Here is a 56778-nt window from a genome sequence, read left to right as displayed (position 1 = left end):
CGAGCCGCCACAGGTGCAGGCTCGGTCGCCTCTGCTGGCACCCCACCCAAGCGCTCGGCGGCGCGGTCGATACCACCCTGCAGGGCCGCTCGCGATGCATCACCTTCTGGCAACTGCGCCAGCAAGCGCTTCCAGTAGTCGATGGCTTCCTGATAACGCTCGCCTTCAAACGCAGCAATACCGCGCAGGCCCAGGCTGGTCACCTCGTTGGGGTCAGCCTTCAACGCTTCGTCAGTCAGCGCCTGCAATTGCGGGCTCCACTGCTTGTTGGCGGCAAAGTACTGGGCCTGGGCCCACTGCCCCAGCAGCTCGGGCTGGCGGCCGGCCAAGGCCACGGCCCGTTCGAACGTACGCGCGGCATCGGCCGGGCGCTGCTCGGCCATGTAGGCCCGGCCAAGGAAATACATGGCCTCGGCCGAATCCGGCTGGGCCTGCACCACGCGCTCAAGGCGCGTAGTCATTTCTTCCATCGACTTGGGTGCCTCGGCAAACTCCTGGGTCAGCGCCACCTTGTCCGCCGCACCAAAATGCAGGTACAGCCCCAGCGCCATCAGCGGCACCAGTCCCGCAGCCAGCAGCGGCAGGGCCTTGCCCAAATGCCCCTGGCGCGGGGCCTCGGCGCCTTCGGTATCGGCCAGCAGCTCGCGGGCAGCCTCGTCCCGGCCCTTGGCCATCTGCGCCTCATCGAGCACACCGGCGGCTTGCTGGGCCGCCAGTTCGGCGACACGTTCCTGATAAAGGGCCACGTTCAAGGCCGTGCGGTCTTCTTCCTGCTGGCGACGGCGGCCACGCAGGATCGGGAGCAGCAAAAAGCTGAGGGCAGCGAGCAGCAGAAGGCCCGCGCTAAGCCAGAATTCAATCATGGGTCTGTTCTTTTTCCAGCAGTTTGGCGAGACGCTCGCGTTCTTCGGCAGACAACTCATCGGCGCCTTGCGCGGCCGTAGCACGGCGCCGGCGTACGATCACCGCCAACACCACGAAGCCACCGGCCAGCAAGATCCCCGGGCCAAACCACAGCAGCCAGGTACGCGCGCTGAGCGCCGGCTTGTAGCGCACGAAGTCGCCATAGCGGTCGACCATGAAATCGATGATCTGCTGGTTGCTCTGGCCTTCGCCGAGCATGCGGAAGATTTCCCGGCGCAGGTCGGCAGCAATCGGCGCGTTGGAGTCGGCAATATCCTGGTTCTGGCACTTGGGGCAGCGCAGTTCCTTGGTCAACTGTTGGTAACGCTCGCGCTCGGCCTCGTCGCGAAACTGATAGGTGTCGATCGCCGCCTTGGCCACACCGGCCAGGCTCAAGCCCAGCACCGCAGCTGCCAGCCAGCGCCTCATGGCTTGGCCTCGTCGATCAGGCCCTGGTACAACGGCGCCAGCTGTTCACGCCAGACCGTGGCATCGACGATGCCTACGTGCTTGTAGCGGATGATGCCCTTGGCATCGATCAGGAAGGTTTCCGGCGCCCCATACACCCCAAGGTCCAGGCCCAGGCTGCCCTGTTCGTCACGAATATCCAGCTGATAGGGGTTGTGGAACTCGGCCAACCACTTCTGCGCGGCGGCGTTGTCATCCTTGTAGTTGACCCCATGGATCACCACACCCTGCTGTGCCAGCTGGTTCAGGTACGGGTGCTCGACCTTGCACGACGGACACCAGGTGGCCCATACGTTGACCAGTGCCGGGCGCCCCTGCAAGTCGGCCTGAGTCAGGGTGCGGTCCCCCTGTGTCGACGCCAGGGAAAACGCAGGGAACGGTTTGCCGATCATTGCCGAAGGCAGCTCGTCGGGCTTGAGGAAAAGCCCCTTGTAGAGGAACACCGCCACCAGCAGGAATACTGCAAGGGGCACTACCATGATCCAACGCTTCATGCAGCTGCTCCAGACACGCCCAGGACATCACGCACCCGGGTCTTGACCTTGACGCGGTAGCGCCGGTCGAGGGCCGCCAGCAACCCGCCCAGGCCGGTCAGCAGACCGCCCAGCCAGATCCAGCGGACGTAAGGCTTAATATGTACGCGCACAGCCCAGGCGCCATTCTCCAGTGGCTCGCCAAGCGCGACGTACAGGTCGCGGGTAAAGCCGGCGTCGATGCCTGCTTCGGTCATCATCGACTGCTGCACGGTGTACAGGCGCTTCTCCGGGTACAGTGTGGTCACTTCACGGCCCTCGCGGCTGACCACGATGGTGCCCTTGTCAGAGATGAAGTTCGGCCCCTCGAAGTGCTTGGCGCCCTGGAACAGGAAGTGGTAGCCACCCAGCTCCACGCTTTCGCCCGGCGCCATGCGCAGGTCGCGCTCGGCGCTGTTGTTGCTGGACAGCACCACGCCTAGCGCACACACCGCCAGGCCCAAGTGCGCCAGTTGCATGCCCCAGTAGCTGCGGCCCAGGCCCGGCAGGCCTTTGACCAGGCCCTTGTGGCGGGTCTTGTCGAAAATATCACGCAGCCCGCCAAGCACCACCCAGGCGGCCAGGGCGAAGGCCGTCAGCGTCGGCCAATCGAAATCGTCGACGATAAAGCCGGCAACCGGGGCAAGGATGGCACTGCCGATCAATACCGGGGTCATCATGCTGACCAGCCATTTGCCCGGGGTGTCCTTCCAGCGCACCACCACGCCCACGCTCAGCACCACCATCAGCAGCGCCATCAGCGGCAGGAACAAGGCGTCGAAATAGGGCGGGCCGACCGACAGCTTGGCCCCGGTCAGGGCATCGAGCACCAATGGGTACAGGGTACCGAGCAGAATCATCGAAGCCGCGACCACCAGCACTAGGTTGTTGGCCAGCAGCAGCGTTTCACGCGACCACAGGGCGAAACCGACCTGGCTCTTGACCACCGGTGCGCGCAGGGCGAACAGGGTGAGCGACCCGCCGACCACGAACAGCAGGAAAAACAGGATGAAAATACCCCGCGACGGGTCGGCGGCAAACGCGTGCACCGAGGTCAGCACCCCGGAACGCACCAGGAAGGTACCCAGCAGGCTCAGCGAGAATGCGGCAATTGCCAGCAGCACGGTCCAGCTCTTGAACACCCCGCGTTTCTCGGTCACCGCCAGCGAGTGGATCAGTGCGGTGCCCACCAGCCAAGGCATGAACGAGGCGTTTTCCACCGGGTCCCAGAACCACCAGCCACCCCAGCCCAGTTCGTAGTAGGCCCACCACGACCCCAAGGTGATGCCAACACCCAGGAAAGCCCAGGCGACGATGGTCCACGGCCGCGACCAGCGCGCCCAGGCAGCGTCCAGCCGGCCGCCGAGCAAGGCGGCAATCGCGAACGCGAAGGCCACCGAGAAGCCCACATAGCCCATGTAGAGCATGGGTGGGTGAACGATCAGGCCAAAGTCCTGCAGCAGCGGGTTGAGGTCACGGCCATCGGTCGGCACCTGCGGCAGCAGGCGCTGGAACGGGTTGGAAGTAATGATCAGGAAGCTCAGGAAGCCCACGCTGATCATGCCCATTACCGCCAGCACGCGGGCCAGCATCACCTGCGGCAACTGCCGGGAGAACACCGACACGGCAAAGGTCCAGCCGCCGAGGATCAGCGCCCAAAGCAGCAACGAACCCTCATGGGCGCCCCACACCGCACTGAACTTGTAGTACCAGGGCAAGGCGCTGTTGGAATTGCTGGCCACATAGGCGACCGAGAAATTGTCTGTCATGAAGGCATGGGTCAGGCAGGCAAAGGCAAACGCCAGGAAGGCGAACTGCCCCCACGCTGCCGGCCGCGCCAGGCTCATCCACAGGCTGTCGCCACGCCACGCGCCAAGCAACGGCACACTGGCCTGCACGACGGCAAAGCAGATGGCCAGAATCATCGCCAACTGGCCCAGTTCGGGGACTACCAGTGCTGCGTTCATGGCTTCGTCTCCCCGCCGGTAGCGGCCTGGCCGCTTTCCTTCAGGGCCTTGGTGACTTCGGGCGGCATGTATTTCTCGTCGTGCTTGGCCAGCACCTCATCGGCTACCACCACACCTTCGGTGTTGAGCTTGCCAAGGGCGACGATACCCTGCCCTTCGCGGAACAGGTCGGGAAGGATGCCGCGGTAGGTGATGGGTACCGACTTGTTGAAGTCGGTTACCACGAAACGCACGTCCAGCGAGTCGGCCGAACGCTGCACCGAGCCTTTCTCCACCATGCCGCCAGCGCGGATGCGCGTGTCCAGCGGGGCTTCGCCGTTGGCGATCTGGGTCGGCGTATAGAACAGGTTGATGTTCTGCTGCAATGCGCTCAAGGCAAAGCCGACGGCAACCCCGACGCCGACCAGCAGGCCGACGATGAGCAACAGGCGTTTCTTGCGCTGCGGATTCACTGGTTGTTCTCCCGGCGCAAACGGCGCGCCTCTTCTTGCAAATAGCGACGACGGGCCAGCAGTGGCGCACCAACGTTCAGCGCCAGCACCGCCAGGCAGATGCCATAGGCCGACCACACGTACAGGCCATGGTGGCCCATGGCGAGAAAGTCACCGAAGGTGGCAAAGCTCATTGTGCGGCCCTCCGCCCCAGGCTGTTCAATACCTCGTCCCTGACCCAACTGGCGCGTGCTTCGCGCTTGAGCACTTCAAGGCGCATGCGCAGCAGCAGTACGGCGCCGAAGAAACAGTAGAAACCCAGCGCCGTGCACAACAGCGGCAGCCACATTTCGGCCGGCATCGCCGGCTTTTCGGTAAGGGTGAAGGTGGCCCCCTGGTGCAGGGTGTTCCACCACTCCACCGAATACTTGATGATCGGGATATTCACCACACCGACAATCGCAAGCACCGCACAGGCCTTGGCCGCACTGTCACGATTACTGATCGCCTGGCCCAGCGCAATAATGCCGAAGTACAGGAACAGTAGGATGAGCATGGACGTAAGGCGGGCATCCCACACCCACCAGCTGCCCCAGGTCGGCTTGCCCCAGATGGCGCCAGTAACCAGCGCCACGGCGGTCATCCAGGCGCCAATGGGCGCGGCACACTGCAGGGCGACGTCGGCCAGTTTCATCTTCCACACCAGCCCCACCACCCCGGCCACCGCCAGCAGCACATAGCAGGACTGCGCCAGCATCGCCGCCGGCACATGGATATAGATGATGCGGAAGCTGTTGCCCTGCTGGTAGTCCTGGGGGGCGAAGGCCAGGCCCCAGGTGATGCCGACCAGCAGCAGGAGCACGGCAGCACCGGCCAGCCACGGCAGCATGCGGCCGCTGATGGCATAGAACCATTTCGGGGAGCCCAGCTTGTGGAACCACGTCCAGCTTATTTTCATCAGGGTACATCCAGGGTATTTGCCGGGCTTGAGAGCCCGGGACTCGTTATTCGCCGACGCTGATCTTCAGGCCGGCCGCTATCGCAAAGGGTGCCAGGGTAACGGCCAGGGCCGTCAGGCTGGCGAGCCAGAGCAGATGGCCGGTTGCCGGCATATTTTGCAACGCCGCTTGCAACGCACCACTGCCCAGGATCAATACAGGGATATACAACGGCAGAATCAGCAACGCCAGTAACAAACCTCCGCGTTTAAGGCCGACTGTCAGTGCCGCACCTACCGCGCCCAGCAAGCTCAATACCGGCGTCCCCAGCAGCAGCGACCCGAGCAGCACCGGCAGGCAATGGCTTGGCAGCCCCAGCATCAGTGCCAGCAGTGGCGCCAACAATACCAGCGCCAGCCCGGAAAAGATCCAGTGCGCCAGCACCTTGGCCAGCACCAGCAACGCCAGTGGGTGCGGCGACAGCACCCATTGCTCCAGCGAGCCGTCTTCGAAATCGCTGCGGAACAGGCCGTCCAGCGACAACAACACGGCCAGCAACGCCGCCACCCAGACCAGGCCCGGCGACAAGGTTTGCAACAATTGGCTTTCCGGGCCGACCGCCAGCGGGAACAGGGCCACGACAATGGCGAAGAACACCAACGGGTTGGCCAGTTCGGCGGGGCGACGGAACAGCAGGCGCGCTTCGCGGCGCAGCAACAAAATGAATACGCTCATGCAGCCCATTGCCCCAGGTTCAGTTCTCGATAACCGGAGGGCTTGCGTTCCAGTGTGTGGTGAGTCGTCAGCACCACCGTGCCGCCCTGCTCGCAGTGGGCTGCCAGGTGCGCTTCAAGCTGCGCCACGCCTTGCTTGTCGAGCGCGGTGAACGGCTCGTCGAGAATCCATAGCGGCGGACAAGCCAGGTGCAGCCGGGCCAGGGCCACACGGCGCTGCTGACCGGCCGACAGGGTATGGCAGGGGACGTCTTCGAAACCGCGCAGGCCGACAGCCTCCAGCGCCGCCCAGATTGCCTCGCGGCTGGCCGGCTGGTGCAGGGCGCACAGCCAGGTGAGATTCTCCTCGGCGGTGAGCAAGTCCTTGATGCCGGCGGCGTGGCCAATCCACAGCAGGGCGCTGGCCAAGGCATGACGCTGTTCTGCCAGGGGCTTGCCACCCAGCAGAATCTGCCCGGCCGTCGGCTGCATCAGCCCGGCCAGCAGGCGCAACAGGCTGGTCTTGCCGCTGCCGTTGGGGCCACTGATCTGCAGCATGTCGCCGGCGCCCAGCTCGAAATCGAGCTGTTCGAACAGCAGGCGCCAGTCGCGCTCGCAGGCCAGGCCCGCGGCTTGAAGGTGAAGGGTCACGGTTTCGCCTTATCTTTAGTAGGGCATTGGGGCGGCGTCGCCTGCTTCGCGGGTGAACCCGCTCCTACAACCCTGTAGGAGCGGGTTCACCCGCGAAGCAGCCAAAACCGCTCCAAAGCCCTTGTGTCTCAAGTCGCCCCGCGCGCTGCCGTTATACTGGCAACCACAGGCGCGCGGCATTATTACACGCGCCGCCGCGCTGCCAAGAGGCCGGGCTCGACAGGTTGTATACAATCATGACTGAAATCAATAGTCTCGGCGCACAAACCGCGATCAACAGCCAAGCCATCAAGGCGGGCATGACCGGCGATCTGCTGCGCCTGATCCAGGCGCAGCCTGGGCTGCTGGCTCCTGGCGAAACCGCGCAAGCCGAGGTTTTATCGTTGCGCCAGACGGGCCAGGACTTTCAGCTGGTGCTACGGCTGATGCAGGCCAACGGCGTGCAGACCCAGCTTCAGGCCAACGCCAGCCAGCCGCTGCCACAAGGCAGCCAGATCACCGTCAGCCAGACCGAAAGCAACCGCCTGGCGATCATGCTGCAACAGGCCAGTGCCAGCCAGGTCGCCACCCTCACCCAGCTGGACACCAGCAAGGTGCCGGTCGGCACCTTGCTGCAAGGCAAGGTCCTGACCAACCAGCTGCTGGCCCAGGCACCCGGCCAACCGGCCGTGTACCGGGCGCTGGTCAGCCTGCTCAACAGCAACCAGGCCGGCGCCACACTGAGCATCGACAGCCCGCGCCCGCTGGCCATTGGCAGCCTGCTCAGCGCCCTGGTGCAGGGTGATCAGTCATTGCGCTTCGTGCCGCTCAGCGGCAGGCAGGACCAACTCAGCATTGCCCAACAGCTGCTGACCCAGCAAAACCGCCAAGCCTCGCTACCCGGCCTGCTCAACGCCCTGCAACAGCTCACCCGCGACCCAGGCGTCGATGGCGACCTGCGCGCCAGCGCCGAACGCCTGCTGGCAAGCCTGCCGGACGCCCGACAACTGGGCGACGCCAAGGCAGTGGCCCAGGCCCTGAACAACAGCGGCAGCTTTCTCGAAGCGAAGCTGCTGAGTGGGTCCACCGCCAGCGTCGCCACCGACCTCAAGGCGCATTTGCTGCGGCTGATGGCCCAGGCCCCTGCCCTCCCGGCAAGCGCTGCCAATCTCAACCCCGCCAGCCTGGCCGTGACCATGCCGGCTTTGGCGCGCAGCGCACTGGGCATGCTCGAGCGGGTCAGCCCCAAGCCGCAGCCGGGCGCGTTCCCATTACCGTCGCGCCTGCTCAAGGCCCTGGAAGAGGAAGGCGACCTGCAACAGCTGCTGCGCCTGGCTGCCGCTGCCGTTTCACGCTTGCAGAGCCACGCCATGAGCAGCCTGCAACAAACCGGCACGCTGGAAAACGGCAACCTGCAGACCACCTGGCAAACTGAAGTGCCGATCCGCCACGGCCAGGACTTCATCCCGCTGCAAGTCAAACTGCAGCGCGAAGAAACCCCACAACAACAGGCCGACCGCCAACATGAAGCCCAAGACCCTCGGCAAGCCCTGTGGCGCATCGAGCTGGCCTTCGACCTGTCCCCGCTCGGCCCCATGCAAGTGCAGGCACAACTGAGCGAGGGCCGCCTGAGCGGGCAGCTATGGGCGGAGCGCGAGCAGACCGCGCGGTTGATCGACGCCCAGCTTGGCGCGCTGCGCGCGCGCCTGCTGGCCCGGGGCCTGGAAGTCGGCGACCTGGAGTGCCACCCGGGCATCCCGCCGCAGGGGCCACGCACACGGATGGAACAACGCTGGGTGGACGAAACCGCATGAACGATACGACACCACGCCAAGCCATAGCGCTGAACTACGACGGCCATCAGGCACCGACCCTCACCGCCAAGGGCGACGAGGACCTGGCCGAGGCCATCCTTGCGCTCGCCCGCGAACACGAAGTGCCGATCTACGAAAACGCCGAGCTGGTGCGGCTGCTGGCGCGGCTGGAGCTGGGCGATCAAATACCCGAGGCGCTGTACCTGACCATTGCCGAGATCATCGCCTTCGCCTGGCACCTGCGCGGCAAGGTACCCGCCGGCTTCGATGATCCGCGCCCGGCAGAGCGCGATATCACCCCACCATTGCCCCCGCTGCCCGGCACTGGCCAGTAACTATCTACCACCCCCTCCCCCTCCATGCGCCCAACCTTGTCGGCCTCCCACGTACAAGGTGTACCGTCATGATCGACAGCAGAATCAACGCCAAAGGCGTGCAGTTCGTAGTAGACCATCTGGCCAACATCCCACGCCCGGACCGCGAAGCCCATCGCTTGATCCGGCAGTGGCTTGCCGGGCAAGGTGTGCATATCGACCCCGATCGCGTCGATGTGGTCACCCTGCACTACCGGCCGGATGACCAAGGGTATGTGGCAGCGGTCCAACAGACCCAGAGCATGACCCAGGCGCTGCTGGGCAACTGGCAAGGGGAGTCCGATAACAACCTCATCGGCGCACTGTTCGCCAACCCTTGGGCAGGCACCTTCCCCCAAGGGCCGTTGAAGCTGGTCGATCGCCTGCCAACGCTGGGCTTTGGCCATCAGGGCGCCGCCTTCGAGGTGTATAACGGCCTGTTCCAGCGATCGTCCCCCGCCCGTTACGATGCCTCGACCCACATTCAGGTTCCGGCTGAAGCCTTCCAGCGGTTCATCGAAGCGCTGGACTTTCACCAACCGTTCAAAGCCATGCTCGACGCTTACTGGCAGGAGCATCAGGACACTCACCGCCTGGCCAGCAAGCTCAATTTCATCGCCGCCTGCAACGCCCAGGTCAACCAGGGGCGCCTGAGCGATGCCGCCAGGGAACTGGCATGGCAAGCCGCCGGCATGATGCCGCAGCGCTTCAAGATACGGGTCAGCACGCTGAGCATCTATGGCTATGCGGCCACCGACCTGCTGTACATCAACGCCCCCCACAGCGATCTGACCCTGCTGTACATGCCAGGTAACAGCTCGCCCTTGCTCGAATTCGCCAGCGAGAACCAGCTCAAGGACTGGGTGGGCGATCAGTGCAAGGACCCCGCCCGACGCGAAGCGCTAACGCAACACTTCAGGCTCGCCGACCGCCCCCAGGGCCTGGATTTCAGTGGCCTGGACACCGCGCTCGAGGGCCTTGGCGACTATCCGGACCGGCACCGGCTGCCGCCTGAACACGGTTATTTCAACGATGATGGCGTCTGGCCCCCCCGAACCTACGTGAACTACAAACCTGGCAAATACAACCCCAAACTGACCGGGGATATGTTCGCAGCCCTGACCGAGCGCCAGCGCCAGCGCAGCTATGACGATGCCGATTTTGTCATCACCACCGATAGTCAGGTTACCAAAGCCAAATGGCGTGGCTACCTCACCAACACGCTCAACCTGCTGGCGCCACTGTGCCTGGTGGTGCCGGGGCTGGCGCCACTGCTGGCGGTCGGTGGCATTGCCCAGTTGGGCCTGGGCCTGGATCAGGTGATCAACGGCCACAGCCTGAAAGCCAAACAGGACGGGGTTGGCGACATCGCCTGGGGGTTGTTCAACGCCATACCGCTGGCAACGGAGGGCAGCGCAGGCATCAAGGCCCTGTTCGAGTTCAAAAGCGATGGTTTTGTCATGCCGCGCGAGGTCAACGAGCAGCTCGGCTATCCGTTGAGCCCGACCAGCCCACCGCGGCTTCCAGAGCCAGAAGGCGCGGAGTACTTCCACCACCACGAGCCGATTACACCGCTTGACGAAGGCGACCCGGCTGTTGCCGGCGCGGTGATACGCTTGCCACACTACGATGGCGAACTGGACGACCTGGAATGCAGCATCGAAACCTACAATGCACGCGTGGTCTATGACCTGGAGCACGACGCATTCATCATCAAGGAAACCGTCAACGAGGTCGAGCCGCAAGCCTACATCGCAGTGCCTGGCAGCCGTGACCTTGTGGCGCTCGACAGGCAGCGCCCAGTCACCGACGCCATGCGCACCCGCACCTTGCGCGCGCTGGGTGTCGACCTGCCACTGCCAGTCACCATTCCGACACCGGCCCCGGACAGCGCCCCCATCCCCAAACTTATCTCCAGCCTCTGGGTCGGCGACAAAGTCATTAGCGAGCCATTGCTGGCCAACCTTGCCGCCAACGCCGCGCGCCTGAGCGACAGTGAATACAGCATGCGCCTGTTTCTGTCGAAGGCTTCGCCTACCGCTTACGAACAGAACGCAAGGCTATTGGCAGCCCGGGCGCCAGGGCTGCAGGTATTGCCGCTTGAAGAGCAAGGCTTCTTCCGGGCCTTCCGCCAGAGCCGCTATTACGCGCAGTACGAGGCAGCGCTGGATGGCAACGGTGGCATCGCCACCAATTACGCGTCTGCGACCGATGTGCTGCGCTACCGGATGCTGCACCATGAGGGTGGGCTGTACATGGACGTGGACGACTTCCTGCTGCCGGACGGCAAGGGCGAAACGATCGATCAGGTCGAGCTGCGCACCCCACCCGATGGGCTGCTGCTGCCACCGCCGATGTCCAACGAGAAAATGAGCATGAATTGCCTGTACAACACCAGCCTCATTGGTAGCCACCCAGGCAACCCACTGCTGGATGCGATCTCCGATGAAATGCTCGCACGTTTCCAGACCCATGCAGACTTCTACGAAAGCCGACCGAGCCTGGAACAGGACCCGAGCGGTTTCTACCGCTATGCCAACACGCTCAGCTACCTAACCGGGCCGGCACTGCTCACTGAAGTGGTCGATCGCCATCTACCCGGGTTGCGGACCCTGCGCCAGATCATCAACCTGCACACCATGCCACGCGTCAACACCTATCCATTCATCAACCCTTCGCAAGCCAATACAGCCCTGAAGCAACTGCTGCCCCTGAACCGGTTCGCCGGCGTGGGCGGCAATCACTCCTGGGTTCGCAATTGAAATGAACAGCGGATACTGAACGGGCCTGGCGACACCTTTCAGATCGAGCGGAGCATGGGCGCCGCTCGATTTCCCAGGCGACGAACCTGCTGCCGAGGGTACCCCGTCAAGGAGCCCGGTACACCTTGCTCATCAACTCCGCCTCGGCCTGGGTCAAGCCGCAGCTCTGGGTCAACTCATCGATACTCGCCCCCATCCCCACCAGCTTGGCCGCCTGGCTGAAAGTAACGTTGCTGGGGTCGCGCTGCTCGAGGCGCTCCAGCCGGTCCGGCAGGGTGGCCACCGCCGCACGCAGCTCATGGATGGCCTCACCCATGCGCACCGTGCCGTTCTGGTAGTCATCCAGACGCTTGGCCAAGTCCTTGATGCGCTGGTCACGCAGCGCATCGCCCTCGGCCTGCTGCGCAGCCAGCTCGCGCTGGCGCTTGCTGTAGTTGAGGAAAAACCACAGGCTCAGCGCCCAGGCCAGCGCCAGGAAGATGACAGCAACCTCTAGGATCAACTCAGATGTTCTCCAGCTCGGACCACTCTTCCTCGGTCATCATCTTGTCCAGTTCGACCAGGATCAGCAGTTCGCCATTCTTGTTGCACACGCCCTGAATGAACTTGGCCGACTCTTCGTTACCCACGTTCGGCGCGGTTTCGATTTCGGACTGGCGCAGGTAAACCACTTCGGCCACGCTGTCGACCAGAATGCCGACCACTTGCTTGTCGGCTTCGATGATGACGATACGGGTGTTGTCGGTCACTTCGGTCGGCATCAGGCCAAAACGCTGACGCGTGTCGATCACCGTCACCACGTTGCCGCGCAAGTTGATGATGCCCAGCACGTAGCTCGGCGCACCCGGCACCGGGGCAATCTCGGTGTAGCGCAGGACTTCCTGCACCTGCATCACATTGATGCCGTAGGACTCGTTGTCCAGACGGAAGGTAACCCACTGCAGGATCGGATCTTCGGAACCTTGTGCAGACGACTTTTTCATTCCCCTACCCTCAAAATCCGCCGTTGGCGGTATGTTCTGTGTCATTTCTGTTTGGCGTGCATCTGCTTGACCGCACCGCTGGCGATCAGCTCGGCCAGTGCGGCGACGTCGAGCAGTGCGCACATGTGTTCGATTACGGTGCCGGCCAGCCACGGGCGCTGGCCACGCTGGCTGCGCCACTTGATCTCCGACGGGTCCAGACGCAGCGAGCGGCTGACCTGATGCACCGCCAGCCCCCATTCATAGCCCTGCACCGAAATCACGTATTGCAGGCCCTGGCGAAAATCATCGCGGTAGCGGTCGGGCATTACCCAACGCGCAGTGTCCAGCACCTTCAGGTTGCCGGCCTGGCAGGTCAGGATGCCGAGGAACCAGTCGGGCTGGCCGAACAGTGGTGTCAGCTCCTGGCCAGCCAGGGTGTAGATCGAGCCCAGGCACACCAGCGGCACCGCCAGGGTCAGGCCGGCAACGTCGAACAGCAGGCATTCGAACGGCTCGGCCGCCCACACCGGACGACCGTCGACAGTGGCCGGGGGCACGGGCAGGTTGGGCGCCGGCAGATGCACATCGACCAGCGGCACAGCCGGTTCCACGGTTTGTTCTTCGATCAGTACCGGGATGCTGGCTTCGGCCACGATCTCCTGCTCGACCACCGTCACCACCGGGGCTTCCACCGGCATCACGCTGGGCAGTACCGCCAGCCGGGGTTCGGCGAATGGCCGCGGGGCAAAGCTGGCGGCGGCTTCGGCGGGCTCAGGCCGGGCTGGCTGTCGGGCATCGCGTGCCTGCTCCTCGCGCACCGCCTCGGCGAATTCATCCGCCACTGCCGGCTGCTCGCTCAGGTCTTCGGCCTCGGTGGCCTCCTGCAGCAAGCCGTCCAGGTACGATTGCAGGGCCATCTGGGGCCGGGTGCCGGTTTGCCGGGTTTGAGTCATCAGGCCACCTGCACTGCGTTCTTGTAGGTGAGCAGGTGCTTGAGCAGCGCCCTGTAGGCGATCAACCCACGGCTCTTGCTGTCGAACTGCGAAGGCGTGACGCCCTTGCGACTGGCATCGCGCAGGCGCGTATCCACCGGGATGTAGCCCTGCCACACATGCTGCCCGTAGGTGTCACGCAGCAACTTGAGGGTGCCCAGCGACGCCTGGGTACGACGGTCGAACAGGGTCGGCACGATCTGGTACGGCAGCGCCTGCTTGCGCGAACGGTTGACCATGGCCAGGGTGCCGACCATGCGTTCCAGGCCCTTCACCGCAAGGAATTCGGTTTGCACGGGGATCACCAGCTGCTGGCTGGCGGCCAGGGCATTGACCATCAGCACACCCAGCAAGGGTGGGCTGTCGATCAGGGCATAGTCGAAATCCTGCCACAGCTGCGCCAGACTCTTGGCGATTACCAGGCCCAGGCCATTCTGCCCTGGCGACTGGCGCTCCAGCACCGCCAGGGCGGTACTCGACGGCAACAGCGAAATGCGCTCATCGCTGGTGGGCAGCAGCAGTTGCCCGGGCAAGCCTTCGGGCACCGTGCCCTTGTGCAGGAACAGGTCGTAGCAGCTGTGCTCCAGGGCATCCGGGTTGTGCCCGAAGTAGCTGGTCATCGAGCCGTGCGGGTCGAGGTCGACGACGACCACGCGCTTGCCGGCCTCGGCCAGCAGGCCGGCCAGGGCAATGGTAGTGGTGGTCTTGCCGACGCCACCTTTTTGATTGGCTACTGCCCAGACTCTCATCAAGCAAACTCTATCTATTGATTTGGCAGGGACACTGTAGAAACAACCGTCATGCGCAAAACTTCAAAACTCGCACGCCCCTCTGTGGGAGCGGGCAAGCCCGCGAATACCGGCGTAGCCGGTGCCATTCACCGAGTCGCTGGCTTCGCGGGCATGCCCGCTGCCACAGGGGACGGCGGCACATTCAAAATCGTGTTCGTATCAGCGACGGGGAATTGACGTATCACGGCTTCGCTACCGTTGCTTGTATTGCCGGTGCACTTTGTGTGCCAGCCCGGCGCAATGCGGCATCCGGTGTGGCATTGGCGCTGCCCGAGCCTGTCAGGCTGCGGCGCACTTCCAGGTTACGGGAAATCACCAGCACCACCCGGCGGTTGCGTGCGCGCCCTTCGGCGGTATCGTTGCTGGCCACCGGCTGGTACTCGCCATAGCCCACCGAAGCCATGCGCGCCGGGTTGACGCCCTCCATGGCCAGCAGCCGCACGATGCTGGCCGCGCGCGCCGAGGACAACTCCCAGTTGGTAGGGTACTGCGCGGTGCGGATCGGCAGGTTGTCGGTGAAGCCTTCGACGTGCACCGGGTTGGCGAACGGCTTGAGGATGCTGGCCACCTTCTCGATGATCGCAAACGCCTTGTCACTGGGCATCGCGTCACCACTGCCAAACAGCAGCGACGAGTTGAGCTCGATCTCGATCCATAGCTCGTTGCCGCGCACGGTCATCTGGTCGCTGTTGATCAGGTCGCCGAAGGCATCGCGCACGTCATCGCTGATGGTTTTCAACGGGTCGACATTGGTCGCCGCCAGGCCCGCTTCGGTCTGCTCGCTGTCTTTGACCAGCGGTTCGGCCGGGCGCACGCTCAGCGGCTGCTCATCGCCAATCGGGATCGGCTTCATGCTGCGCTCGGGGTCGTTGAATACCCCGAGCAAGGCCTGGGAAATAACCTTGTACTTGCCCTCGTTGATCGAGGAAATGGAATACATCACCACGAAGAAGGCGAACAGCAACGTGATGAAGTCGGCGTACGACACCAGCCAGCGCTCGTGGTTTTCGTGTTCCTCGGTATGACGACGGCGACGCATGGGTTACTCCATGAAGCCTTGCAGCTTCAGCTCGATCGAGCGCGGGTTTTCACCTTCGGCAATCGACAGCAGGCCTTCGAGCAGCATTTCGCGGTAGCGCGACTGGCGCATGACGATGGCCTTGAGCTTGCTGGCGACCGGCAATAGCACAAGGTTGGCACTGGCCACACCGTAAATGGTCGCGACAAAAGCCACGGCAATGCCATTGCCCAGTTGCGACGGGTCGGCCAGATTGCCCATCACATGGATAAGGCCCATGACCGCACCGATGATGCCGATGGTCGGCGCATAGCCGCCCATGCTTTCGAATACCTTGGCTGCCTGGATGTCACGGCCCTCCTGGGTAAGGAGGTCGACCTCGAGGATGCTGCGGATGGCTTCCGGCTCGGCGCCATCCACCAGCAGTTGCAGGCCCTTGCGCGCATAGGGGTCGGGCTCGCTGTCCGCTACCCCTTCCAGGCCCAGCAGGCCTTCTTTGCGAGCGGTCAGGCTCCAGTTCACCACGCGGTCGATACCGCCCGCCAGGTCGACCCGCGGAGGAAACAGGATCCAACGCAAAATCTGCAAGGCGCGCTTGAACGACGACAGCGGCGACTGCAACAACGCCGCCGCCAGGGTGCCTCCCAGCACGATCAGAGCCGCCGGGCCATTGACCAGTGCACCGACATGACCGCCTTCAAGGAAGTTGCCACCGACAATGGCAACGAAAGCCAGGATCAGACCGATCAGGCTGAGGACGTCCATCAGACGCACGCCTCCACCAGGTGCTTGCCGATTTCGTCCAGGCTGTACACGGCATCCGCTAGGTTCGCCTTGACGATGGCCATGGGCATGCCATAAATCACGCAGCTGGCTTCATCCTGGGCCCACACCGTGCTGCCCCCCTGCTTGAGCAGGCGCGCGCCTTCGCGGCCATCGGCGCCCATGCCGGTGAGCACCACCGACAACACCTTGTCACCGTACGACTTGGCCGCCGAACCGAAGGTGATGTCCACGCACGGTTTGTAGTTCAGGCGCTCGTCGCCGGGCAGGATCTTCACCGTGCCACGGCCATCGATCATCATCTGCTTGCCACCGGGGGCCAGCAGGGCCAGGCCCGGGCGCAGCATGTCGCCGTCTTCGGCTTCCTTGACGCTGATGCGGCACAGCTTGTCCAGGCGTTCGGCAAACGCTTTGGTGAAGGCCGCCGGCATGTGCTGGATCAACACGATCGGTGCCGGGAAATTGGCCGGCAGCTGGGTCAGTACCCGCTGCAGCGCCACCGGCCCCCCCGTGGAGGTACCGATAGCCACCAGTTTGTAGGGTTTGCGCTTGGGTGCCGGCGACTGCGAGGCCGCCGGCGTCGGGGCCACTGCACGGGCAGGCGCTGCCGGGCGCGTCTGCGCCTGGCTGGTAAAGGTGCTGGCCGGCGCTGGCGCGGCGACCGGCGCCGTTCTGGCATAGCTGCCGATCCGGCGGTTGCTGCGCGAAATGGTGTGCACCTTCTCGCACAGCAACTGCTTGACCTTGTCAGGGTTGCGCGAGATGTCCTCGAAGTTTTTCGGCAGGTAGTCCACTGCGCCGGCATCCAGCGCGTCGAGGGTGACGCGGGCGCCTTCATGGGTCAGCGACGAGAACATCAACACGGGCGTCGGGCAGCGCTGCATGATGTGCCGCACGGCGGTAATGCCATCCATCATGGGCATTTCGTAGTCCATGGTGATCACATCGGGCTTGAGCGCCAGCGCCTGGTCGATTGCTTCCTTGCCGTTGGTCGCGGTACCCACTACCTGGATCGTTGGATCCGCCGAGAGGATTTCCGAGACACGGCGGCGGAAGAAACCAGAATCATCCACCACCAGGACCTTGACTGCCATAAACACTCCATTAGGCGGCGCAACCCGCCAGGGCGCGCCACCGAAATCAAATACGCCGCGCGGCGTAACGCTTGAGCATGCTCGGGACGTCGAGAATCAACGCGATGCGACCGTCGCCGGTAATGGTGGCCCCGGACATGCCCGGGGTGCCTTGCAGCATCTTGCCCAGCGGCTTGATGACCACTTCTTCCTGGCCCACCAGCTGATCAACGACAAAACCGATGCGCTGGGTGCCGACCGACAGAATCACCACGTGGCCCTCGTGCTGCTCTTCGTGCACCTGGCCCTGGACCAGCCAGCGCTTGAGGTAGAACAGCGGCAGCGCCTTGTCACGTACGATCACCACTTCCTGGCCGTCGACCACGTTGGTGCGCGACAGGTCGAGGTGGAAGATCTCGTTGACGTTGACCAGCGGGAAGGCAAACGCCTGGTTGCCCAGCATCACCATCAGGGTGGGCATGATCGCCAGGGTCAGCGGCACCTTGATGACGATCTTGGAGCCTTGGCCCTTGGCCGAGAAAATGTTGATCGAGCCGTTGAGCTGGGAGATCTTGGTTTTCACCACGTCCATGCCCACGCCACGCCCGGACACATCGGAAATCTCGGTCTTGGTCGAGAAGCCAGGGGCGAAGATCAGGTTGTAGCAGTCCGACTCGCTCAGGCGCTCGGCGGCGTCTTTGTCCATCAGGCCCTTTTCTACGGCCTTGGCACGCAGGATGTTCGGGTCCATGCCCTTGCCGTCGTCCGAGATCGACAGCAGGATGTGGTCGCCTTCCTGTTCGGCCGACAGCACTACACGGCCAGTACGCGCCTTGCCAGACGTTTCACGCTCGTCGGGCATCTCGATACCGTGGTCGACCGCATTGCGCACCAAGTGCACCAGCGGGTCGGCCAAGGCTTCTACGAGGTTCTTGTCAAGGTCGGTCTCTTCGCCGACCAGCTCCAGATTGATCTCTTTCTTCAACTGGCGCGCCAGGTCGCGGACCAGGCGCGGGAAGCGGCCGAAGACCTTCTTGATCGGCTGCATACGGGTTTTCATCACCGCGGTCTGCAGGTCGGCGGTGACCACGTCAAGGTTGGACACGGCCTTGGACATGGCCTCGTCGCCGCTGTTCAGGCCCAGGCGCACCAGGCGGTTACGCACCAGCACCAGTTCGCCGACCATGTTCATGATCTCGTCCAGGCGCGCGGTGTCGACGCGCACGGTGGTTTCCGCTTCGCTGGCGGCGTGCTTTTCGGCGGCCGGGGCCGGCGCGCGAGGCGCCGCGGCAGGTTTGCTGGCCGGCGAAGGCGCTGGCGCTGGCGCGGCAGCGGGCTTGGTCACTGGCGGGCTTTCGGCCTTGGCGGCAGCCGGCGCTTGCGCCTGGACAGCAGCCGGGGCTTCTACAGCGGCAACATCGCCACCAAACTTGCCCTTGCCGTGCAACTGGTCCAGCAGGGCTTCGAACTCGTGCTCGCTGATTTCATCGCTGGCTGCGCTGTTGTCTGGCGCGGCAGGTGCTGGTGCCTGGGCGGCTGGCAAGGCGCCAGCCTGGAAGGTGCCCTTGCCATGCAACTGGTCGAGCAGCGATTCGAATTCGGCGTCGGTGATCTCATCACTGACCGCTTCGCTGCTGACGGCAACCGGCGGCGCGGCGACCTCGGCATTGAACTGGCCCTTGCCGTGCAACTGGTCGAGCAGCGATTCGAACTCGGCGTCGGTGATTTCATCACCAGCACCGCTGACAGTCTCGCCCTGCATCTGCTCGTCGGCCGCCGCTTGCGCCTTGATCGCGTCGAGCGAGTCGAGCAACTGCTCGAACTCACTGTCAGTGATGTCCTGGTGTTGCTCCTCGGCCTCGGCCGGCGCTGCAGCCACCACGTCGGCAACCGGCGCCGGTGCAGGCGCTGCAACAGCTTCGGCTGCGCCAGGTTCGGCCAGGCGCGACAGCGCTGCCAGCAGTGCGGGGGTGGCCGGTGTCACTTCGGCACGCTCGCGCACCTGGCCGAACATGCTGTTGACCGTATCCAGTGCCTCGAGCACCACATCCATCAGTTCCGCATCGACACGGCGCTCACCTTTGCGCAGGACGTCGAACACGTTCTCGGCGATATGGCAGCACTCCACCAGCTCGTTCAGCTGAAGGAAGCCGGCGCCCCCTTTTACAGTGTGGAAACCGCGAAAGATCGCATTGAGCAGGTCGGCATCGTCAGGTCGGCTTTCCAGCTCGACCAGTTGCTCGGACAATTGCTCAAGTATTTCGCCGGCCTCTACCAGGAAATCCTGGAGGATTTCTTCATCGGCGCCGAAGCTCATCAAACGTGCTCCTTAAAAACCAAGGCTGGACAGCAGATCATCGACATCGTCCTGACCGGACACGACGTCTTCACGCTTATCGGCATGAATCTGCGGACCTTCACCCCGAGTCGGATGTTTTTCTCGATCTTTTTCTGCACGCAATTGATCGTGGTCATGTTTTATACCGGCAAAGCGGTCGACCTGGCTGGCCATCAGCACCAGCTTGAGCAGGTTGCTTTCCACCTCGGTCACCAGTGTGGTGACGCGCTTGATCACCTGGCCGGTCAGGTCCTGATAGTCCTGGGCCAGCAAAATGTCGTTGAGGTGCCCGGAAACCTTGCGGTTACCTTCGGCGCTGTGCGTCAGGAAACTGTCGACTCGCTTGACCAGATCACGAAATTCCGGCGCAGCCACTTCGCGGCGCATGAAGCGCTGCCAGTCGGTGCTCAGGGCCTTGGCCTCGTTGGCCAGCTCATTGAGCACCGGTGTGCTTTCCTCGACCAGGTCCATGGTGCGGTTGGCCGCGCCCTCGGTGAGCTTGACCACATACGACAGACGCTCGGTGGCGTCGGTAATCTGCGACACCTCTTCTGCCTGCGGCATGGTGGGGTCGATCTGGAAACTGACGATGGCACTGTGCAGCTCGCGAGTCAGCTTGCCGACTTCCTGGTACAGGCCGCGGTCGCGGGTCTGGTTCAGTTCGTGAATCAACTGTACCGCCTCGCCGAAACGGCCCCGCTCCAGGCTTTCGACCAACTCCTGGGCATGCTTCTTCAGGGTCGACTCGAACTCGCCCAAAGACGTTTGTGATGAATCCATGACGCGCCCCCCTGACGTGACTCAGCCGTTGACGCGTTCGAAGATCTTCTCGATCTTCTCTTTGAGCACCTGAGCGGTGAACGGCTTGACCACGTAACCATTGACGCCGGCCTGGGCCGCTTCAATGATCTGGTCGCGCTTGGCTTCAGCGGTCACCATCAAGACCGGCATGCTTTTCAGCTTGTCGCTGGCACGCACTTTACGCAGCAGGTCGATGCCGGACATGCCCGGCATGTTCCAGTCGGTCACCAGGAAGTCGTAGTGACCGTTTTCCAGCATCGGCAACGCCGTGGTGCCGTCATCGGCTTCGTCGGTGTTGGTGAAACCCAGGTCACGCAACAGGTTCTTGATGATCCGCCGCATCGTCGAAAAGTCGTCAACGATGAGGATTTTCATGTTCTTGTCCAATTAGACCTCCAAGCAGTCTCAAACGCGCTCGGCCTACCGAGCACGCACTCATTCAATTCGGTACAACGTGGAAAACGACTGCAACGACAGTGGGCTCAACGCGCCCGCCATTCCCCCAGGCGGCTGCGCAGGCGCGCGGCACATTGGCTGTGCAACTGGCTGACCCGCGACTCGCTGACACCCAGCACCTCACCGATCTCCTTGAGGTTCAGCTCTTCGTCGTAGTACAGCGCCAGCACCAGGCGCTCACGCTCCGGCAGGTTGGCGATAGCCTCGGTCAGGGCAGCCTGGAAGCGCTCCTCCTCCAGGCCGCGCGCAGGTTCGACCTGGCCACTGGCGCCATCCTCATGCAGCCCTTCGTGCTCGCCGTCCTGCAACAGGTCGTCGAAGCTGAACAGGCGGCTGCCCAGGGTATCGTTCAAGATCCCGTAGTAATCATCGAGACTCAATTGGAGTTCGGCAGCAACTTCATGATCTTTAGCGTCACGGCCTGTTCTGGCTTCAACCGCACGCATGGCATCACTGACCATACGGGTGTTGCGGTGTACCGAACGCGGCGCCCAATCGCCTTTGCGCACTTCGTCCAGCATGGCCCCGCGGATGCGGATGCCGGCGTAGGTCTCAAAGCTGGCGCCCTTGCTGGCGTCGTATTTGTTGGCCACTTCCAGCAGGCCAATCATGCCGGCCTGGATCAGGTCCTCGACTTGCACATTGGCCGGCAAGCGCGCCAACAGGTGGTAGGCGATGCGCTTGACCAGCGGCGCGTAGCGTTCGATCAGCTCGTACTGGGCGTCCTTCGCCGCCCGGCTGTACATCTTGAAGCCGCTGGCGTTCATAGTACGGGTCCCGCGCTGGTGGGTTGCACCAAGCGCTCGACAAAGAACTCCAGATGGCCGCGCGGATTGGCCGGCAGCGGCCAGCTGTCGACCTTCTGGGCAATCGCCTTGAAGGCCAGCGCGCACTTGGAGCGAGGGAAGGCTTCGTAGACGGCACGCTGCTTCTGCACCGCCTTGCGCACGCACTCGTCGTACGGCACAGCCCCCACGTACTGCAGGGCAACGTCAAGGAAGCGGTCGGTGACCTTGGTCAGCTTGGCAAACAGGTTGCGCCCTTCCTGCGGGCTCTGCGCCATGTTGGCCAAAACACGGAAACGGTTCATGCCATAGTCGCGATTGAGCAGCTTGATCAACGCGTAGGCGTCGGTAATCGAGGTAGGTTCATCACACACCACCAGCAGCACTTCCTGGGCGGCGCGAACGAAGCTGACCACCGAGTCACCGATACCCGCAGCGGTATCGATCACCAACACATCGAGGTTGTCGCCGATCTCGCTGAACGCCTGGATCAACCCGGCATGCTGGGCCGGGGCCAGATGCACCATGCTCTGGGTGCCCGAGGCTGCCGGTACGATACGCACACCGCCGGGGCCCTGCAGCATCACGTCACGCAGCTCGCAACGCCCTTCAATCACATCGGCGAGGGTACGTTTGGGGGTAAGGCCCAGCAACACGTCGACATTGGCCAGGCCCAGGTCGGCGTCCAGCAGCATGACCCTGCGGCCAAGCTCGGCCAGCGCCAGGGACAAGTTCACTGAAACGTTAGTCTTGCCGACGCCACCTTTGCCACCGGTCACGGCGATCACCTGTACGGGATGCATGCTACCCATGTCTGTTCTTTACCTTGTCTCGCTGGGACTCAGGCCACACGTAGGGCAATTCTGCGTGCCCCTTGGCATAGCGACTTTGCACACGCTTCATGGTCAACCCGCTCGCCGTGGGTTGTGATAGAGATCAGCGAACATGTCGGCCATGGCCTCTTCGCTGGGCTCGTCCTGCTGCTGCACATTCACCGCCCGCGTGACCAACTGGTGGCCCCGCGGCAGGTGCAGGTCGTCAGGAATGCGTGGGCCATCGGTAAGATAGGCCACTGGCAGTTCATGACTGATGGCAAGGCTCAACACATCGCCAAGGCTCGCCGTTTCATCGAGTTTGGTCAGGATGCAGCCGGCCAGGCCACAGCGCTTGTAGCTGTGGTAGGCGGCGGTCAGCACCTGCTTCTGGCTGGTGGTGGCCAGCACCAGGTAGTTCTTCGCGGCAATGCCACGCCCGGCCAAGGTTTCCAGTTGCATGCGCAGCGCAGGGTCGCTGGCTTGCAGGCCGGCAGTATCGATCAGCACCACGCGCTTGCGCAGCAGTGGTTCCAGCGCTGCTGCCAGCGACTGGCCCGGGTCGACGTAAGTCACCGGCACGTTGAGGATGCGGCCCAGGGTCTTGAGCTGCTCCTGGGCGCCGATACGGAAGCTGTCCATGCTCACCAGCGCCAGGTTCTGCGCGCCGTACTTGAGCACGTAGCGCGCGGCCAGCTTGGCCAGGGTGGTGGTCTTGCCCATGCCCGCCGGGCCGACCATGGCAATCACCCCGCCCTCTTCGATCGGCTCGATTTCAGGCACTTCGATCATCCGCGCCAAGTGAGCCAGCAGCATGCGCCAGGCCTGGCGCGGCTCTTCGATCTCGGCGGTCAGGTCCAGCAGCTCGCGGGCGATCGGCCCGGACAGGCCAATACGCTGCAGGCGGCGCCAAAGGTTGGCCTGCTGCGGCTTGCTGCCCTGCAGCTGATTCCAGGCCAGCGAGCCGAGTTGCACTTCCAGCAGCTCGCGCAGGCCCGACAGCTCGGAGCGCATGGCATCGAACAGGCGTGGGTCAACCGGCGCAGCAGCCGGTACGGCGGCGGCCTCCGGGGCCTCGACGTGCGGCTCGATCAACGGTTCGGCAGCGGTCAAAGATTGCCCGGCGAACAATTGGCGGTTGTTGTCGCTGCTGTCCTGGCGCTGGTCCAGCTCGGCCTGGGCAGTGGCAATGCGCGTATGGGTCTTGCGCAGCTCTTCTTCCAGCTCGGCGTTGGGCACACGCGGGGCCAGGGCGGACAGCTTGTAGTCCAGCGCGGCCGTCAGCTCGACACCACCGGCAATGCGGCGGTTGCCAATGATCGCGGCATCGGCGCCCAGCTCGTCACGGACCAGTTTCATGGCCTGACGCATATCGGCGGCGAAAAATCGCTTAACTTGCATTATCCCCTACCTCAGCCGTTAGGGCCCACGGTGGCAACGATGGTGACTTGCTTGTTGTCAGGTATTTCCTGATACGCCAGAACATGCAAATTCGGTACAGCCAGGCGACCGAAACGCGACAACATAGCGCGGATCGGGCCGGCGACCAGCAGAATGGCCGGCTGACCCTGCATTTCCTGGCGCTGGGCCGCCTCGATCAGCGAACGTTGCAGCTTCTCGGCCATGCTAGGTTCCAGAAGAACACCGTCTTCCTGACCCTGCCCGGCCCTTTGCAGACTATTCAGCAAAATCTGTTCCAACCTTGGCTCCAGGGTAATCACTGGTAGCTCCGACTCAACGCCGACAATGCTTTGCACGATGGCGCGACACAATCCGACGCGCACCACCGCCACCAGCGCGGCGGTATCTTGACTCTTGCCCGCGTTGTTCGCGATGGCCTCGGCAATACTGCGAATATCGCGCACTGGCACCTGTTCCGACAACAGGGCTTGCAGCACCTTGAGCAGCCCCGACAAGGAAATGACGCCCGGGACCAGCTCTTCTGCAAGTTTAGGCGATGCCTTGGCCAGCACCTGCAGCAGCTGCTGAACCTCTTCGTGGCCGATCAGCTCGTGGCAGTGCTTCTGCAGGATCTGGTTGAGGTGGGTGGCCACCACGGTGCTGGCATCGACCACGGTGTAACCCAGCGACTGCGCCTGTGAGCGCTGGCCGACGTCGATCCACACCGCCTCCAGGCCAAACGCCGGGTCGCGCGCGGCAATACCGTTGAGGGTGCCAAACACCTGCCCAGGGTTGATCGCCAGTTCGCGGTCCGGATAGATCTCCGCCTCGGCCAGAATCACCCCCATCAGGGTCAGGCGGTACGCGCTGGGTTGCAGGTCGAGGTTGTCACGAATGTGCACGGTGGGCATCAGGAAGCCCAGGTCCTGCGACAGCTTCTTGCGCACGCCCTTGATCCGCGCCAGCAACTGGCCGCCCTGGTTGCGATCGACCAGCGGGATCAGCCGATAGCCGACCTCCAGGCCGATCATGTCGATAGGGGTGACGTCGTCCCAACCCAGCTCCTTGGTTTCCAGCGCGCGCTGAGGCGAGGGCAGCAGGTCCTGCTGGCGCTGCGCCTCTTGCTGGGCTTTGACCTTGGCCTGCTGCTGCTTCTTCCACACCAGGTAGGCGCCGCCGGCCGCCATCAGGCCAAGGCTGAGGAAGGCAATGTGCGGCATGCCCGGCACCAGGCCCATGACGATCATCAGCCCCGCCGACACCGCCAGCGCCTTGGGCGAATCGAACATCTGCCGGTTGATCAGCTTGCCCATGTCTTCAGAGCCTGAAGCACGGGTGACCATGATCGCGGCGGCGGTGGACAGCAGCAGTGATGGCAATTGCGCCACCAAACCGTCACCGATGGTCAGCAGGGCATAGACCTTGCCGGCCTCGCTGAACGACATATTGTGCTGCAGCATGCCGATGAGCATGCCACCGATCAGGTTGATGAACAGGATCAGCAAGCCGGCGATGGCGTCGCCGCGCACGAACTTGCTGGCACCGTCCATCGAACCGTAGAACTCGGCCTCCTGCGCCACCTCGGCACGGCGGTGCTTGGCCTGGGCCTGGTCGATCAGGCCGGCATTGAGGTCGGCGTCGATGGCCATCTGCTTGCCAGGCATGGCGTCGAGGGTGAAACGCGCACTCACTTCCGAGATACGCCCGGCACCCTTGGTCACCACCACGAAGTTGATGATCATTAGGATGGCGAATACCACGGCACCGACCACGTAGTTACCGCCGATCACCACCTCACCGAAGGCCTGGATCACTTTACCGGCAGCGCCATGGCCCTCCTGGCCATGCAGCATGACCACACGGGTGGACGCGACGTTCAGGGCCAGGCGCAACAACGTGGCCACCAGCAGGATGGTCGGGAACGCGGCAAAGTCGAGCGGGCGCAAGGCGTATACACAGACCAGCAGCACCACGATCGACAGGGCGATGTTGAAGGTGAAGAACACGTCGAGCAGGAACGGCGGTATCGGCAACATCATCATTGCCAACATCACCAGCAGCAACAGCGGCACACCCAGGTTGCCCCGGCCGAGCCCGGCCAGGTTGTTGCGGGCGTTGCTGATTAACTGAGTGCGATCCACCGCGAGTCCTCTTGATGCAAAACTTTGACGCCCAGGGGGCGCCTGGGCGTGGCTTTGCAAGAAGCTTTCCAACTTTGCTCGGCGAAGGATTTATGTTGCTGGTACCGGCCCTTTCGCGGGTAAACCCGCTCCTACACGACGGCCCGCGCCCAATCACCGATGTGTGTCCATCCCCGATCAGGTGTAGGAGCGGGTTTACCCGCGAATACGGTAGCGGCGGCAACGGTGAACGGCGGGTGGAGATTGGCCAGCAGGCCCGGCCCTTTCGCGGGTGAACCCGCTCCTACAGCGCGCCAACCGCCGACATGTGCCCACCACCGTGGTAGGAGCGGGTTTACCCGCGAAAGAGCCAGAAGCCGTGACACAAGATCAACTGTCGCGGCGCAGGTCCGGCGGGATCGGCAGGTCGTCCTTCAGCGGCTCTGGGCGCTTGCCCTTGCCGGCGCGGTATTGGCGAATCTGGAACACATACGCAAGCACCTGCGCCACCGCCAGGTACAGCCCCGCCGGGATCTCCTGCTCAAGTTCGGTGGAGTAATAAATCGCCCGCGCCAGCGCCGGCGATTCGAGGATCTGGATGTTGTGCTCCACGCCAATTTCACGAATCTTCAACGCCATGAAATCGCTACCCTTGGCCAGCAGCAACGGCGCCGCACCGCCTTTCTCCGGGTCGTATTGCAAAGCCACCGCATAATGCGTCGGGTTGGTGATGATCACGTCTGCATCCGGCACCGCCGCCATCATGCGCCGCTGCGACACCTCGCGCTGCAGTTGGCGAATACGTTGCTTGACTTCGGGCTTGCCCTCGCTGTCCTTGTACTCGTCGCGCACTTCCTGCTTGGTCATCTTCATTTTCTTGTGCGTCTGGTACAGCTGGAACGGCACATCTGCCGCGGCAATCAGCAACAGCCCGGCTGACATCCACAAGGCACTCCAGCCCACCACCTGCAAGCTATGGATGATCGCCTGCTCCAGCGGCTCATTGGCAATCGACAGCAAGGCCTGGCGATCACCGGAGAGCACCACCACCGCCACCACCAGAATCACGAAGAACTTGGCCAGCGCCTTGAGCAATTCAGTCAGGGCCTGCATCGAGAACATGCGCTTGATCCCCGCCAGCGGGTTCATGCGGCTGAATTTTGGCTGCAGCAAGCTGCCCGAGAACAGGAAGCCACTAAGCGCGATGGGCGCCACGAAGGAAACCACGAACAGCAGGATCAGCACCGGCTGCACCGCCCATATGGCCATCTTGCCCGAGGCCAGCAGGAAGGCACCCATGGCCCGTTCATCGACGATGATGTCGCGGGTCAAACTGAAGTTCATGCGCATCAACGCAAGCAATGTCTCGGCCACGTGGCCACCGAACGCCAGCAGGCCACCGGCACCCGCCAGGGTCACCGCCACCGTGTTCAGCTCCTTGGAGCGGGCGACCTCGCCCTTCTCGCGGGCGTCGCGCTTGCGCTTTTCGGTGGGGTCTTCTGTCTTGTCCTGACCGCTCTCGCTTTCTGCCATGCTCAGCGCACCCTCGCCAGCTCACGCAGCCATTGCAGCGTTTCGCTGGCCAATGCCTGATAGTGGGACAGGACATCGGCCAGGCCGACCCAGAAGATGAACATGCCCATGACCAAGGTCAGCGGGAAGCCGATGGAGAAAATGTTCAGCTGCGGCGCGGCGCGGGTCATTACGCCAAAGGCAATGTTCACCACCAGCAGCGCAGCGATCACCGGCAGAATCAACAGCAGGCCGGCACCGAACACCCAGCCCATGCGCCCGGCCAGCTCCCAGAAGTGGTTGACCACCAGCGCACTCCCCACCGGCAAGGTGGTAAAACTTTCGGTCAGTACCTCGAACACCACCAGGTGGCCGTTCATCAACAGGAACAACACACTCACCAGCATGGTCATGAACTGGCTGATTACCGTGACGTTGACCCCGTTGGCGGGGTCGACCATCGAGGCGAACGCCATACCCATCTGTACCGCGACGATTTGCCCGGCAACCACGAAAGCCTGAAACAGCAACTGCAAGGCCAGGCCAAACAGCGCACCAACGATGATCTGCTCGGCGCACAGCAGCATACCGCGCAGGCTCAACGGGTCGAACTCGGGCAGCGGCGGCAATGCCGGCACGATCACCACGGTCACCGCCACCCCCACGTACAGGCGAATCCGCGCCGGCAACATGCGGGTACCGAAGATTGGCATGGTCATCAGCACCGCAGTCACCCTGAACAACGGCAGGATGAAGGTGGCGACCCAGGTGCCAATCTGCGTGTCGGTCAGCTCCAGCATCGCCGCGTCAACCAATGAGCTGCGGGATGTTGGTGTAAAGGGTGGTGAAGTACTCCATGAACTTCTGCACCAGCCACGGCCCGGCGATGATCAGCGTGATCAGCATCACCAGCAGGCGCGGCAAAAAGCTCAAGGTCTGTTCGTTGATCTGCGTGGCAGCCTGGAACATCGCCACCACCAGGCCCACCAACAGGCTCGGCACCACCAGCACGGCGACCATGAGGGTGGTCAGCCACAGGGCATCACGAAACAGGTCGACAGCGACTTCAGGTGTCATCGGCGGCTCTCCTTGACGGCGTCAGACGCCGCCGAAACTGCTGGCCAGGGTGCCCATGATCAACGCCCAACCATCGACCAGCACGAACAGCATGATCTTGAAAGGTAGCGAGATGATCAGCGGCGACAGCATCATCATACCCATCGCCATCAGCACACTGGCCACGACCATGTCGATGATCAGGAACGGGATGAAGATCATGAAACCGATCTGGAACGCCGTCTTCAACTCGGAAGTGACGAACGCCGGCACCAGGATCGTCAGCGGCACCTGGTCGGGGCCGGCGATGTCGGTACGCTTGGACAAGCGCATGAACAGGTCAAGGTCGCTTTGCCGGGTTTGCGCCAGCATGAAGTCCTTGAGCGGCCCCTGGGCCTTGTCGATCGCCTGCTGGGCAGTCATCTGCTCCTTCAGGTAAGGCTGCAGCGCGTCCTGGTTCACCCGATCGAACACCGGCGCCATGATGAACATGGTCAGGAACAGCGCCATGCCGGTCAGCAACTGGTTGGACGGCGTCTGCTGCAGGCCCAGGGCCTGGCGCAGGATCGAGAACACGATGATGATGCGGGTAAAACTGGTCATCAGGATGACGAACGCCGGGATGAAGCTCAGCGCGGTCATGATCAGCAGGATTTGCAGACTGACCGAATATTCCTGTTGCCCGTCCGGGGTGTTGGACAGGGTGATGGCCGGGATCGACAGCGGGTCGGCGGCCAGGGCCAGCGGCGCAGCCAGCAGCAGCGCCAGAGTCAACAACGTACGCAGCGCGCCGCTCATCACTTGTTGTCCTTAGGGTCCTTGCCCATCAGCTCCATCAGCCGCTGGGCAAACTCCGGCGTCGCCTGACGGACGCTTGCCGGCACTTCCACGGGTTCGGCCAGTACGTGCAGCGCCTCGATACTGCCGGGGGTATGGCCGATCAGGATCTGCTCCTTGCCCACCTGCACCAGCAGCAGGCGGTCACGCGGGCCGATGGCACGGCTGCCGACAATCTCGATCACCTGCCCACCCTTCACTGCGGTGCTCTGCAGGCGCCGCAGCAGCCAGGCCAGAAAGAAGATCAGGCCCACCACCAGCAGCAGGCCCAAGACCATCTGCGCCAGCTGCCCGCCAAGACTGCCAGGTTGAGCCGCCGGGGTGGCTGCTGGCGTGGCCGCAGCCAGGCAGGCGTGGCTGGCGAACAGCACCGCTGCCGCAGCGATGGCGCGCATCGTGCCCTTCACTCAGCGCAGCTTCTTGATACGTTCGCTGGGGCTGATCACGTCGGTCAGGCGGATGCCGAACTTTTCGTTGACCACGACCACTTCGCCATGGGCGATCAGCGTGCCGTTGACCAGCACGTCGAGCGGCTCGCCGGCCAGGCGGTCGAGCTCGATCACCGAGCCCTGGTTGAGCTGCAGCAGGTTGCGGATGTTGATCTCGGTGCTGCCCACTTCCATGGAAATGTTCACCGGGATGTCCAGGATCACGTCCAGGTTCGGGCCTTCGAGGCTGACATTTTCGTTCGGCTTCGGCGAGCTGGCGAATTCTTCCATCGGCAGGCGGCCCGGGCCGCTGCTGCCGGTGTCCCCGCCCAGCAGCGCATCGATGTCGGCCTGGCCGGCAGAACCGGTTTCTTCCAACGCTGCGGCCCACTCATCGGCCAGTGCCTGGTCCTCCGGGGAGGTGATCTCGTTTTCGTTAGCCATGATTTCCTCGACAGGCATTCAATTCGTTGTAAGCGACCGGCACACCGTCAGCGGCGTTCGATCGGGTCGATGATCTGCAGGGCCAGGTTGCCCTTGTGCGAGCCCAGCCGCGCCTTGAACGCTGGCACCCCGTTAGCGCGTAGCACCAGGTGTTCGGGCAGCTCCACCGGGATCACGTCACCCGGCTGCATGTGCAGGATGTCGCGCAGCTTCAGCTGGCGTCGGGCAACCGTGGCGGTCATTGGCACGGCCACGTCCAGCACGTCCTCGCGCAGGGCCTTGACCCAGCGCTCGTCCTGGTCGTCCAGGTCCGACTGGAAACCGGCATCGAGCATTTCCCGCACCGGCTCGATCATCGAGTACGGCATGGTCACGTGCAGATCGCCGCCGCCACCGTCCAGTTCGATGTGGAAGGTGGACACCACCACCGCTTCGCTGGGGCCGACAATGTTGGCCATGGCCGGGTTGACCTCGGAGTTCATGTACTCGAAGCTGACCGGCATGATCGCCTGCCAGGCTTCCTTCAGGTCGACGAAACACTGGTCCAGCACCATGCGCACCACACGCAGTTCGGTCGGGGTGAACTCACGCCCTTCGATCTTGGCGTGGCGGCCATCGCCGCCAAAGAAGTTGTCCACCAGCTTGAACACCAGCTTGGCGTCGAGGATGAACAGCGAAGTGCCGCGCAGCGGCTTGATCTTGACCAGGTTGAGGCTGGTGGGCACGTACAGCGAGTGCACGTATTCGCCGAACTTCATTACCTGCACGCCACCCACGGCCACGTCTGCGGAGCGGCGCAGCAGGTTGAACATGCTGATACGGGTATAGCGGGCGAAGCGCTCGTTGATCATTTCCAGGGTCGGCATGCGACCCCGCACGATACGGTCCTGACTGGTCAGGTCGTAGCTTTTGATACTGCCAGGCTCGGATGCACTCTCGGTCTGCACCAGCCCGTCGTCGACACCGTGCAACAGGGCATCGATTTCATCCTGGGACAGCAGGTCCTGTACGGCCATTGCGGACTCCTACTGCAATACGAAATTGGTGAACAGCAACTGGTCGATGACCGGCTTGCCGACTTCCTTCTGCGCCACTTCCTGGACCACCGCGGTGGCCTTCTGGCGCAGCATCTCCTGCCCTACCGGGCTGCTGGCGAGGGTGTCGAACCCTTGCCCGGAGAACATCATCACCAGGTTGTTGCGGATCACCGGCATGTGCACCTTGAGGGCATCCAGGTCGGCCTGGTTACGCGCCTGCAGGGTGATGCTCAGCTGCATGTAGCGCTGGCGGCCGTTCTGGTTGAAGTTGACCACGAAGGCGGGGGTCAGCGCCTCGTATATCGCCGCTGGCTTGACGTTGCTGGCAGTGGCCTCGGCGGCCGGAGCCGGCTCGCTCTTGTGCATGATGAACCAGGTAGCGCCCACCGAAAGGCCGATCGCCAGCAACAGGCCGACGACAGCCAGCAGGATCAGCTTGAGTTTGCCTTTAGTGGCGGGGTCTTTGACTGCTTCGCTCTTCGCCATGCCAATAATCCGTCGTCCATCGGGGGTTCAAAGGAGAATGGCTTGGCTTGAGCAAGTGTTATGCCAGATTTTGCAGGGGATGGATTCCAGCAGGTTTTGCGGTGCTGGCTTCTTCGCGGGCACGCCCGCTCCCACAGGTACTGCACAGGGTTCGAAAGCAACGAAATTCCTGTGGGAGCGGGCTCGCCCGCGAAGAAGCCAGCACAGGCCAACAGTTATCAGGCGTAGTAATCGACCGCACTGTCGCCGACAACCACCTGTTGCTCCAAAGGCCGGGCGCTATCGACCGCTTCGGCCCCACCCTGCTCGGCCCGGCGCGCCGCCACCCCGGAAAGGTTGCTGCCCTGGGCCTGCCCCTGCTGTTGTTGCTGCCCGCGCGACTGGTCAGCCACGTTGACATCCGGCTGCGCCAACCCCTGCTGGGCAAACAGTTCGCGCAGGCGGTGCACCTGGCTGTCGAGGGCGTCACGTACGCCGGCGTGGCCGCTGATGAAGGTGACTTGGGTGGCCTGGTCCGCCGCAACATTGACGCGAATGTCGAGGCGACCGAGTTCTGCCGGCTCCAGCTGGATATCAGCCGACTTGAGGTTCTGGCTGGACAGGTACATGACCCGGTTGACCAGGCCCTCGGCCCAAGCGTTCTGGTTCATCGGCAATGGCTGATGCAGCGGGTTCGCAGTGGCCGGCACGGCGTTGGCGGTCTTGGCCGTGGCCGCCTGGGTCAGGCTGGCCAGGCGGTTGGCAAAATCATCGATGCGGGTGTCGCCGCTGGCGCTCTTGGTGTCTTTCAGGCCGTCTTCAAGCAAGGCGCCAAAGGCCTTGCCACCGGATTCGGCGCTTTCGCCATCGGTATTCTCGACCAGATTCGCCAAGGTATTGACGGCTGCCTGCCCTTCCTCGCCCTGAGCCTGGGCAGCATCAAGGGCATGTGCCGAGGTGCCCCCCTTGGCCTGGGCACTGTGCTCCAGCGCCAGGCGCAGGGTCGGCAGGTTGGCCAGGGGGTCAGCATCTGGATCGAAGGCCTCCTCGGCGGACGGCTCTTCAGGCAGTGCCGCGGCAGCCTGGGTTTGCGCCGTGGCCGCCTGCAGCACGGGCGCCACTGCCTCGGCCTGCGCCTGGATCAGCTGTGCGCCAGGCTGGGCATCAGTGACCTGACCGGCCACCAGGCTGGCATCACGCACACCCGTCTCGGCCTGGGCCGAATCCTCTTCTGGCAACTTGTTGCCGTCATCGGCAACTGCAGCTTTGCCAGCCGGGTCTTTCTTGCCGCCAGCTGCCGCATCAGGTTTGTCCTTGGGCTTGGCCTGAGCGACCTTGTCGTCCTGCCCGGCAACCTTGTCGCGGCCCTGCCTGGCCATCACCTGGCCAAAGGCATCGCCCTTGTCACCCAGCGCCTGCAGCGGTTTGTCCGCCTGCACGGTGGCCGAACGCGAGGTTTTGGCAATGGCACTGGCTTGCAGCAAAGGGTTGGGTGCGACAGGCATCGAGCGGTCTCCGCGCCAGAAACAAAAAATCATTCAGGCAGAGACAGGCAAGACTCGCGCCAACTCGCGTATCAGCCTGCGGAAATACGTTGCTGCTCACCACGGTAAAAGTGCTGCACTACGACGAATTCCATGTCGATGCGGCTGATCAAGTCTTCAATACCGTACAACGGGGGCCGCCGCGCGCGCTCTTCGAGCTGCTGACACAGGCTGGCCAAGGCCACCGCGCCCATATTGCTGCTGCTGCCCTTGAAACTGTGGGCTGCTGCGCCAAGCTCCTCGGCGCTTTTGGCCGCGTGCAACTGCCCAAGACGCCGCTCCGAGTCGTCCAGAAAAGTCTGCACCAACTGCAGGTAGCCATCTTCCATGACCTCACGCAGGTCACTGAGTACCTTGTGGTCAATATGCATGTCAGTCACTTGTTCACTCCTTGATCAAGCCAGATTATGCCCGAGCCAACCCGTGGCTCACCATACGAACTCCACATGCGCGCAACGCCCGCCCTCACTCCAGCGAGCGTCACTGGCCAACTGCCGCACCAGATTCAGACCGCGGCCGCTCAGCCCCTGGTCCGGCGAAGGCCGCGCAAGCACGCGCTGCACGTCGAAGCCGGCACCGCTGTCGCGCACTTCGATCATCAGACGCCCACCGCCGCCATGCGGTTCAACCTTGAAATCGATGCTTACAAAGCCTTCGGTCAGCGAGCCCAGGCGCCGGGCACGCTCCTGGTAATAGTCGGTAAAGCCTTGCACATCGCGTTTGAGCTGCGAGTCCAGGCCCAGCACACCATGCTCCAGCGCATTGGAATACAACTCGCTAAGCACACTGTGCAGGTTGCCGGTACGTGCGCGCAGGCCATGAATTTCCTGCAACAACTGCACCAGGTACGGCACAGGGTTGAAGCGTTTCAGGCTTTCGCCACGCACCTCGAAGCTCAGCGACCAGTCCAGCGGGCTGGAGCGGCCACTATCAGAGTAGATCATCGGGGCCGCCACCCGCTCCTCGGCAGTGAACATGCGAATATCGCACAAGCTGATGTCATCGCGTGGCTGCCCACCAAAACGCTCCAGGGCCAGCATCAGCTCATCGAACAACTTCACCGGGTCGCGGTTGTCGGCCAGCACCGCGCGCAGGCGCTGTACGCCAAACAGGCATTCCTGGTCGTCGGCGGTATCGATCACACCGTCTGACAGCAGCAACAGGCGCTCGCCCGGTGCCAGCGGCAACACCTCCGTGCTGTCATCGAAACGCTCAGCGGCCAGAATGCCCAGCGGCAGGTGCCGCGAACTCAGTGCCGACAGCACTTGGCCATCCACCGACAGGCGATAGCCATCAGGCATACCGCCATTCCACACCTCCACCGAGCCGCGCTGCATGCTGAGGTTGAGCAGCAGCGCACAGCAGAACATATCCACCGGCAGGATGCGCTTGAGCTTGGCATTCATCTCGCGCAGGATCTGCGCCATGCCGTAGCCCTTGGCGGTCATGCCGTAGAACACCTCAGCCATCGGCATGGCGCCGACCGCCGCCGGCAGGCCGTGACCGGTGAAATCGCCAAGCAGCACACGCATGTCGCCGGCCGGGGTAAATGCCGCCAGCATCAGGTCGCCATTGAACAGCGCGTAAGGCGATTGCAGGTAGCGAATGTTGGGCGCAGAAAGGCAACCAGAGTGGGCCACCTTGTCGAACACCGCCTTGGCGACCCGCTGCTCATTAAGCAGGTGATGGTGATGCCGGGTGATCTGGTCACGCTGTTCCAGTACCGTTGCCTGCAAGCGACGCAGGCGGTCCATGGCGCGAATCTTGGCAGCCAGGATCACCGCGCTGTAGGGCTTGGCCATGAAATCATCGCCCCCCGCCTCCAGGCAACGCACCAGCCCCTCTTCTTCATTCAGCGACGTCAGAAAAATGATCGGCACCAGCGCTTCGCCAGCCAATGCCTTGATCTGCCGCGCCGCCTCGAAGCCATCCATGACCGGCATCAGGGCGTCCAGCAGCACCAGTTGCGGGCGCCGCTCGAGGTACAGCGCTACCGCCTGCTCGCCGTTTTCAGCGGTGAATACCTGATGCCCCTGGCGGCGCACGATCTGCGCAAGCAGAAGGCGATCGACAGCACTGTCTTCGGCGACCAGCACGGTTAACGCCAGTTCGGCCGGCATGTCGGCGCTCAACTGATATCGAAGAGTTTTTCGAAATTGGAAATAGCGAGAATCTTGCGCACGTCGGAGCTGGCATGCACTACCCGCACATCCGACTCGTCGCCGCCCGCGTGGTCGCGCAGCAACAGCAGCATGCCAAGCGCGGAGCTGTCGAGGTAGGTGGTGTCCTTCAGGTCGACGACCACCGAATCCGGCCGCCTGGGCTGGCGTTCGTAGGCGTCGCGAAACTCCTGATGCTTGCCGAAATCGAAGCGCCCCTTGATCTTGATGGTCAGCTTTTTCCCGTCCTGCGAAAAATCAGTCTCGACTGCCATGCTAGCGATTCCTTCGATGATGGCGGATGCAACTGCTTTAAGGTTTAGCAGGCGATGGTGGGGGAGGCAAGCGGATGCAGGCTCATGGCGTTGATGGCCTGTGCCGGCCTCTTCGCGGGTGAACCCGCTCCTACAATCAATCGGTGGTGTCGCCCAATACCGTGGTAGGAGCGGGTTCACCCGCGAATAGGCCGGACCTGCCAGCCAACATACCCGGTCATACACCGTCGCAGCCGCCACCGCATTCGCGGGCAAGACCTCTCATTTGATTCGGGCCAATTATTCCGCTGCAAGGCCTGCGGCGAACACCTATAGCTGGTTTTGCCGCGGCAGGCGCTGCGACAGCTCATCCAGCAAGCGCTGCTCGCGCTTGTCTTCAGCGCGCCGGGCCTCGTCCTGGTAGCGCTGTACCAGCTTGCGCAAACCTTCCACCCGGGCATAGGCCTGCTGCCAGGTACCACGGGCGTTGTTGAGGTTGTTCTGGTGCCAGACCAGGCTCTGGCGCTGCTGGGTCATGGCCGTTTCCAGCTGCCCCAGAAAGCGCTGGTAATTGACCAGCCAGCTGCCATTGACCCCTTGCCCGCCGCGGTTGATCCACTGCAGCTGGTAATCCTCGCGAAAGCGCTCCAGCTCGGCCAGCTTGGCCTGGGCCGTGGCCACCTGCTGCTGGAAATGGCCAAGGCGCTGAGCCGCCTTGCGCTCGGCCTCTTCGGCCATGTCCACCACCGGCGCCAGGCGCGCGGCACGTCCGGGCAGCGCCATGGCTTATCAACCTGCCGGGGGCGTGAAAATCGCCCCCAGCTGTTCGCGGCTCTGCGCCATGCCCACGTTCTCGCGCAGGCCCTGGCGCAGAAACTCAACCAGCTTCGATTGCAAGGCAATGGCCAGGTCAGTCTCCGGATCACCGCCGGCTACATAGGCACCCACGCTGATCAGGTCGCGGCTTTGCGACAGGCGCGACCACAGTTGCTTGAACTTCTGCGCCTGGCGCAAGTGGTCGGCATCGACCACTTGGGGCATGACCCGGCTGATCGACGCTTCGATGTCGATGGCCGGGTAATGGCCTTCCTCAGCCAGCCGACGCGACAACACAAAGTGGCCGTCAAGCACGCCCCGCGCCGAGTCGGCGATCGGGTCTTGCTGATCGTCGCCTTCAGACAGCACGGTATAGAACGCAGTGATCGAACCACCGCCTGGTTCGCCATTGCCTGCCCGCTCCACCAGCTTGGGCAGCTTGGCGAACACCGAGGGCGGGTAACCCCGGGTGGCTGGCGGCTCGCCGATGGCCAGGGCAATTTCCCGCTGGGCCTGGGCGAAACGGGTCAACGAGTCCATCAGCAACAGCACATTCTTGCCTTTGTCGCGGAAGTACTCGGCAATGCGTGTGCAATACATGGCGGCGCGCAGGCGCATCAGCGGCGCATCGTCGGCCGGCGAAGCCACCACCACCGAGCGCTTGAGGCCCTCTTCACCAAGGATGTGCTCGATGAATTCCTTCACCTCGCGCCCCCGCTCCCCGATCAGGCCGACCACGATGATTTCGGCTTCGGTGAAACGGGTCATCATGCCCAGCAATACCGATTTACCCACACCGGTACCGGCGAACAGGCCTAACCGCTGGCCACGGCCGACGGTAAGCAGGCCGTTGATACTGCGAATGCCCACATCCAACGGCTTGCTGATAGGGTCGCGGTTGAGCGGGTTGATCACCGGGCCGTCCATCGGCACCCAGTCCTCGGCCTTCATCCCGCCCTTGCCATCCAGCGCACGGCCGGCGCCGTCGAGCACCCGGCCCAGCATGCTCATGCCCATGGGCAGACGGCCGCCGTCATCCAGCGGGACGACCCGGGCCCCTGGGGCAATCCCGACGATGCTGCCCACCGGCATCAGAAACACCTTGGGCCCGGCAAAGCCCATGACTTCCGCCTCGACCTGCACCGGGTGATAACTGTCATCGTTGATCACCAAGCAGCGGCTGCCCACTGCAGCGCGCAGGCCTTCGGCTTCCAGGGTGAGGCCGACCATACGCAGCAAGCGGCCTTCGACGATGGGCTGGGCCGGCAGCTCGATGGCCTCAGCGTAAGTGCCCAGGCGCTTGCCGAAGCTGGTGCGTTCAAGGCGCATCTGGGCTGTCCACGGTACGCTCGACCGGCGCGTCCAGGTCTATCGACATGTCTGGCGCCGCCGGGTGCAGGGAATGATCGTGCAACTGGTCGAACAGCTGCGCCACCGCTTTTTCGATACGCGTTTCCATGGTGGCATCGATACGGCTGTGGGCCGTCTCGATGCGGCAACCACCCGGCAGCAGCGCGCTGTCTTCCAGCAGCCGCCAGTTCTCCTCATGGCGTTCGCGCAGGGCCTTGGCCAGCTCGAAATCCTGCGGGTTGAGGTGGATGCGGATATTGTCCGCACCCATGGGCAGCAGCTTGAGCGCTTCGCGCAGCACTTGGGTGATCTGGCTGGAATCGTTGCGCAGCTCGCGGCCGATCACCTGGCGGCTCATGTGCGCGATAAGGTGCACCAGGCTTTTCTCGATCTGCGTGTCCTGCTCGGCAATCGGCTCCATCAGGTTGGCCATCAGCCGCTCGAGGCTGTCGAGTTTGGTTTTCAGGGCCTCTTCGGCCTCCTGGCGAACCTTGAGCTGGGTGCTGTGGAAGCCCTCGCGCTCACCGGTTGCGAAGCCCTCGTTGTAAGCCTCCTGACGGATGGCTTCGAGCTCTTCCAGGGTCAACGGCTGGACTTCTTCCAGCGGCACTTCCTCGACTTCCTCGATGACCTCGGGCTCAGGCTCAGGCTCCGGTTCGGGCTCCGGTTCCGGGTCGAAGCTTGGCAGCGTCCACACATCCACGCCCTCGAGGTCGCGGGCACGGATCAGGTCGCTGGGGTGGTGTTCTTTGGTGGGCATGCTGTCATGTTCTCAAACCATGTTCGGCCGACACGGTCCCTTGTAGGAGCGGGTTCACCCGCGAATGCGTCGGCAGCGACAACCTCGATTGCCAGGACCGACGCCTTCGCGGGTAAACCCGCTCCTACAAAAGGCGGCGTCGGCTATGGGATCGCGAATACCTTAGATCATTTCCTCGGCGCCCTTGCCGCCGAGCACGATCTCGCCGGCCTCGGCCATGCGCCGGGCAATGGTGAGGATTTCTTTCTGCGCGGTTTCCACGTCGCTGACCCGTACCGGCCCTTTGGCCTCCAGATCGTCACGCAGCAGTTCCGAAGCACGTTTGGACATGTTCTTGAAGATCTTGTCCTTGACCCGCTCGTCGGCACCCTTGAGCGACACCACCAACACGTCGGAGGACACTTCGCGCAACAGCGCCTGGATGCCCCGGTCGTCGACGTCGGCCAGGTTGTTGAAGACGAACATCAGGTCTTCGATCTGCTCCGACAGGTCGCTGTCGATTTCGCGGATCGCGTCCATCAGTGCGCCTTCCACCGAGCTGTCGAGGAAGTTCATGATGTCGGCAGCACGCTTGATACCACCCAGGGTGGTGCGCGCGGCGTTGGAGTTGCCCGAGAACTGCTTCTCGAGGATCTGGTTCAGCTCCTTCAGCGCCGCGGGTTGCACGGTGTTCAGCGATGACACGCGCAGGACGATGTCCAGGCGCACCTTGTGGTCGAAGTTGCTCAGCACTTCACCGGCCTGGTCCGGGTCGAGGTAGGCGACCACGATGGCCTGGATCTGCGGGTGCTCGTAGCGGATCACGTCGGCCACGGCACGCGGCTCCATCCACTTGAGGCTGTCCAGGCCGCTGGTATTGCCGCCGAGCAGGATGCGGTCGACCAGGCCGTTGGCCTTGTCCTCGCCCAGGGCTTGGTTGAGCATCTTGCGGATGTACGCATCAGAACCGACGCCCAGGCTGGTCTGGTCGCCGACGATGTCGACGAACTCGCTCATCACCTGCTCGACCTGGTCACGGTGCACATTGCCCATCTGCGCCATGGCCACACCCACCCGCTGCACTTCCTTCGGGCCCATGTGCCGCAGCACCTGGGCCGCATCGGTCTCGCCCAGCGAGAGCAGGAGGATCGCCGCCTTGTCGACGCGGCTCAGCTTGGCGGTAACGGCTCGGTTATCACTCATCGGCGTTGATCCAGTCTTTCACGACCTGAGCCACACGGCCCGGGTCTTCGGCCACCAGGCCTTTGATTGCGTTGAGCTGTGCCTCGTAACCCTCGCTCGGGCTAGGCAGCAGAATGCTTGTCGGGCCACCCAGGCTGACGCGGTCGTTGGCCAGTTCGCCATCCAGACCCATCATGCCGCCCAGCTCCATGTCACTGTCCGGGGCAGCCTGCTTGCCGCCCCCGGTAATGTTGTTCAGCACTGGCCGCAGCACGCCGAACACCAGCACCAGGATGAACACCACGCCCAGCACCTGCTTGACGATATCCCAGAACCACGGCTGCTGGTAGAAGGCGATGTCGGCGATTTCCTCGCCACGGTCGGCGGCGAACGGCACGTTGATCACCGTCACGCTGTCGCCACGACTGGCATCGAAGCCAACTGCGTCCTGCACCAGGCGGGTAAAGCGCGCCAGGTCCTCGGCGCCCCATGGCGCACGCGTGGTATCGCCAGTGGCCGGGTCGATCTTGACCTGGTCGTCCACCACCACCGCTACCGACAGGCGGGTCATGCGCCCCTGCTGCTGGCGAGTGTGGCTGATGGAACGGTCCAGCTCAAAGTTCTTGGTGCTCTGCTGACGTTTGTCTGACGGGTACGGCGCGAGCATCGGCTGACCGGTGGCCGGGTCCATGATCTGCTGGCCGTTGGCATCCACCAGCGGTTGGCCAGGCTGAATGGCGGCAGCCGGGGTAGCCGCGCCACCGGTGGTCTGCGGTGCCGAAGCGGCGCCTGGCGGCTGGTTGCTCAGCGCGCCAGGCACGCCTTGAGGGCCTTGGCTGCTGGCACGTTGTTCGTCAACCGACTGCTCGCTGCGCAACGCCGGCTGGTCGGGGTTGAACTGTTCGGAGGTGGACTCGACCGCGCTGAAGTCGAGGTCGGCGGACACTTCGGCCTTGTAGCGATCGTTGCCCAACACCGGCTGCAGAATGTTGTGCACACGCTGGGTGAGCATGCTTTCCACCCGGCGGCTGTAGTCGAACTGCTTGCCGGCCTGGGTCAGCGCGGAATCCTGAATCTGCTCGGACAGCAGGTTGCCTTTCTGGTCGACGACGGTGACCTGGGATTTGTCCAGTTCCGGCACGCTGGTGGCGACCAGGTTGACGATGGCCATCACCTGCCCGGCTTCCAGTGCACGGCCTGGGTACAGCTCGACCAGTACCGAGGCGCTGGGCTTGCGTTCATCACGCACGAACACCGAACTTTTCGGGATGGCCAGGTGCACGCGCGCGGCCTTGACGTTGTTGAGGCTGGAAACGGTACGGGCCAGTTCGCCTTCCAGGCTGCGGCGGTAGCGGGTGGCTTCCATGAACTGGCTGGTGCCCAGGCCCTGCTCCTTGTCGAGCAGCTCGAAGCCGACATTGCCATCGCTCGGCGCCACGCCGGCGGCTGCCAGTTTCAGGCGCGCACGGGAGAGGTCGTCGGCCTTGACCAGCAGGGCCCCCGAGTTGGGCTCCACGTTATAGGGGATGTCAGCAGCGGCCAGGGTGTCCATGACCTGCTTGGTGTCCATGCCCGACAGGCTGCCGTACAACGGACGGTAATCGGGTTGTTGCGACCACAGCACCACGGCAAAGCCGATGGCCACGCTGGCCGCCAGGCCGACCATGAGGCCGATCTGGCGCAGCATGGGCATCTGCGAGATGTTTTCCAGAAACGCCATGCCAAACAGCGGCGGCTTGGCCGCTGGCGAGCCAGCTTTGGCGGGGGCGTTTTCGACGACTGCTTCAGCCATGGGTTACATCCGTCCTCAAACCGGCATCTGCATGATGTCCTGGTACGCCTGGACCAGCTTGTTGCGTACCTGGGTCATGGCTTGCATCGACACGCTGGCCTTTTGCGAAGCGATCATCACGTCAGTCAGGTCGACGCCGCTTTTGCCGATTTCGAACGCGTTGGCCAGTTGGGTCGAGGCCTGCTGCGTCTCATGCACCTTGCCGATGGCCTGGCCGAGCATGTCGGCGAAGGTGCTTTGCCCTGGCGCCAGCTCGGGGGCGGCAGTTACCTTGGGCAGCGACATGGCATCGGCCTGCATGGCCCGCATGTCCAACATCAGACGATTGAATTCAACACCTTGGCTCATGACCCTTCTCTCTCCTGCGGCCGCATTTTTTTGACACTCATGCGGCGAATGACCTACCTAAAGCAACAAAGGTGCCAGCCTTCGCAACTCATTTGCCCAGAGATCACACAATTCCTGTGGGAGCGGCCTTGCGTCGCGATAGGGCCGCAGAGCGGCCCCGGCGATCTTTGCGGCGGAGCTGAAGACCTGGGACCGCTTCGCGCCCCATTCGCGACACAAGGCCGTTCCCACAGAGGTCCGCGCCAGTTGCAGATGATTTGCCAGTCAGCCGAACAGGCTGGCCTCGACGTCAAACCCGGCATCGCGCATCTGTGCCAGCTTGTAGCGCAACGTCCGCGGACTGATCCCCAGGCGTTCGGCCGCCTCTTTGCGGCGGCCGCGCTCGGCGCGCAGGGTGTCGATGATCATCTGGTACTCGTGACGACGCATGTCATCCCCCAGGCCGCCGGCATCAGCAACCACCTCGAGAGATGGCTCGGTGCCAGCCGACAATGGAATGGCGCCTGCCAGACAAAAATCCGCCGCCTCGATCACGCCACCCTGCTGCAGAATCAACGCCCGCTGCAGGGCGTTGTCCAGTTCGCGCACGTTGCCCGGCCAGGCATATGCCTGCAGGCAGGCCCGAGCCGCTGGCGAGAGGCGCACCGGGGCATGCTTCATCTTGGCCACATGGCGCGCCAGCAGGCGCTCGGCCAACTGCAGGATATCGCCCGGCCGCTCACGCAGCGGGCGCCAGGCCAGCGGGAACACCGACAGGCGGTAGTACAGGTCTTCGCGGAAGCGCCCGGCCGCCACTTCGCCGGCCAGGTCGCGGTTGGTGGTGGCCAGCACCCGAATGTCCAGGCTGATCGGCTTGCGCCCGCCTACCCGCTCCACCTCGCGCTCCTGCAGCACACGCAGCAGCTTGGCTTGCAAGGCCATGGGCATTTCCGAGATTTCGTCGAGCAGCAGGGTGCCGCCTTCGGCCTGCTCGAACTTGCCCGCCTGAGCCGCGATAGCACCGGTGAAGGCACCCTTCTCGTGGCCAAAGAGGGTGGCCTCGAGCATGTTGTCGGGGATCGCCGCGCAGTTGATCGCCACGAAGGGCTGCGCCGCACGCGGGGACTGCTGGTGAATGTAGCGCGCCAGCACTTCCTTGCCAGTACCGGACTCGCCGGAAATCAGCACGGTCGAGTCACTGCGCGCCACACGGGCCGCCAGCTCCAGCAATTGGCGGCTGGCCGGCTCGCAGGCCACCGGCCCTTCTTCGCCGGTCACACGTCCGGCGGCATGCCGCTCCACGAGGTTGAGCAGCGCCTTGGGCTCGAACGGTTTGACCAGGTAGTCGGCGGCGCCTTGGCGCATGGCCTCGACCGCACGCTCGACGGCGGCATGCGCCGTCATCAACAACACCGGCAACTGTGGCTGCTGGCGGCGCAGCTGGCTCAGCAACTGGTGCCCATCCATACCGGGCATGTTGACGTCACTGACCACCAGGCTGAACGCGTCTTCGAGTACGGCCTCCAGCGCTTCTTCGGCACTGCCCACTGCCTGATAGGCGAAACCGCCGATTTCCAGGGTATCGCCCAGCGCCTGGCGCAATACGCGGTCATCCTCGACCAGCAGCACCTTGATTGCCATTACACCCCCTCCGCCAATTGCCCGTCGATCAACGGCAGCTCTACCCGCACGCAGGTACCACGGCCGACTTTCGAGCGCAGGTTGATCGTGCCCTGATGCGCACGCACCACCGCCTTGACCACGGCCAGGCCCAGGCCGGTACCGGTGGCCTTGGTGGTAAGGAACGGCTCACCCAAACGGCCGAGCAAGCCTGCATCGATGCCGCTGCCGGCATCGCTGACGCACAGGTGCAAGCTACGTTCGCGGCGGTACAGGTGCACCTTCAGCCGCGCCGGGCCATCGCTGGCCTGCAGGGCATTTTCAATCAGGTTGAGCAAGGCGCCGACCAGGGTGTCGCGGTTGCACAGCAGCTCACCCAGATGACTGTCGCACTGCCAGCGCACGGCGTGCCCCTGCACATGCGCCTGGGCCGCCTGCTGCAGGGCCTGGAACAGCGCTTTCGGGGTCACCCGATCCCCCAGCGGCAACTCGCCACGGGCAAACACCAGCATGTCGCGCACCTGGTGTTCCAGCTCGTGCAGGCGTTCCTTCAAGGTCGCGGCGAAACGCAGGCGGGTTTCCGCGCTCAGCGCTTGCTCGCTATCGGCCAGGTGGCTGGCATACAGCATGGCTGCGGACAGCGGCGTGCGGATCTGGTGGGCCAGCGAGGCAACCATGCGCCCCAACGACGACAGGCGCTCGTGGCGAGCCAGCTGGTCCTGGAGGCGACGGGTTTCAGTCAGGTCGTTGAGCAGCACCAATTGGCCAGGCTCGGCATCCAGCGAGCGGGTGGCGATCGACAGGCGGCGACCGTCGCGCAGCGAGACTTCGTGGCCGTCGTCCTTGCGCGGGGCAAAGCTACGGGCGATCACCTGGCGCCACAATTGGCCGATCAGAGGCTCACCGAGCAACTCGCAGGCGGCCGGGTTGGCTTCGCGCACCAGGCCCTGGCCGTCGATCACGATCACCCCGCCGGGTAGCAAGTCCAGCAGGTTCTGCAGGCGGTTGGCCAGGCGTTCCTTTTCACTCAGTTCGTCGATGCGCTGGGCGCTGACCACGGCCAGCTCACCTTTGAGCTCACTGACCCGGGCTTCAAGCAGGCTGTAGGACTGGCTCAGCTGGCTGGACACCTGATTGAACAGGGCGAAGGCTTGCGCGATACCCTGGCCGCTGTCCTGCGCGACCGGGGTTTGCCCCTGCTGATCGGGGGCTCGGGATACGTGGGCGGCCTGGGGCATCGTGCTCTCTCGCGTGGCTGACCGTCATAAAAACGGTGTGTTGCCAGCGGTGTAGCAATAGCCGTGCCGGAGATAGGGATTTGTGCCGGCCTCTTCGCGGGCAAGCCCGCTCCCACAGGGATATCACCGAATTGAAGATGTGCATCGATCCTGTGGGAGCGGGCGTGCCCGCGAAGAGCCCGGCACAGGCAACCGCCAGGCTTCAATCTTCCGCCTGTTCCTCGCCGCCTTGGCGGCTCATGCCGTACTTGCGCATTTTCTCGACCAGGGTAGTACGGCGAATACGCAAACGTTCAGCCGCGCGCGCAACGATACCGTTGGCATCGTCCAGCGCCTGCTGGATCAGGCCCTGCTCCAGGCTACCCAGGTAGTCCTTGAGGTCCAGGCCTTCGGGCGGCAGCATGGCGTGGTTGCTGAAGTTTGGTGTGTGGCCATTGATCGCCACGCGCTCTTCCAGATCGCTGCGCAGGCTGTCGACCATCTGCTCGTCTTCGTCATCGACATAGCGGAATTTCTTCGGCAGTTCCGACACGCCAATGACCCCGTACGGGTGCATGATCGCCATGCGCTCGACCAGGTTGGCCAGCTCGCGCACGTTGCCCGGCCAGCCGTGACGACACAGCGACATGATCGAGGCGGAATTGAAGCGAATGGAACCGCGCTTCTCGTGCTCCATGCGCGAAATCAGCTCGTTCATCAGCAACGGGATGTCTTCCACCCGCTCACGCAGCGGCGCCATTTCGATAGGGAACACGTTCAGGCGGTAGTACAGGTCTTCGCGGAAGGTGCCGTCCTCGATCATGGTTTCGAGGTTCTTGTGCGTCGCAGCGATGATGCGCACGTCGATGCTCTGGGTCTTGTTGCTGCCCACGCGCTCGAAGGTACGCTCCTGCAGCACACGCAGCAGCTTGACCTGCATCGGCAACGGCATGTCGCCAATTTCATCGAGGAACAGGGTACCGCCGTTGGCCAGTTCGAAACGCCCGGCACGGCTGGTGATGGCCCCGGTAAAGGCGCCCTTCTCGTGGCCGAACAGTTCGCTTTCCAGCAGCTCGGCCGGGATCGCGCCACAGTTGACCGGCACGAACGGCGCTTCGCGGCGCTTGGAATGGTAGTGCAGGTTGCGCGCTACCACTTCCTTGCCGGTGCCCGACTCACCCAGGATCAGCACGCTGGCGTCGGTATCCGCCACTTGCTGCATCATTTGCCGCACGTGCTGAATGGCACGACTGGTGCCAACCAGGCTGCGGAACAGATTGGGCTCGCGCTGGCGACCGCGCTCGCGCGCCTGGTCATACATTTCGCGGTAGACCTGGGCACGGTGCAGTGAATCCAGCAGCTGGCTGTAGCTTGGCGGCATTTCCAGGTTGGAAAGCACCCGGCGGCGAAGGTCTTCCGGCAGCTCGGCGGAAGAAATTTCACCTAAAAGCAAAACTGGAAGGAACTCATCCCACGCAGCCACTGTCTTAAGCAACCCAAGCAGATTGCCCGGAGCATTTACGGTGCCGATGAGCACGCACAGCACTTCGCGGCTCGAGGACAATGGCTCGACCGCCTGCTGCCAGTCATGGCTGGCACACGCGAGGTTTTCTTCGCCGAGGAAGTTCAGCACCACCGCAAGGTCGCGGCGGCGCGCGCTGTCGTCATCGATCAGCAGAATCTTGGTTTCACGCCACATGCAATAGCAACTTCCCTAGTCATATCGGCGCCCTGCAGGGGCGTGCTCGACATCATTCCGACTGAATGGTCAGTGTTCGGACGTCTGAAATTCGAAAACAGCCACTAGTAAAGTCAAAAACTTAAAGGCAGTCAAATTTATGGCGCCGAAGCGTTGCTCTCTGCCCAGCTTCAGCTGAACAGATGGTATACCTTTGTGGCGTGTTTCGCTTGGTTGATATTCGACATTTGTGCGACCAAGGATTGACGCTCGTCACTTGCAACGTCGATCAGCTGACGATAAACCGCCATCAACGCTTCCAGATTGGCCCGGATTGCGGCCTCATCATCCTGATTCTCTTGCAGTAATTCATCCATCAGCGCCCGGCATGCCAGGTCGAGCTCCCCGATGGCCGCCCAGTCGCGCGCTTGCAAGGCCTGGGTCAGGGCCTGGCGGGTATCTTCAATTTGCTGCAACGCGCTCATGGGGGGGCTCCTTGGGGGTGTTATTGCTCGGCGGAAGCAATCGCGTCCCAGCCGCTTTTCACGGTGATCATCAGCTGGGCGACTTCGTCGATCATGGCCGGGTCGCTGTGCAGGTTGGCCTGGGTCAGCCGGCGAGCCATGTAGTCGTACAGGCTGTCGAGGCGATCCAGCTCGTCCGGGTTGTCGGTCTTTTCCTTGTCCAAACCCTCACGCAGGCCGCCGATGATGTCGATGGCCTTGCCCAGCATCACACCCTTCTGCGCCACATCGCCGCGCGCGATCGCACCCTTGGCCTGAGCCATGCGGTCGAGCGAGCCTTCCATCAGCAACTGCACCAAGCGGTGCGGGGTAGCTTCGGAAATTTGAGCGTGGGAATTGACCTTCTGGTACTGACGAAGGGCTCTCATCGGGTGCATGGGGGATCCTCAGTGAACAGGGCTTCTGGACAGTGGCCGCATACCCAAGGTATCGACCCCGCCCCGGTTTTCTTTAGTGCGGTCAGGAATCGCTATTGGCTTTGTTCAGCGCGTTCAGCGTGGTCATAACACTGTCGCTGGTGGCCTTGAGCTGGGCGACCATGGTGTCCATGGCGTTGTATTTCTTGGTCAGGGTGTCGGTCAGCGATTCGATTCGGCGGTCCAGAGCTGCTTGCGACGCTTCCAGCTCCTTGAGCTGGTTGGTCAGGTTAGTCTGGCGCGAAGCGAGGATACCACCAGCCTTGGTGTATTCCTCGGTGGTTTTGGTCATGCGGGTCAACAGGCCGTCTGTGCCCGTAAACAAGTCGCTGATGTCGGCGCCGTAGGTTTTGACCGCAGCATCCCACTTGGTGTCGTTGAATTCCAGCAGGCCGGTTTTCTGCACTGTGTTGATGCCAAGCTGCGACAGGGTGCGCAGCCCCCCCGCGCCGACGCTGTGGCTGATCTCGCTACGCACCGCATTAACCAGCGAGCGCATGGTGGCATCGCCAGTCAACGCCGCAGAGCCGGTGGCAGCACCATCGGCGCCCGTGGTGACTTTGGTCTGGGCATTGATGGTGGTCATCAGTGCGTTATAAGCCGTGACGAAGGATTGCACCGACGTTTTCAGGGTATCGTTGTTACTGGTGATAGTGAGACTGGATTTGCCCTCTTTCACCAGCGTGATGTCCACCCCGCTGACTGCCCCTGTGACGGTATTGGAGGCAGACTCAAGCTCGAGCCCATCAAGGGTGTACTTGGCGTTCTGCGGCTTGGCAATGGTGGTAACACCGGCGGCCATACTGGCGTCGCCGCCCAGCGTCAGCTCGGTACCCTCGCCCATCTTTGTCGAGGAGAATACCAACCGGGAACCACTGGCATCGGTGACGATGTTTGCCGTAATGCCCTTGGACTGCAACTGCCCGTTGATGGTATCGCGAGCTTGTTGCAGGGTTGCACCGTTTGCGATTGTAACGCTATGGGTAGCGTTGCCCTGGCTGATGGTCAGGGTTTGCGGTTCGCCAGAGTCATTGACAATTTTCGAGGTATTTTCGTACACCTGCGTCGAAATTTTCGATGCGGTCGCGAGCTGTGTGACCTCCAGGGCATAGGTGCCCGAAGACGCCCCATCACCCAACTTCAACTTGGCGATCGCCTCATCGGACGACGACGATGCCAGACCGGAGAAGCTCGACGCCGTATTCAGCTTGGCTATAGCTGCACGGAAGGTATCCAGCGCACTTTTGATGGTACCGATGGCCGACAGCGAGGTCGTGGCCGTGGTGGTCTGGGTATTGATCTGTTTCTGCTTTGGCGCCTTTTCGGCATTGGCCAACGCCGCCACGATCTCGTCGATCTTCAGACCCGAACCCAGGCCGGTTATAGTTGAACTCGCCATCTTCACTCTCCATTTCGGTGACCGTCGAAAATCCGACGAAAACGCGTCCGTGCGGCTTTACAACAAAAGCCGTGCCAATCAGGCCTGCAGGTCGAACAACAGGCTATTGGCATCCTTCAGGTTTTCCGCTAGTTTCAGCGCCACCTCGGACGGCAGCTGGCGGATGACTTCGCCGCTTTGGCGGGCAATGACCTTGACCACCACCTGACCGGTGGAATCATCGATCGAAAAGTCGAGTTGTCGCTCTGAAGCCTTGACGAAGTCCTGGATGGCACTGATGGCGCTTTCCAGGTCTTGCCAAGCTTCAGGCTTGGATTGTTTGTCGACCGGCTCGCTGGCTGCCGGGTCACTTGCTTGCCGCTTGCTCGTCGATGTGTCGGGCGCAGCGGAGGCGGGATAGGACAGGCCCAGTTTCACGCTCATATCCATGTCTTACACCCCTTATTCTCGGAAAGACGAAAGGGTACGTCGCCGTACCCTTCGTCAAACTACTCAGCTTTTGAAATTAGCCCAGCAGTTTCAGTACCGACGACGGCAGCTGGTTGGCCTGGGACAGGATCGCGGTGGAAGCCTGTTGCAGGGTCTGCTGCTTGGTCAGCTCGGCGGTTTCAGCAGCAAAGTCGGCGTCCTGCACACGGCTGCGGGCAGCGGTTGAGTTTTCCGAGATGCTGTTCAGGTTGGCTACGGTGCTGTCGAAGCGGTTTTGGACGGCACCCAGCTGGGCGCGCTGACTGTCGACTTGAGCGATGGCGGCATCCAGAGCCTGAATGGCGATCTGAGAATCTTCTGCCTTGCCAATGGTCAGGTTGGAAACGGTAGTCTCCATAGATGTTGCCTGGACGCTTGTAGCAGTTAGACCGAGAGCTTGCAAGCCAGTGCCCTGGCTACCATCGCTGACAGTGATATCTTTGTCCGAGAAGAGCTTGAGAGTACCGTCGCTGTTCTTGCTAGCAGTTACTCCGGTGCTGGCGCTGTTAATGCTGGAAACAATGTCATCCATAGAGGAGCCAGCCTTCAATTTAACCTCAACACCATTGAAGGTAACAGAAGTATCACTACCAAGCTTGGCCTCGGTGCTGCCTGCGGTAAGCCCAAGTTTTGCAAGCGCGCCTGGGCCCTTGGCAGTGTCGGCACCATTAGCCAGGCTAATCGCCTTCCCGTCTTTAGAAGTCAACTCCAAACGACCGTCAACATTCTTAGCCGTAACACCAGTGAGGTCACTAACAGCGGTCGCGTTGATTTTACCAACTATGGCATCAACATCGTCGCCAGCAGCGAGATCAACGCTAGTACCATTGATGCTAATTTGAGCATCGCTTGACAGTTCAGTTGCAAATTTACCACTAACGCCAGACGCTAGGCCGGCATTTGCCAAAGAGCCGACGGTAAACTCACTGGCACCGGTGAATACAAGAGTGTCACCTGCAGCGTTCTTAGCTGCAGTGACGCCAGTGGTAGCTGTTTGAGCATTAATTTTGCCGATCACTGCATCAATATCATCACCAGCAGCGAGAGCTACTGAAGTGCCGTTTACATTAAGGCTATCGCCAGCAGCGATGGTTCCGAATGTACCGCCGGCAGAAGCTTTGGCGGTAGTTCCGAGATCACCCTGCATAACCGCACCAATTGTTTTGGCGCTAAGTTGAGACGTAGCACCGTCAACTTTCGCCTCGCTGTAAGTTCCCTTGAGACCTGTAGCGCTGATATCTTTCATACCAAACGAAATAGTTTCGTTTGCGCTTGCGCCGATCTGGAAGCTCACGTTCTGGAACGATCCATCCAAAATATTGCGACCACCGAAGGTGGTGGTGTTAGCGATACGGGTCAACTCACCCGACAGCGCGGTGAACTCTTGCTGTAGCGAAGAACGGTCATCATCGCTATTCGAGCCGTTAGCCGACTGCAGGGCCAGTTCGCGCATACGCTGCAGAATGCTGGTCGATTCCTGCATCGCGCCTTCAGCGGTCTGGGCGATGGAGATGCCGTCGTTGGCGTTTTTCACGGCAACGCTCAGGCCTTTGATCTGGCTGGTCAGACGGTTGGCGATCTGCAGGCCAGCGGCGTCGTCTTTGGCGCTGTTAATTTTCAGGCCAGAGGACAGGCGGGACATGGAGGTGCCCAGCGCGTCGGAAGCACGGTTCAGGTTCTTCTGAACGCCCAAGGAGGTGATGTTAGTGTTAACGGTCAAAGCCATGACGAATTCCTCGTTGTATGGATACTGCGGCTTCCGGCCCTGGCGACAGCCGGGTGTGGCCTAGAGAACCTTCGTAATGGTTATCGTCGGGTGCGCGGGTTGCTTGAGGGTTTTTTCAAAAAAAAAATACTGGCATGGGGCCAGCCCTGAGAAATCAAGGGGTTAAGGGCGGTTTATTGGCGTCAAAAACTGTTTGAACTGGGGCTGAATGCCTCATCCCGTCTGTAGGAGCGGGTTCACCCGCGAACACCGGCGAAGCCGGTGCCATAGACCGAGCTGCCTTCTTCGCGGGTGAACCCGCTCCTACAATGGGCTGCGTCAGGCAGACATTTATTTTCGGCAGAAAAAAAGCGCCGGGCGGCGGCCGCCGGGCGCTTTTAGGGGCTGACTGGGATCAGTCGCGGTACAGGATGGCCGAGCCCCACGACAGGCCCACGCCAAAGCCACTGATCGCCACGCGCTTCCAGCTGCCATCGAGCATGTGCTTCTGCAGCAGCAGCGGAACGCTGGAGGACACCGTATTGCCGGTTTCCAGCATGTCCTTGACGAACTTCTCTGGGTGTTGCTCTTCAAAGCGTCGCGCCACGGCGTCGACAATCGCCGCACTGCCCTGGTGGATGCAGAAGGCGTCGATATCCGACGACTTCAGGCCGCTGGCGTCCAGCAGCTCGTGCAGGTGCGCAGGCACTTTGATCAGGGCGAAGTTGAATACCTGGCGGCCATTCATGAAGAACTTGCCGTCGCTGACTTTCAGGTGCTCGGCACCGGAACCGTCAGTGCCGAAACGCGCCTGGCCCAGGTTCCATACCGCGTTTTCACCCATCCAGGTGGCCGTGGCGGCGTCGCCGAACAGCATGGTGGTGTTGCGATCTTCCGGGTCGACGATCTTCGAATACGGGTCGGCGGTGATCAGCAGGCCGTTCTTCAGGCCTGCCGCTTCCATGAAGCCTTTGATCGCATACAGGCCATACACATAGCCGGAGCAGCCCAGCGACACGTCGAACGCCGCCACGCGGGTAGACAGGCCAAGTTTGCTCTGGACGATGGCTGCGGTGTGCGGCAAGCCTTCTTCGTCGCCGTTCTGGGTGACCACGATCAACGCATCGATCGATTGCGGATCAAGGTCGGGGTTGCTGGCGAACAGCGCCTGGGCGGCTTCTACGCACAAGTCGGAGGTTTCTTGCTCTTCGGCCTTGCGCGGCAGGAACGACGCACCGATCTTGCCGAACATGAACTCTTCGTCCTTGCCGAACTTCGCACCCTGAACGTAGTTGTCCAGGCCAGCGGTGGGCACGTAACTCGCAATGCTTTTGATGCCAATCATTCTGGCTTCCCAATGAAAACAGCCAAAGACCACCACTCGATGAATTGAGGGCGCCAAATACCGGAGCGGTCACCGCCAGGGGTTGTAGCCAGGGCTCGCCTGCGCACCGGTAACAAAATGCTGCAACAGCTGCTGCATAGAATACAGGGAAGATGAGCGTTTTGACTCATTGGTCACATTGAAATGCTACGAAAGCCGTGGCGAGGGTGTGGGGACTGGGGAATTTGCGGAATGACCGGGCGGGCACTGGACCCCGAATGATCAGCTTCGCAGCAGATATCGATGGGGCCGCTTCGCGGCCCTTTCGCGACGCAAGGCCGCTCCCACGAATACGCAACCTTCAGGAGAAAGGACGACCTGGACTGCCCCCAAGAAGCTGGACACCAATCCAACCCTTGGGAGCAGTCCAAATACGCCGCCCTCAGGAGAGAGGAGGACCTGTGGGAGCGGCCTTGTGTCGCGATAGGGCTGCGCAGCAGCCCCAGGATCAGGCAGGCAGATTAGATCTTGTCGAACAGGCTTAGCTGAGAAATGCGCGCAAACGCCAACTGCGAAGCCTCAAGCATGGCCTGCTGCAGGGTCAGCTGAATGGTGGCCGAGGCCATGTCAGTATCGCCAATGGCACTTTGTGTGCTTTGGTTGGCCAGCCCCAGGCTTTCGTTTTCCTGCGCCTGAATATCCAGCGAGTTGCCCCGCGCACCGATCGAACCACGGGTAATGTCGATACGATCCCGGGCACTGGCCAGGTTGGAAATCGCCGAGTCGGTGGCGGTTTTCAGTGCAGCCTGCGCCTCGGGTGTGTCCAGTGGCTTTTCCAGAGCGCTGCGTAGCTGGCCCAGGGTATCCAGTACGTTCTGCGTGCGATGGGTATTGGCATTGACCGAGAACTGGTCGCCTTGCTTCGGCGCGCTGTCGAACTGGTAGGTAACGCCTGCCACCGTCACTGCGTTGCCCGCCCCTACTGTACCCGAGCCAATCGGCTTGCTGTCGGCACTGTACGGCTGCGCATACAGAGAATACTCGGTGTCGCTGGTGAAGCGGATCACCGCGCCGTTGCTTGGGAAGGTGCTACGGTAAGCTTCCGGGTCGGTAACGCTGGTGCCGGTCACCTGCGCCGTCGACGGGTTGCCCGCGCTACGCGTCGCAGTGAGGGTATCGGGCTTGGCTTCGAGGGTGAACACATGGCCGGCAACGACGGCGTCAGCATCGTCACCTTCCGCCAGGTTCAGGTTGATCTCGAAGTCGACACCGCGCAGCGAGATCATCTTGCCGCCTTCGGTATTGACGTCGAACTTGCCCTTGCCGGCGGTTTCATTGGTGATGTCATTGCCGGCGGCATCCCTCACGCTGTACTCGGTGGCACTGGTGAAGGTGACAGAATACGGCTGACCAGCGGCAAACTGATTGCCGTAGGTGGTGGCCGAGGTCAACAGGCCGCCAGACAGCAATACCTTGCCGTCATCCGGCGACGGTGCTACCAGGCTCGACTGGGTGCGGCTGTTGTTGGTGGCCTGGTCGAAAATGCTGTAGCCGGTGTCGTTGGTCGCCAGGCGCAAGGTGTCGGACACCTGCAGGCTCAGCTGGGTCTGGTCGCCCTGGTAGCTGTAGGTGCCGTCGGCGTTGCGCACATAGGGCGGGGTCGACGACTTGGAGCCGCCAAACATGTAGTCGCCGTTGGCATCGCGCGAGTTCAGCAGACCGAACACGTTGGCTTCGATTTCCTTGATCTCGCTGGCGATCGAGGTACGGTCGGCATCGCTCAGGCCCCCGTTACCCGCCTGGATCGCCAGCTCGCTGGCACGCTGCAGGGCATCGTTAATGGTCGATAGCACGCTCTCTTCCTGCAGCAGGGCGTTCTTGACCGTGGTCATGTTTCCGCTGTACTGCTCCAACAAGGCGCTCTGTTGCTGCAGCACCAGCAGGCGCGCAGCGCCGACCGGGTCGTCACCGGCCGACTGGATGCGCGATTTGGAGGTGACCTGTTCGGTAATCTTGGCCAAGTTGGAGTAGTTCTGGGAGTAGCTAGTGGCGCTGGTCTCATAGAACTGAGCAGTTGAAATACGCACGGTCCGCTACTCCTTACAGGGCGTTGATCAGGGTGGAGAAGGTTTCTTGCGCCGCCTTGATGATCTGCGACGACGCTGTGTAGTAGTGCTGGAACTTCACCAGGCTGGCCGCTTCGTCATCGAGGTTGACGCCCGACACTGCGCTGCGGCTTTCGGTCGCAGACTTGAGCACTGCCTGGGTCGCCGTGGTGTCAATGGTGGCCTGGCTGGCCTTGGCCCCTACCCGCTCGACCAGCGAGGCGTAGGCCGAGGTGAAGCTGGTACCGGTGCCGGAATTGGTGCCCACGGTCGACTTGGTCTGCAGGTCCAGCAGCGCGTTGGCATTGCGGTTGTCCGCCTTGCCGTCGGCATTGAACGACAGGGTAAAGCTGTCATTGGCCGCAGGGCTGCCACCGATTGTGGTCTCGACGGCAAAGGTACGCGGGTTACCGCTACCATCCAGAATCGGGTCACCGGCCGCATCCAGCATCGGCACGGCGATGGACAACTTGTTGTCCTGCCCAGGCACCACGCTGCCGGTACCAATCTGGGTACCCTTGGCGTCGAACAGCTTGTAGCCCTGGGAGCCACCGCTGGCAGCGTCGAACACCACGCGTACCGGCATCGAATCGCGAATCGACTGCTGGATCAGTGCGGTGTCGGCACCGCCATAGATATCCAGCGATTCGCCCAGCGTAGGTTGGGTGATGGTGCCGGTACCGCTGTTGCCACTGCCTGCCGCAGCACTGATCGGCCCGGCGAAGGCCAGTTTGTTGGCATCGGTCAGGGTGGTGGTGATGCTGCCGGCTGCCGCACGGGTAGGGATGACCTTGAAGCTGTCGCCGGCCGCCAGGCCGCCGCCTTTCAACGCCAGGCTGAAACCATCGATCACCGGTGCCGGGTCGGTATTCAGGTCGAAGCTGCCCATGTCGGTGCCGTCCGAGCGGCGCACACTGTACTGGTTGGCGCTGGTGAACTTCACCTCGTAGTCGTAGGTGGTCAACGCACCGCTGTTGGCGATGGTGACATCCAGATTGCCGGAGCCTGCACTGTTATTCGACGAGGCCAGGCTGCGCTGGGCAATGGCGGTGGCGCTGTTGATGCTGGAGAACAGCGAGCTGCCGAACTGGCCGTTGGCATCCAGGCCCTGCCCCAGCTGGCTATTGATGCTGTCGGCGACTACCAGGGCAACGCGACCAAGCTCGTTCATCGACGGCGTCAGCACGTCCTGGCGATAACGCAACAGGCCGCCAATGGCGCCACCGGACACCACCGAGGTCACGTCCGAGCTGAACGAGTCATAGTTGATGCGCAGGGCAACCTGGCTCTTGTCGGCCACACCCGGCTCCACCGACAAGGTGTTGGCCTTGGTTCCGGTGACCAGCGATTGGCCACTGCCCAGGTACACGTCGTAGTTGCCATCACGCTCCTGTACCGTCACCCCTACCAGCTCGTTGAGCTGGCGCACGGCTTCGCTGCGCGCATCCAGCAGGCTGTTAGGGCTGTTGCCGGAGGCGCTGGCGGCGGTGATCTGCTTGTTGTACTCGGCAATGTTGGCGGTGAGCTTGTTCACCTGGCCGGCCATGGTGTCGAGCTGGGAGTTGATCGTGGCGTTCTGCTGGGTCAGCTGGGTGCTCACCGCGTTGAAACGGTTGCTGAGGGTTTGCGCCTGGGTCAGCAGCAGCTGACGCGAGGCAACGTCACCCGGTTTCGCCGCCGCAGTCTGCAGGGCCGAAAAGAAGGCGGTAAGGACCGAGCTGATGCCGGTGTCACGGTCGGCCAGCAGCTTGTCGACGCTGGTGATCTGATCCTGGAACGTCAGCGAGTCTGCCTGCAACGAGGTGGCCGTCTGCAACTGGTTGTCCAGGTAGGAGCTGTAGATGCGACGCACATCCGCCAGCGTGGTCCCGGTACCCAGGAACCCTGCGCCTATGTTGTGCGAAGGCCCCGCCGCCTGAACCGTCTGCTGGCGCGAGTAGCCACTGGTCGCGGCGTTGGCGATGTTGTTACTGGTTACCGACAAGGCCGCCTGGCTGGCACTCAGGCCACTCAGGCCGATGGAAATCAGGCTCGACATGATTTAGTCCTTTTATAAGTTCGTGGTTCTGCCAGCCATGGCGTATTGCGGGGTTGACTGCATTTGCTGGGCGATGCTGATGATCTTCTTCGCATAGCCCGGGTCGGTCGCATAACCTGCTTTTTGCAGCTCTCTTGCAAACTGCTCAGGGTTATCGGCCGCATCCAGCGCACCTTGATAGCGAGTATTGCTCTGCAGCAAGGTAACGAGATCGTGGAAGCTGTCCTGGTAGGAGTCGTAGCTGCGGAACGCCGCGGTTTCCTTGACGAACTGGCCATCGCGGAATTCGCTGGTGATCGCCCGCGCCTGCTCGCCTTGCCAGTTGCCGGTGGCTTTGATGCCGAACAGGTTGTGGCTGCTGCTGCCGTCGCTGTTGCGCATCACCGACTTGCCCCAACCGGTTTCCAGCGCGGCCTGGGCCACCAGGTAGCGCGGGTCGACACCAATGCGCCTGGCGGCCTGCTCGGCCATTGGCAGCATGGTGGCGACGAAGGCGTCGCTGTCGGTGAAAGCCTT

The 56778-nt window shown here is 62.7% G+C and carries 56 protein-coding genes (2 of these 56 only partly in view); 3 read left to right on the top strand and 53 right to left on the bottom strand.

What is annotated here, in order from left to right:
* The 9 genes in view from ccmI to ccmA are tightly spaced (at most 46 nt apart) and all read right to left on the bottom strand, a layout consistent with a single transcriptional unit that may run on beyond the window.
* Positions 1-863, bottom strand: partial view of a c-type cytochrome biogenesis protein CcmI gene (gene ccmI / locus AC3RCM_RS08170; RefSeq protein ID WP_064491598.1) — the 5' portion only. The gene continues 334 nt to the left of window position 1, outside the view; only the first 863 of its 1197 coding nucleotides appear in the window; the start codon lies at positions 861-863; its stop codon lies beyond the left edge, outside the window.
* Positions 856-1332, bottom strand: a complete 477-nt coding sequence (locus AC3RCM_RS08165) for a cytochrome c-type biogenesis protein (RefSeq protein ID WP_492629496.1) — start codon at positions 1330-1332, stop codon at positions 856-858. The genes ccmI and AC3RCM_RS08165 overlap by 8 nt, the downstream gene beginning before the upstream one ends.
* A complete protein-coding gene (locus AC3RCM_RS08160; protein WP_014590171.1) occupies positions 1329-1865 on the bottom strand; it encodes a DsbE family thiol:disulfide interchange protein in 537 nt (178 codons plus the stop codon). The genes AC3RCM_RS08165 and AC3RCM_RS08160 overlap by 4 nt, the downstream gene beginning before the upstream one ends.
* Positions 1862-3850: a heme lyase CcmF/NrfE family subunit gene (locus AC3RCM_RS08155; RefSeq protein ID WP_010955057.1), complete on the bottom strand. Its 1989-nt coding sequence runs from the start codon at positions 3848-3850 to the stop codon at positions 1862-1864. The genes AC3RCM_RS08160 and AC3RCM_RS08155 overlap by 4 nt, the downstream gene beginning before the upstream one ends.
* Positions 3847-4302 (bottom strand): cytochrome c maturation protein CcmE, encoded by a 456-nt coding sequence (gene ccmE, locus AC3RCM_RS08150; protein ID WP_014590169.1) that lies wholly within the window; start codon positions 4300-4302, stop codon positions 3847-3849. Before ccmE ends, AC3RCM_RS08155 begins: the two co-directional genes overlap by 4 nt.
* Entirely contained in the window at positions 4299-4475 is a 177-nt protein-coding gene (gene ccmD, locus AC3RCM_RS08145) for a heme exporter protein CcmD (RefSeq protein WP_003254380.1), read from the bottom strand. Before ccmD ends, ccmE begins: the two co-directional genes overlap by 4 nt.
* Positions 4472-5239, bottom strand: a complete 768-nt coding sequence (locus AC3RCM_RS08140) for a heme ABC transporter permease (RefSeq protein WP_010955058.1) — start codon at positions 5237-5239, stop codon at positions 4472-4474. The genes ccmD and AC3RCM_RS08140 overlap by 4 nt, the downstream gene beginning before the upstream one ends.
* 46 nt (positions 5240-5285) lie before the next feature.
* Complete coding sequence (gene ccmB / locus AC3RCM_RS08135) at positions 5286-5954, bottom strand: heme exporter protein CcmB (RefSeq protein ID WP_012273477.1); 669 nt, start codon at positions 5952-5954, stop codon at positions 5286-5288.
* On the bottom strand, positions 5951-6583 hold the full coding sequence (ccmA, locus tag AC3RCM_RS08130; protein ID WP_003254385.1) for a cytochrome c biogenesis heme-transporting ATPase CcmA: 633 nt from the start codon (positions 6581-6583) through the stop codon (positions 5951-5953). The genes ccmB and ccmA overlap by 4 nt, the downstream gene beginning before the upstream one ends.
* Before the next feature lie 236 nt (positions 6584-6819).
* Here ccmA and fliK point away from each other — a divergent pair, with 236 nt between their 5' ends.
* The 3 genes from fliK to AC3RCM_RS08115 all read left to right on the top strand — a co-directional run bounded on the left by fliK (position 6820) and on the right by AC3RCM_RS08115 (position 11491).
* Positions 6820-8376 carry a flagellar hook-length control protein FliK gene (gene fliK / locus AC3RCM_RS08125; RefSeq protein ID WP_492629495.1) on the top strand — a complete coding sequence of 519 codons (1557 nt, stop codon included), beginning with the start codon at positions 6820-6822 and terminating at the stop codon, positions 8374-8376.
* Complete coding sequence (locus tag AC3RCM_RS08120; protein ID WP_020190265.1) at positions 8373-8711, top strand: EscU/YscU/HrcU family type III secretion system export apparatus switch protein; 339 nt, start codon at positions 8373-8375, stop codon at positions 8709-8711. The genes fliK and AC3RCM_RS08120 overlap by 4 nt, the downstream gene beginning before the upstream one ends.
* Before the next feature lie 68 nt (positions 8712-8779).
* Entirely contained in the window at positions 8780-11491 is a 2712-nt protein-coding gene (locus AC3RCM_RS08115) for a dermonecrotic toxin domain-containing protein (RefSeq protein WP_198747912.1), read from the top strand.
* Between the two features lie 106 nt (positions 11492-11597).
* Here the strand turns inward: AC3RCM_RS08115 and AC3RCM_RS08110 are convergent, their stop codons facing one another.
* From AC3RCM_RS08110 to flgJ, 44 genes are all read right to left on the bottom strand, one after another.
* The gene (locus AC3RCM_RS08110) at positions 11598-11993 is read right to left on the bottom strand and encodes a DUF2802 domain-containing protein (RefSeq protein ID WP_010955062.1); all 396 of its coding nucleotides are present in this window, start codon (positions 11991-11993) and stop codon (positions 11598-11600) included.
* A 1-nt stretch (position 11994) separates the two neighbouring features.
* Positions 11995-12474 carry a chemotaxis protein CheW gene (locus AC3RCM_RS08105; RefSeq protein ID WP_003254393.1) on the bottom strand — a complete coding sequence of 160 codons (480 nt, stop codon included), beginning with the start codon at positions 12472-12474 and terminating at the stop codon, positions 11995-11997.
* Between the two features lie 41 nt (positions 12475-12515).
* Entirely contained in the window at positions 12516-13409 is an 894-nt protein-coding gene (locus tag AC3RCM_RS08100; protein WP_064491800.1) for a CheW domain-containing protein, read from the bottom strand.
* The gene (locus AC3RCM_RS08095) at positions 13409-14197 is read right to left on the bottom strand and encodes a ParA family protein (RefSeq protein ID WP_010955064.1); all 789 of its coding nucleotides are present in this window, start codon (positions 14195-14197) and stop codon (positions 13409-13411) included. Before AC3RCM_RS08095 ends, AC3RCM_RS08100 begins: the two co-directional genes overlap by 1 nt.
* Before the next feature lie 223 nt (positions 14198-14420).
* Positions 14421-15278, bottom strand: coding sequence for a flagellar motor protein MotD (gene motD / locus AC3RCM_RS08090; RefSeq protein WP_104886510.1), 858 nt, complete (start codon positions 15276-15278; stop codon positions 14421-14423).
* A gap of 3 nt (positions 15279-15281) precedes the next feature.
* On the bottom strand, positions 15282-16022 hold the full coding sequence (locus AC3RCM_RS08085) for a flagellar motor protein (RefSeq protein WP_014590163.1): 741 nt from the start codon (positions 16020-16022) through the stop codon (positions 15282-15284).
* Positions 16022-17134: a protein-glutamate methylesterase/protein-glutamine glutaminase gene (locus tag AC3RCM_RS08080; RefSeq protein WP_020191817.1), complete on the bottom strand. Its 1113-nt coding sequence runs from the start codon at positions 17132-17134 to the stop codon at positions 16022-16024. The genes AC3RCM_RS08085 and AC3RCM_RS08080 overlap by 1 nt, the downstream gene beginning before the upstream one ends.
* Before the next feature lie 46 nt (positions 17135-17180).
* Positions 17181-19430 carry a chemotaxis protein CheA gene (locus tag AC3RCM_RS08075; protein WP_104886511.1) on the bottom strand — a complete coding sequence of 750 codons (2250 nt, stop codon included), beginning with the start codon at positions 19428-19430 and terminating at the stop codon, positions 17181-17183.
* A 12-nt stretch (positions 19431-19442) separates the two neighbouring features.
* Positions 19443-20231, bottom strand: a complete 789-nt coding sequence (locus AC3RCM_RS08070; protein ID WP_010955069.1) for a protein phosphatase CheZ — start codon at positions 20229-20231, stop codon at positions 19443-19445.
* Positions 20232-20252: 21 nt separating this feature from the next.
* Positions 20253-20627, bottom strand: a complete 375-nt coding sequence (locus tag AC3RCM_RS08065; RefSeq protein WP_010955070.1) for a chemotaxis response regulator CheY — start codon at positions 20625-20627, stop codon at positions 20253-20255.
* A 107-nt stretch (positions 20628-20734) separates the two neighbouring features.
* A complete protein-coding gene (gene fliA, locus AC3RCM_RS08060; RefSeq protein WP_003254406.1) occupies positions 20735-21475 on the bottom strand; it encodes an RNA polymerase sigma factor FliA in 741 nt (246 codons plus the stop codon).
* Positions 21472-22305, bottom strand: a complete 834-nt coding sequence (fleN, locus tag AC3RCM_RS08055; protein WP_003254408.1) for a flagellar synthesis regulator FleN — start codon at positions 22303-22305, stop codon at positions 21472-21474. Before fleN ends, fliA begins: the two co-directional genes overlap by 4 nt.
* 93 nt (positions 22306-22398) lie before the next feature.
* Positions 22399-23706: a flagellar biosynthesis GTPase FlhF gene (gene flhF / locus AC3RCM_RS08050; protein ID WP_014590160.1), complete on the bottom strand. Its 1308-nt coding sequence runs from the start codon at positions 23704-23706 to the stop codon at positions 22399-22401.
* An 11-nt stretch (positions 23707-23717) separates the two neighbouring features.
* Positions 23718-25847 (bottom strand): flagellar biosynthesis protein FlhA, encoded by a 2130-nt coding sequence (gene flhA / locus AC3RCM_RS08045; RefSeq protein ID WP_003254410.1) that lies wholly within the window; start codon positions 25845-25847, stop codon positions 23718-23720.
* A 369-nt stretch (positions 25848-26216) separates the two neighbouring features.
* Positions 26217-27359, bottom strand: coding sequence for a flagellar biosynthesis protein FlhB (gene flhB, locus AC3RCM_RS08040; protein ID WP_104886512.1), 1143 nt, complete (start codon positions 27357-27359; stop codon positions 26217-26219).
* A gap of 2 nt (positions 27360-27361) precedes the next feature.
* Positions 27362-28138: a flagellar biosynthetic protein FliR gene (fliR, locus tag AC3RCM_RS08035; protein WP_104886513.1), complete on the bottom strand. Its 777-nt coding sequence runs from the start codon at positions 28136-28138 to the stop codon at positions 27362-27364.
* Positions 28139-28145: 7 nt separating this feature from the next.
* The gene (gene fliQ, locus AC3RCM_RS08030) at positions 28146-28415 is read right to left on the bottom strand and encodes a flagellar biosynthesis protein FliQ (protein ID WP_014590156.1); all 270 of its coding nucleotides are present in this window, start codon (positions 28413-28415) and stop codon (positions 28146-28148) included.
* 21 nt (positions 28416-28436) lie between these two features.
* The gene (gene fliP, locus AC3RCM_RS08025; RefSeq protein ID WP_003254415.1) at positions 28437-29192 is read right to left on the bottom strand and encodes a flagellar type III secretion system pore protein FliP; all 756 of its coding nucleotides are present in this window, start codon (positions 29190-29192) and stop codon (positions 28437-28439) included.
* Positions 29192-29626 (bottom strand): flagellar biosynthetic protein FliO, encoded by a 435-nt coding sequence (gene fliO, locus AC3RCM_RS08020; RefSeq protein ID WP_050545952.1) that lies wholly within the window; start codon positions 29624-29626, stop codon positions 29192-29194. Before fliO ends, fliP begins: the two co-directional genes overlap by 1 nt.
* 12 nt (positions 29627-29638) lie before the next feature.
* Positions 29639-30103 carry a flagellar motor switch protein FliN gene (gene fliN, locus AC3RCM_RS08015; protein ID WP_003254417.1) on the bottom strand — a complete coding sequence of 155 codons (465 nt, stop codon included), beginning with the start codon at positions 30101-30103 and terminating at the stop codon, positions 29639-29641.
* 47 nt (positions 30104-30150) lie between these two features.
* A complete protein-coding gene (fliM, locus tag AC3RCM_RS08010; protein ID WP_003254418.1) occupies positions 30151-31119 on the bottom strand; it encodes a flagellar motor switch protein FliM in 969 nt (322 codons plus the stop codon).
* A gap of 9 nt (positions 31120-31128) precedes the next feature.
* Positions 31129-31626 (bottom strand): flagellar basal body-associated protein FliL, encoded by a 498-nt coding sequence (gene fliL, locus AC3RCM_RS08005; protein ID WP_064491804.1) that lies wholly within the window; start codon positions 31624-31626, stop codon positions 31129-31131.
* A gap of 218 nt (positions 31627-31844) precedes the next feature.
* A complete protein-coding gene (locus AC3RCM_RS08000; RefSeq protein ID WP_104886516.1) occupies positions 31845-33110 on the bottom strand; it encodes a flagellar hook-length control protein FliK in 1266 nt (421 codons plus the stop codon).
* A gap of 71 nt (positions 33111-33181) precedes the next feature.
* Entirely contained in the window at positions 33182-33529 is a 348-nt protein-coding gene (locus AC3RCM_RS07995; RefSeq protein WP_004577674.1) for an Hpt domain-containing protein, read from the bottom strand.
* Between the two features lie 48 nt (positions 33530-33577).
* On the bottom strand, positions 33578-35269 hold the full coding sequence (locus AC3RCM_RS07990; protein ID WP_198747917.1) for a fused response regulator/phosphatase: 1692 nt from the start codon (positions 35267-35269) through the stop codon (positions 33578-33580).
* A gap of 8 nt (positions 35270-35277) precedes the next feature.
* Positions 35278-35583 carry an STAS domain-containing protein gene (locus AC3RCM_RS07985; protein ID WP_003254426.1) on the bottom strand — a complete coding sequence of 102 codons (306 nt, stop codon included), beginning with the start codon at positions 35581-35583 and terminating at the stop codon, positions 35278-35280.
* A 309-nt stretch (positions 35584-35892) separates the two neighbouring features.
* Complete coding sequence (gene fliJ / locus AC3RCM_RS07980) at positions 35893-36345, bottom strand: flagellar export protein FliJ (RefSeq protein WP_020192694.1); 453 nt, start codon at positions 36343-36345, stop codon at positions 35893-35895.
* 6 nt (positions 36346-36351) lie between these two features.
* Positions 36352-37707, bottom strand: a complete 1356-nt coding sequence (gene fliI, locus AC3RCM_RS07975; protein WP_010955088.1) for a flagellar protein export ATPase FliI — start codon at positions 37705-37707, stop codon at positions 36352-36354.
* Positions 37697-38488 (bottom strand): flagellar assembly protein FliH, encoded by a 792-nt coding sequence (gene fliH / locus AC3RCM_RS07970; RefSeq protein ID WP_064491807.1) that lies wholly within the window; start codon positions 38486-38488, stop codon positions 37697-37699. The genes fliI and fliH overlap by 11 nt, the downstream gene beginning before the upstream one ends.
* Before the next feature lie 162 nt (positions 38489-38650).
* Positions 38651-39670 (bottom strand): flagellar motor switch protein FliG, encoded by a 1020-nt coding sequence (gene fliG, locus AC3RCM_RS07965; RefSeq protein WP_003254434.1) that lies wholly within the window; start codon positions 39668-39670, stop codon positions 38651-38653.
* Complete coding sequence (gene fliF / locus AC3RCM_RS07960) at positions 39663-41441, bottom strand: flagellar basal-body MS-ring/collar protein FliF (protein ID WP_064491808.1); 1779 nt, start codon at positions 41439-41441, stop codon at positions 39663-39665. Before fliF ends, fliG begins: the two co-directional genes overlap by 8 nt.
* Before the next feature lie 15 nt (positions 41442-41456).
* Positions 41457-41789, bottom strand: coding sequence for a flagellar hook-basal body complex protein FliE (gene fliE, locus AC3RCM_RS07955; protein ID WP_003254438.1), 333 nt, complete (start codon positions 41787-41789; stop codon positions 41457-41459).
* Between the two features lie 264 nt (positions 41790-42053).
* Positions 42054-43409 (bottom strand): sigma-54-dependent transcriptional regulator, encoded by a 1356-nt coding sequence (locus tag AC3RCM_RS07950; protein ID WP_064491809.1) that lies wholly within the window; start codon positions 43407-43409, stop codon positions 42054-42056.
* Positions 43409-44626 (bottom strand): sensor histidine kinase, encoded by a 1218-nt coding sequence (locus AC3RCM_RS07945; RefSeq protein WP_064491810.1) that lies wholly within the window; start codon positions 44624-44626, stop codon positions 43409-43411. The genes AC3RCM_RS07950 and AC3RCM_RS07945 overlap by 1 nt, the downstream gene beginning before the upstream one ends.
* A 202-nt stretch (positions 44627-44828) precedes the next feature.
* On the bottom strand, positions 44829-46304 hold the full coding sequence (fleQ, locus tag AC3RCM_RS07940; protein WP_020191674.1) for a transcriptional regulator FleQ: 1476 nt from the start codon (positions 46302-46304) through the stop codon (positions 44829-44831).
* 170 nt (positions 46305-46474) lie between these two features.
* Positions 46475-46768, bottom strand: a complete 294-nt coding sequence (fliT, locus tag AC3RCM_RS07935; protein WP_492629494.1) for a flagellar protein FliT — start codon at positions 46766-46768, stop codon at positions 46475-46477.
* A gap of 20 nt (positions 46769-46788) precedes the next feature.
* Positions 46789-47184, bottom strand: a complete 396-nt coding sequence (gene fliS, locus AC3RCM_RS07930) for a flagellar export chaperone FliS (RefSeq protein ID WP_038410049.1) — start codon at positions 47182-47184, stop codon at positions 46789-46791.
* 82 nt (positions 47185-47266) lie between these two features.
* Positions 47267-48622 carry a flagellar filament capping protein FliD gene (gene fliD / locus AC3RCM_RS07925; RefSeq protein WP_492629493.1) on the bottom strand — a complete coding sequence of 452 codons (1356 nt, stop codon included), beginning with the start codon at positions 48620-48622 and terminating at the stop codon, positions 47267-47269.
* Between the two features lie 78 nt (positions 48623-48700).
* A complete protein-coding gene (locus tag AC3RCM_RS07920) occupies positions 48701-49051 on the bottom strand; it encodes a flagellar protein FlaG (protein ID WP_492629492.1) in 351 nt (116 codons plus the stop codon).
* Positions 49052-49127: 76 nt separating this feature from the next.
* On the bottom strand, positions 49128-50816 hold the full coding sequence (locus tag AC3RCM_RS07915) for a flagellin N-terminal helical domain-containing protein (RefSeq protein WP_232860578.1): 1689 nt from the start codon (positions 50814-50816) through the stop codon (positions 49128-49130).
* A 394-nt stretch (positions 50817-51210) separates the two neighbouring features.
* Positions 51211-52140: a ketoacyl-ACP synthase III gene (locus AC3RCM_RS07910; protein WP_003254453.1), complete on the bottom strand. Its 930-nt coding sequence runs from the start codon at positions 52138-52140 to the stop codon at positions 51211-51213.
* A 500-nt stretch (positions 52141-52640) separates the two neighbouring features.
* Positions 52641-54206, bottom strand: coding sequence for a flagellar hook-associated protein 3 (locus tag AC3RCM_RS07905; protein WP_003254454.1), 1566 nt, complete (start codon positions 54204-54206; stop codon positions 52641-52643).
* Positions 54207-54219: 13 nt separating this feature from the next.
* Positions 54220-56262: a flagellar hook-associated protein FlgK gene (gene flgK / locus AC3RCM_RS07900; protein WP_492629491.1), complete on the bottom strand. Its 2043-nt coding sequence runs from the start codon at positions 56260-56262 to the stop codon at positions 54220-54222.
* 12 nt (positions 56263-56274) lie between these two features.
* Positions 56275-56778, bottom strand: the 3' end of a protein-coding gene (gene flgJ, locus AC3RCM_RS07895) for a flagellar assembly peptidoglycan hydrolase FlgJ (RefSeq protein WP_230064960.1). The gene runs 651 nt beyond the window's last position; 504 of the gene's 1155 nt are visible here — the last part of the coding sequence; its start codon lies off the right edge, out of view; its stop codon occupies positions 56275-56277.

The organism is Pseudomonas sp. GW823-FHT05G12 (genome assembly GCF_058795575.1).
The sequence above is the reverse complement of the archived record's forward strand: the minus strand, read 5'-3'. Positions and strand labels throughout refer to the sequence as shown.

Excerpts from the sequence above, each read along its gene's own strand:
- AC3RCM_RS08120 (WP_020190265.1), top strand. The coding sequence starts at position 8,373 with ATGAACGATACGACACCACGCCAAGCCATAGCGCTGAACTACGACGGC.
- ccmB (WP_012273477.1), bottom strand. The coding sequence starts at position 5,954 with ATGAGCGTATTCATTTTGTTGCTGCGCCGCGAAGCGCGCCTGCTGTTC.
- AC3RCM_RS08140 (WP_010955058.1), bottom strand. The coding sequence starts at position 5,239 with ATGAAAATAAGCTGGACGTGGTTCCACAAGCTGGGCTCCCCGAAATGG.
- ccmD (WP_003254380.1), bottom strand. The coding sequence starts at position 4,475 with ATGAGCTTTGCCACCTTCGGTGACTTTCTCGCCATGGGCCACCATGGC.
- AC3RCM_RS08070 (WP_010955069.1), bottom strand. The coding sequence starts at position 20,231 with ATGGATTCATCACAAACGTCTTTGGGCGAGTTCGAGTCGACCCTGAAG.
- AC3RCM_RS07920 (WP_492629492.1), bottom strand. The coding sequence starts at position 49,051 with ATGGATATGAGCGTGAAACTGGGCCTGTCCTATCCCGCCTCCGCTGCG.
- fliP (WP_003254415.1), bottom strand. The coding sequence starts at position 29,192 with ATGAGCGGCGCGCTGCGTACGTTGTTGACTCTGGCGCTGCTGCTGGCT.
- fliA (WP_003254406.1), bottom strand. The coding sequence starts at position 21,475 with ATGAACGCCAGCGGCTTCAAGATGTACAGCCGGGCGGCGAAGGACGCC.
- AC3RCM_RS08095 (WP_010955064.1), bottom strand. The coding sequence starts at position 14,197 with ATGAGAGTCTGGGCAGTAGCCAATCAAAAAGGTGGCGTCGGCAAGACC.
- flhB (WP_104886512.1), bottom strand. The coding sequence starts at position 27,359 with ATGGCAGAAAGCGAGAGCGGTCAGGACAAGACAGAAGACCCCACCGAA.
- AC3RCM_RS07950 (WP_064491809.1), bottom strand. The coding sequence starts at position 43,409 with ATGGCAATCAAGGTGCTGCTGGTCGAGGATGACCGCGTATTGCGCCAG.
- flhF (WP_014590160.1), bottom strand. The coding sequence starts at position 23,706 with ATGCAAGTTAAGCGATTTTTCGCCGCCGATATGCGTCAGGCCATGAAA.
- fliR (WP_104886513.1), bottom strand. The coding sequence starts at position 28,138 with ATGCTGGAGCTGACCGACACGCAGATTGGCACCTGGGTCGCCACCTTC.
- fliT (WP_492629494.1), bottom strand. The coding sequence starts at position 46,768 with ATGAGCGCGTTGCAGCAAATTGAAGATACCCGCCAGGCCCTGACCCAG.
- motD (WP_104886510.1), bottom strand. The coding sequence starts at position 15,278 with ATGCGTCGCCGTCGTCATACCGAGGAACACGAAAACCACGAGCGCTGG.
- AC3RCM_RS08000 (WP_104886516.1), bottom strand. The coding sequence starts at position 33,110 with ATGCCTGTCGCACCCAACCCTTTGCTGCAAGCCAGTGCCATTGCCAAA.
- fliQ (WP_014590156.1), bottom strand. The coding sequence starts at position 28,415 with ATGACACCTGAAGTCGCTGTCGACCTGTTTCGTGATGCCCTGTGGCTG.
- fliE (WP_003254438.1), bottom strand. The coding sequence starts at position 41,789 with ATGAGCCAAGGTGTTGAATTCAATCGTCTGATGTTGGACATGCGGGCC.
- fleQ (WP_020191674.1), bottom strand. The coding sequence starts at position 46,304 with ATGTGGCGTGAAACCAAGATTCTGCTGATCGATGACGACAGCGCGCGC.
- fliS (WP_038410049.1), bottom strand. The coding sequence starts at position 47,184 with ATGCACCCGATGAGAGCCCTTCGTCAGTACCAGAAGGTCAATTCCCAC.
- AC3RCM_RS08105 (WP_003254393.1), bottom strand. The coding sequence starts at position 12,474 with ATGAAAAAGTCGTCTGCACAAGGTTCCGAAGATCCGATCCTGCAGTGG.
- fliL (WP_064491804.1), bottom strand. The coding sequence starts at position 31,626 with ATGGCGAAGAGCGAAGCAGTCAAAGACCCCGCCACTAAAGGCAAACTC.
- fliI (WP_010955088.1), bottom strand. The coding sequence starts at position 37,707 with ATGCGCCTTGAACGCACCAGCTTCGGCAAGCGCCTGGGCACTTACGCT.
- AC3RCM_RS07910 (WP_003254453.1), bottom strand. The coding sequence starts at position 52,140 with ATGATTGGCATCAAAAGCATTGCGAGTTACGTGCCCACCGCTGGCCTG.
- fliF (WP_064491808.1), bottom strand. The coding sequence starts at position 41,441 with ATGGCTGAAGCAGTCGTCGAAAACGCCCCCGCCAAAGCTGGCTCGCCA.
- flgK (WP_492629491.1), bottom strand. The coding sequence starts at position 56,262 with ATGTCGAGCCTGATTTCCATCGGCCTGAGTGGCCTGAGTGCCAGCCAG.
- AC3RCM_RS08075 (WP_104886511.1), bottom strand. The coding sequence starts at position 19,430 with ATGAGCTTCGGCGCCGATGAAGAAATCCTCCAGGATTTCCTGGTAGAG.
- AC3RCM_RS08100 (WP_064491800.1), bottom strand. The coding sequence starts at position 13,409 with ATGACTCAAACCCGGCAAACCGGCACCCGGCCCCAGATGGCCCTGCAA.
- AC3RCM_RS08085 (WP_014590163.1), bottom strand. The coding sequence starts at position 16,022 with ATGGACGTCCTCAGCCTGATCGGTCTGATCCTGGCTTTCGTTGCCATT.
- fliJ (WP_020192694.1), bottom strand. The coding sequence starts at position 36,345 with ATGGCGCTGCCCGGACGTGCCGCGCGCCTGGCGCCGGTGGTGGACATG.
- fleN (WP_003254408.1), bottom strand. The coding sequence starts at position 22,305 with ATGGGTAGCATGCATCCCGTACAGGTGATCGCCGTGACCGGTGGCAAA.
- AC3RCM_RS07990 (WP_198747917.1), bottom strand. The coding sequence starts at position 35,269 with ATGCCGGCCGAACTGGCGTTAACCGTGCTGGTCGCCGAAGACAGTGCT.
- fliM (WP_003254418.1), bottom strand. The coding sequence starts at position 31,119 with ATGGCCGTACAGGACCTGCTGTCCCAGGATGAAATCGATGCCCTGTTG.
- fliG (WP_003254434.1), bottom strand. The coding sequence starts at position 39,670 with ATGAGTGATAACCGAGCCGTTACCGCCAAGCTGAGCCGCGTCGACAAG.
- fliK (WP_492629495.1), top strand. The coding sequence starts at position 6,820 with ATGACTGAAATCAATAGTCTCGGCGCACAAACCGCGATCAACAGCCAA.
- AC3RCM_RS08065 (WP_010955070.1), bottom strand. The coding sequence starts at position 20,627 with ATGAAAATCCTCATCGTTGACGACTTTTCGACGATGCGGCGGATCATC.
- AC3RCM_RS08165 (WP_492629496.1), bottom strand. The coding sequence starts at position 1,332 with ATGAGGCGCTGGCTGGCAGCTGCGGTGCTGGGCTTGAGCCTGGCCGGT.
- fliH (WP_064491807.1), bottom strand. The coding sequence starts at position 38,488 with ATGCCCACCAAAGAACACCACCCCAGCGACCTGATCCGTGCCCGCGAC.
- AC3RCM_RS08080 (WP_020191817.1), bottom strand. The coding sequence starts at position 17,134 with ATGGCAGTCAAGGTCCTGGTGGTGGATGATTCTGGTTTCTTCCGCCGC.
- fliO (WP_050545952.1), bottom strand. The coding sequence starts at position 29,626 with ATGCGCGCCATCGCTGCGGCAGCGGTGCTGTTCGCCAGCCACGCCTGC.
- AC3RCM_RS08115 (WP_198747912.1), top strand. The coding sequence starts at position 8,780 with ATGATCGACAGCAGAATCAACGCCAAAGGCGTGCAGTTCGTAGTAGAC.
- AC3RCM_RS07945 (WP_064491810.1), bottom strand. The coding sequence starts at position 44,626 with ATGCCCCAGGCCGCCCACGTATCCCGAGCCCCCGATCAGCAGGGGCAA.
- fliD (WP_492629493.1), bottom strand. The coding sequence starts at position 48,622 with ATGGCGAGTTCAACTATAACCGGCCTGGGTTCGGGTCTGAAGATCGAC.
- fliN (WP_003254417.1), bottom strand. The coding sequence starts at position 30,103 with ATGGCTAACGAAAACGAGATCACCTCCCCGGAGGACCAGGCACTGGCC.
- AC3RCM_RS08155 (WP_010955057.1), bottom strand. The coding sequence starts at position 3,850 with ATGAACGCAGCACTGGTAGTCCCCGAACTGGGCCAGTTGGCGATGATT.
- AC3RCM_RS07985 (WP_003254426.1), bottom strand. The coding sequence starts at position 35,583 with ATGGCAGTCGAGACTGATTTTTCGCAGGACGGGAAAAAGCTGACCATC.
- AC3RCM_RS07915 (WP_232860578.1), bottom strand. The coding sequence starts at position 50,816 with ATGGCTTTGACCGTTAACACTAACATCACCTCCTTGGGCGTTCAGAAG.
- AC3RCM_RS08160 (WP_014590171.1), bottom strand. The coding sequence starts at position 1,865 with ATGAAGCGTTGGATCATGGTAGTGCCCCTTGCAGTATTCCTGCTGGTG.